47 protein-coding genes and 1 pseudogene are annotated in these 56,517 nt (G+C 72.9%); 27 read left to right on the top strand and 21 right to left on the bottom strand.

Annotation, left to right across the window (positions count from 1 at the left end; genetic code table 11):
• The 10 genes from ACFVGS_RS31120 to ACFVGS_RS31075 form a co-directional block, all read left to right on the top strand.
• Positions 1-4,211 (top strand): HAMP domain-containing protein (locus ACFVGS_RS31120; RefSeq protein ID WP_385695137.1); only part of this gene is annotated, 4,211 nt, incomplete at its 5' end.
• Between the two features lie 326 nt (positions 4,212-4,537).
• Positions 4,538-5,212 (top strand): two-component system response regulator, encoded by a 675-nt coding sequence (locus tag ACFVGS_RS31115; RefSeq protein WP_384419114.1) that lies wholly within the window; start codon positions 4,538-4,540, stop codon positions 5,210-5,212.
• Positions 5,213-5,385: 173 nt separating this feature from the next.
• Positions 5,386-8,205 (top strand): DNA translocase FtsK, encoded by a 2,820-nt coding sequence (locus ACFVGS_RS31110; RefSeq protein ID WP_385695134.1) that lies wholly within the window; start codon positions 5,386-5,388, stop codon positions 8,203-8,205.
• A gap of 244 nt (positions 8,206-8,449) precedes the next feature.
• A complete protein-coding gene (locus ACFVGS_RS31105) occupies positions 8,450-9,292 on the top strand; it encodes a helix-turn-helix domain-containing protein (RefSeq protein ID WP_384419108.1) in 843 nt (280 codons plus the stop codon).
• 82 nt (positions 9,293-9,374) lie between these two features.
• Positions 9,375-10,904, top strand: a complete 1,530-nt coding sequence (gene rimO, locus ACFVGS_RS31100) for a 30S ribosomal protein S12 methylthiotransferase RimO (RefSeq protein ID WP_385695131.1) — start codon at positions 9,375-9,377, stop codon at positions 10,902-10,904.
• The gene (gene pgsA / locus ACFVGS_RS31095) at positions 10,901-11,587 is read left to right on the top strand and encodes a CDP-diacylglycerol--glycerol-3-phosphate 3-phosphatidyltransferase (RefSeq protein WP_384419104.1); all 687 of its coding nucleotides are present in this window, start codon (positions 10,901-10,903) and stop codon (positions 11,585-11,587) included. Before rimO ends, pgsA begins: the two co-directional genes overlap by 4 nt.
• Entirely contained in the window at positions 11,584-12,126 is a 543-nt protein-coding gene (locus tag ACFVGS_RS31090) for a CinA family protein (RefSeq protein ID WP_384419101.1), read from the top strand. Before pgsA ends, ACFVGS_RS31090 begins: the two co-directional genes overlap by 4 nt.
• 109 nt (positions 12,127-12,235) lie before the next feature.
• Positions 12,236-12,619, top strand: a complete 384-nt coding sequence (locus ACFVGS_RS31085; RefSeq protein WP_019889909.1) for a helix-turn-helix domain-containing protein — start codon at positions 12,236-12,238, stop codon at positions 12,617-12,619.
• Between the two features lie 205 nt (positions 12,620-12,824).
• On the top strand, positions 12,825-13,295 hold the full coding sequence (locus tag ACFVGS_RS31080) for a Dps family protein (protein WP_384419098.1): 471 nt from the start codon (positions 12,825-12,827) through the stop codon (positions 13,293-13,295).
• Between the two features lie 107 nt (positions 13,296-13,402).
• Positions 13,403-13,696: a hypothetical protein gene (locus ACFVGS_RS31075; RefSeq protein WP_384419094.1), complete on the top strand. Its 294-nt coding sequence runs from the start codon at positions 13,403-13,405 to the stop codon at positions 13,694-13,696.
• Here the strand turns inward: ACFVGS_RS31075 and ACFVGS_RS31070 are convergent.
• The 3 genes from ACFVGS_RS31070 to ACFVGS_RS31060 form a co-directional block, all read right to left on the bottom strand.
• Positions 13,644-14,408, bottom strand: coding sequence for an SDR family NAD(P)-dependent oxidoreductase (locus ACFVGS_RS31070; protein WP_384419091.1), 765 nt, complete (start codon positions 14,406-14,408; stop codon positions 13,644-13,646). The genes ACFVGS_RS31075 and ACFVGS_RS31070 overlap by 53 nt on opposite strands.
• A 36-nt stretch (positions 14,409-14,444) precedes the next feature.
• On the bottom strand, positions 14,445-15,245 hold the full coding sequence (locus tag ACFVGS_RS31065) for an Fpg/Nei family DNA glycosylase (RefSeq protein ID WP_384419088.1): 801 nt from the start codon (positions 15,243-15,245) through the stop codon (positions 14,445-14,447).
• Between the two features lie 90 nt (positions 15,246-15,335).
• Positions 15,336-19,973 (bottom strand): ATP-dependent helicase, encoded by a 4,638-nt coding sequence (locus tag ACFVGS_RS31060; RefSeq protein WP_385695127.1) that lies wholly within the window; start codon positions 19,971-19,973, stop codon positions 15,336-15,338.
• A gap of 435 nt (positions 19,974-20,408) precedes the next feature.
• On the opposite strand from ACFVGS_RS31060, the gene ACFVGS_RS31055 reads away from it, so the two are divergent.
• The 3 genes from ACFVGS_RS31055 to ACFVGS_RS31045 all read left to right on the top strand — a co-directional run bounded on the left by ACFVGS_RS31055 (position 20,409) and on the right by ACFVGS_RS31045 (position 22,642).
• Positions 20,409-21,179: an AraC family transcriptional regulator gene (locus tag ACFVGS_RS31055; protein WP_384419133.1), complete on the top strand. Its 771-nt coding sequence runs from the start codon at positions 20,409-20,411 to the stop codon at positions 21,177-21,179.
• A gap of 417 nt (positions 21,180-21,596) precedes the next feature.
• Complete coding sequence (locus ACFVGS_RS31050; RefSeq protein WP_385695124.1) at positions 21,597-22,337, top strand: AzlC family ABC transporter permease; 741 nt, start codon at positions 21,597-21,599, stop codon at positions 22,335-22,337.
• Positions 22,334-22,642 (top strand): AzlD domain-containing protein, encoded by a 309-nt coding sequence (locus ACFVGS_RS31045; protein ID WP_385695122.1) that lies wholly within the window; start codon positions 22,334-22,336, stop codon positions 22,640-22,642. The genes ACFVGS_RS31050 and ACFVGS_RS31045 overlap by 4 nt, the downstream gene beginning before the upstream one ends.
• A 54-nt stretch (positions 22,643-22,696) precedes the next feature.
• On the opposite strand, the gene ACFVGS_RS31040 is transcribed toward ACFVGS_RS31045, so the two are convergent.
• Positions 22,697-23,632 carry a hypothetical protein gene (locus tag ACFVGS_RS31040; protein WP_385695120.1) on the bottom strand — a complete coding sequence of 312 codons (936 nt, stop codon included), beginning with the start codon at positions 23,630-23,632 and terminating at the stop codon, positions 22,697-22,699.
• Positions 23,633-23,711: 79 nt separating this feature from the next.
• Between ACFVGS_RS31040 and ACFVGS_RS31035 the strand changes: the two genes are divergently transcribed.
• Positions 23,712-23,906 carry a DUF3046 domain-containing protein gene (locus ACFVGS_RS31035; protein ID WP_128976838.1) on the top strand — a complete coding sequence of 65 codons (195 nt, stop codon included), beginning with the start codon at positions 23,712-23,714 and terminating at the stop codon, positions 23,904-23,906.
• Positions 23,907-24,330: 424 nt separating this feature from the next.
• Positions 24,331-25,482 (top strand): AI-2E family transporter, encoded by a 1,152-nt coding sequence (locus ACFVGS_RS31030; RefSeq protein WP_384419130.1) that lies wholly within the window; start codon positions 24,331-24,333, stop codon positions 25,480-25,482.
• Here the strand turns inward: ACFVGS_RS31030 and ACFVGS_RS31025 are convergent.
• From ACFVGS_RS31025 to ACFVGS_RS31010, 4 genes are all read right to left on the bottom strand, one after another.
• Entirely contained in the window at positions 25,473-26,252 is a 780-nt protein-coding gene (locus ACFVGS_RS31025; protein ID WP_385695118.1) for a cytochrome d ubiquinol oxidase subunit II, read from the bottom strand. The two genes, ACFVGS_RS31030 and ACFVGS_RS31025, sit on opposite strands and share 10 nt — an antisense overlap.
• Before the next feature lie 59 nt (positions 26,253-26,311).
• On the bottom strand, positions 26,312-27,607 hold the full coding sequence (locus ACFVGS_RS31020) for a cytochrome ubiquinol oxidase subunit I (RefSeq protein ID WP_385695115.1): 1,296 nt from the start codon (positions 27,605-27,607) through the stop codon (positions 26,312-26,314).
• 272 nt (positions 27,608-27,879) lie between these two features.
• On the bottom strand, positions 27,880-28,545 hold the full coding sequence (locus ACFVGS_RS31015) for a response regulator (RefSeq protein ID WP_384419067.1): 666 nt from the start codon (positions 28,543-28,545) through the stop codon (positions 27,880-27,882).
• On the bottom strand, positions 28,542-29,735 hold the full coding sequence (locus ACFVGS_RS31010) for a sensor histidine kinase (RefSeq protein WP_385695113.1): 1,194 nt from the start codon (positions 29,733-29,735) through the stop codon (positions 28,542-28,544). Before ACFVGS_RS31010 ends, ACFVGS_RS31015 begins: the two co-directional genes overlap by 4 nt.
• 235 nt (positions 29,736-29,970) lie before the next feature.
• Here ACFVGS_RS31010 and recA point away from each other — a divergent pair, with 235 nt between their 5' ends.
• A complete protein-coding gene (gene recA / locus ACFVGS_RS31005; protein ID WP_128976843.1) occupies positions 29,971-31,104 on the top strand; it encodes a recombinase RecA in 1,134 nt (377 codons plus the stop codon).
• The gene (gene recX / locus ACFVGS_RS31000; protein WP_384419061.1) at positions 30,992-31,675 is read left to right on the top strand and encodes a recombination regulator RecX; all 684 of its coding nucleotides are present in this window, start codon (positions 30,992-30,994) and stop codon (positions 31,673-31,675) included. Before recA ends, recX begins: the two co-directional genes overlap by 113 nt.
• A gap of 284 nt (positions 31,676-31,959) precedes the next feature.
• Here recX and ACFVGS_RS30995 read toward each other — a convergent pair.
• The 8 genes and pseudogenes from ACFVGS_RS30995 to ACFVGS_RS30960 form a co-directional block, all read right to left on the bottom strand.
• Positions 31,960-32,382 (bottom strand): annotated as a pseudogene (locus ACFVGS_RS30995) (rhodanese-like domain-containing protein); the annotation flags it as partial.
• Positions 32,373-32,909, bottom strand: a complete 537-nt coding sequence (locus tag ACFVGS_RS30990; protein ID WP_384419058.1) for a cysteine dioxygenase — start codon at positions 32,907-32,909, stop codon at positions 32,373-32,375. The pseudogene ACFVGS_RS30995 and the gene ACFVGS_RS30990, both read right to left, overlap by 10 nt.
• Positions 32,910-32,984: 75 nt before the next feature.
• Positions 32,985-33,218 (bottom strand): putative leader peptide, encoded by a 234-nt coding sequence (locus ACFVGS_RS30985; protein WP_385695109.1) that lies wholly within the window; start codon positions 33,216-33,218, stop codon positions 32,985-32,987.
• Positions 33,163-34,839, bottom strand: a complete 1,677-nt coding sequence (locus ACFVGS_RS30980; RefSeq protein ID WP_385695107.1) for an FAD-dependent monooxygenase — start codon at positions 34,837-34,839, stop codon at positions 33,163-33,165. Before ACFVGS_RS30980 ends, ACFVGS_RS30985 begins: the two co-directional genes overlap by 56 nt.
• 169 nt (positions 34,840-35,008) lie before the next feature.
• A complete protein-coding gene (locus tag ACFVGS_RS30975; RefSeq protein ID WP_385695104.1) occupies positions 35,009-35,941 on the bottom strand; it encodes an amino acid ABC transporter permease in 933 nt (310 codons plus the stop codon).
• Positions 35,938-36,585, bottom strand: coding sequence for an amino acid ABC transporter permease (locus ACFVGS_RS30970; protein WP_384419046.1), 648 nt, complete (start codon positions 36,583-36,585; stop codon positions 35,938-35,940). Before ACFVGS_RS30970 ends, ACFVGS_RS30975 begins: the two co-directional genes overlap by 4 nt.
• Before the next feature lie 135 nt (positions 36,586-36,720).
• Positions 36,721-37,638: a glutamate ABC transporter substrate-binding protein gene (locus tag ACFVGS_RS30965; protein ID WP_384419044.1), complete on the bottom strand. Its 918-nt coding sequence runs from the start codon at positions 37,636-37,638 to the stop codon at positions 36,721-36,723.
• Between the two features lie 85 nt (positions 37,639-37,723).
• Complete coding sequence (locus tag ACFVGS_RS30960) at positions 37,724-38,509, bottom strand: amino acid ABC transporter ATP-binding protein (RefSeq protein WP_384419041.1); 786 nt, start codon at positions 38,507-38,509, stop codon at positions 37,724-37,726.
• A 219-nt stretch (positions 38,510-38,728) separates the two neighbouring features.
• Between ACFVGS_RS30960 and ACFVGS_RS30955 the strand changes: the two genes are divergently transcribed.
• Together ACFVGS_RS30955 and ACFVGS_RS30950 are read left to right on the top strand one after the other, a co-directional pair.
• On the top strand, positions 38,729-39,433 hold the full coding sequence (locus tag ACFVGS_RS30955) for a response regulator transcription factor (RefSeq protein WP_384419038.1): 705 nt from the start codon (positions 38,729-38,731) through the stop codon (positions 39,431-39,433).
• A gap of 18 nt (positions 39,434-39,451) precedes the next feature.
• Positions 39,452-40,888, top strand: coding sequence for an ATP-binding protein (locus ACFVGS_RS30950; protein WP_384419035.1), 1,437 nt, complete (start codon positions 39,452-39,454; stop codon positions 40,886-40,888).
• 72 nt (positions 40,889-40,960) lie between these two features.
• Here ACFVGS_RS30950 and ACFVGS_RS30945 read toward each other — a convergent pair whose 3' ends face one another.
• The 4 genes from ACFVGS_RS30945 to ACFVGS_RS30930 all read right to left on the bottom strand — a co-directional run bounded on the left by ACFVGS_RS30945 (position 40,961) and on the right by ACFVGS_RS30930 (position 45,668).
• Positions 40,961-41,959 carry a TAXI family TRAP transporter solute-binding subunit gene (locus ACFVGS_RS30945; protein ID WP_384419032.1) on the bottom strand — a complete coding sequence of 333 codons (999 nt, stop codon included), beginning with the start codon at positions 41,957-41,959 and terminating at the stop codon, positions 40,961-40,963.
• Positions 41,960-42,060: 101 nt separating this feature from the next.
• A complete protein-coding gene (locus ACFVGS_RS30940) occupies positions 42,061-43,248 on the bottom strand; it encodes an RCC1 domain-containing protein (protein WP_384419029.1) in 1,188 nt (395 codons plus the stop codon).
• Positions 43,249-43,264: 16 nt separating this feature from the next.
• A complete protein-coding gene (locus tag ACFVGS_RS30935; protein ID WP_385695099.1) occupies positions 43,265-44,431 on the bottom strand; it encodes an RCC1 domain-containing protein in 1,167 nt (388 codons plus the stop codon).
• A gap of 16 nt (positions 44,432-44,447) precedes the next feature.
• The gene (locus ACFVGS_RS30930) at positions 44,448-45,668 is read right to left on the bottom strand and encodes an RCC1-like domain-containing protein (RefSeq protein ID WP_384419025.1); all 1,221 of its coding nucleotides are present in this window, start codon (positions 45,666-45,668) and stop codon (positions 44,448-44,450) included.
• A gap of 585 nt (positions 45,669-46,253) precedes the next feature.
• Here ACFVGS_RS30930 and ACFVGS_RS30925 point away from each other — a divergent pair.
• The 3 genes from ACFVGS_RS30925 to ACFVGS_RS30915 all read left to right on the top strand — a co-directional run bounded on the left by ACFVGS_RS30925 (position 46,254) and on the right by ACFVGS_RS30915 (position 49,428).
• On the top strand, positions 46,254-46,772 hold the full coding sequence (locus tag ACFVGS_RS30925) for a hypothetical protein (RefSeq protein WP_385695097.1): 519 nt from the start codon (positions 46,254-46,256) through the stop codon (positions 46,770-46,772).
• A 159-nt stretch (positions 46,773-46,931) separates the two neighbouring features.
• A complete protein-coding gene (locus ACFVGS_RS30920; RefSeq protein WP_385695095.1) occupies positions 46,932-47,867 on the top strand; it encodes a hypothetical protein in 936 nt (311 codons plus the stop codon).
• A gap of 79 nt (positions 47,868-47,946) precedes the next feature.
• Entirely contained in the window at positions 47,947-49,428 is a 1,482-nt protein-coding gene (locus ACFVGS_RS30915) for a hypothetical protein (RefSeq protein WP_385695092.1), read from the top strand.
• Here the strand turns inward: ACFVGS_RS30915 and ACFVGS_RS30910 are convergent.
• Positions 49,421-50,326 (bottom strand): LysR substrate-binding domain-containing protein, encoded by a 906-nt coding sequence (locus ACFVGS_RS30910; protein WP_385695089.1) that lies wholly within the window; start codon positions 50,324-50,326, stop codon positions 49,421-49,423. The two genes, ACFVGS_RS30915 and ACFVGS_RS30910, sit on opposite strands and share 8 nt — an antisense overlap.
• 401 nt (positions 50,327-50,727) lie before the next feature.
• On the opposite strand from ACFVGS_RS30910, the gene ACFVGS_RS30905 reads away from it, so the two are divergent.
• From ACFVGS_RS30905 to ACFVGS_RS30885, 5 genes are all read left to right on the top strand, one after another.
• A complete protein-coding gene (locus tag ACFVGS_RS30905; RefSeq protein WP_385695086.1) occupies positions 50,728-51,921 on the top strand; it encodes a four-carbon acid sugar kinase family protein in 1,194 nt (397 codons plus the stop codon).
• A 115-nt stretch (positions 51,922-52,036) separates the two neighbouring features.
• Positions 52,037-53,218: a 4-hydroxythreonine-4-phosphate dehydrogenase PdxA gene (pdxA, locus tag ACFVGS_RS30900; RefSeq protein ID WP_385695083.1), complete on the top strand. Its 1,182-nt coding sequence runs from the start codon at positions 52,037-52,039 to the stop codon at positions 53,216-53,218.
• A 23-nt stretch (positions 53,219-53,241) separates the two neighbouring features.
• Positions 53,242-53,916: a HisA/HisF-related TIM barrel protein gene (locus ACFVGS_RS30895; protein ID WP_384419006.1), complete on the top strand. Its 675-nt coding sequence runs from the start codon at positions 53,242-53,244 to the stop codon at positions 53,914-53,916.
• Between the two features lie 118 nt (positions 53,917-54,034).
• Positions 54,035-55,483, top strand: coding sequence for a tRNA (N6-isopentenyl adenosine(37)-C2)-methylthiotransferase MiaB (gene miaB, locus ACFVGS_RS30890; RefSeq protein ID WP_385695144.1), 1,449 nt, complete (start codon positions 54,035-54,037; stop codon positions 55,481-55,483).
• Between the two features lie 277 nt (positions 55,484-55,760).
• Positions 55,761-56,468, top strand: a complete 708-nt coding sequence (locus ACFVGS_RS30885; protein WP_385695080.1) for a class III extradiol dioxygenase subunit B-like domain-containing protein — start codon at positions 55,761-55,763, stop codon at positions 56,466-56,468.
• The last annotated feature ends 49 nt before the right edge of the window (positions 56,469-56,517 follow it).

Below are 56,517 nucleotides of genomic sequence, written 5' to 3'. Positions count from 1 at the left end.
CGACGGCGGTGGCCAACGGTGACCTGTCGCAGAAGGTCACGGTGGACGTGGCCGGCGAGATGCTGGAGCTGAAGAACACCGTCAACACGATGGTGGACCAGCTGTCCGCGTTCGGTTCCGAGGTGACCCGCGTGGCACGGGAGGTCGGCGTCGAGGGCCGGCTCGGCGGTCAGGCGCAGGTGCCGGGTGCCGCGGGCACGTGGAAGGACCTCACCGACTCGGTGAACACGGCGTTCCGCAACCTCACCGGTCAGGTGCGGGACATCGCGCAGGTGACGACGGCGGTGGCCAACGGTGACCTGTCGCAGAAGGTCACGGTGGACGTGGCCGGCGAGATGCTGGAGCTGAAGAACACCGTCAACACGATGGTGTCGCAGCTGTCCTCGTTCGCCGACCAGGTGACGCGGATGGCCAGGGACGTGGGCACGGAGGGCCGGCTCGGCGGTCAGGCCCGGGTGGACGGCGTGTCGGGGCGCTGGCGGGAGCTCACCGACTCGGTGAACTTCATGGCCGGCAACCTGACCTCGCAGGTGCGGCAGATCGCCCAGGTGACGACGGCGGTGGCGCGCGGTGACCTGTCGCAGAAGATCGACGTGGACGCGCGCGGCGAGATCCTGGAGCTGAAGAACACCATCAACACGATGGTCGACCAGCTGTCCGCGTTCGCCGACCAGGTGACGCGGGTGGCCCGTGAGGTGGGCACCGACGGACGCCTCGGCGGTCAGGCCGTGGTGCCTGGCGTGGCCGGTGTGTGGCGCGACCTGACGGACTCGGTGAACGGCATGGCCGGGAACCTGACCGCCCAGGTGCGCAACATCGCGCAGGTCGCCACGGCGGTGGCGCGCGGTGACCTGTCGCAGAAGATCGACGTGGACGCGCGCGGCGAGATCCTGGAGCTGAAGAACACCCTCAACACGATGGTGGACCAGCTGTCCAGCTTCGCCGACCAGGTGACGCGGGTGGCCCGCGAGGTGGGCACCGAGGGCATCCTGGGCGGCCAGGCCGAGGTGCAGGGTGTCTCCGGCACCTGGAAGGACCTCACCCAGTCGGTGAACATGATGGCGAACAACCTGACCTTCCAGGTCCGGAACATCGCCGAGGTCACCACCGCGGTCGCCAAGGGCGACCTGTCGAAGAAGATCACCGTCGACGCCAAGGGCGAGATCCTGGAGCTGGTGACGACCGTCAACACGATGGTGGACCAGCTGTCGAACTTCGCCGACGAGGTGACGCGGGTGGCCCGTGAGGTGGGCACCGAGGGCATCCTGGGCGGCCAGGCGCGGGTGCGCGGCGTGACCGGCATCTGGAAGGACCTGAGCGACAACGTCAACCTGATGGCCAACAACCTGACCAGCCAGGTGCGGAACATCTCCCGGGTGTCCGCGGCCGTCGCCAACGGCGACCTGACGAAGAAGGTCACGGTCGAGGCGCGCGGCGAGGTCGCCGAGCTCGCCGACACCGTGAACACCATGGTGACGACGCTGTCGTCGTTCGCCGACGAGGTGACCCGGGTGGCCCGCGAGGTGGGCACCGAGGGCGAACTGGGCGGCCAGGCGCGGGTGCCCGGCGTCTCGGGCACCTGGAAGGACCTGACCGAGTCGGTGAACTCGATGGCCTCGAACCTGACCGGTCAGGTGCGCCAGATCGCCGCCGTCACCACCGCCATCGCCAAGGGCGACCTCACCAAGAAGATCGACATCGACGCGCAGGGCGAGATCCTGGAGCTGAAGAACACCATCAACACGATGGTCGACCAGCTGTCGAACTTCGCGGAGGAGGTCACCCGGGTGGCCCGCGAGGTGGGCACCGACGGGCAGTTGGGCGGTCAGGCCCGGGTCCGTGACGTGGACGGCACCTGGCGGGACCTGACGGAGTCCGTGAACGAGATGGCCGGGAACCTGACCCGGCAGGTGCGCGCCATCGCGGCCGTCGCCACGGCGGTGACCCGCGGCGACCTCAACCTGAAGATCGACGGCGTGGACGCGGCCGGCGAGATCCAGGCGCTCCAGGACAACATCAACACCATGATCGCCAACCTGCGCGACACCACCCTCGCCAACGAGGAACAGGACTGGCTGAAGGGCAACCTGGCCCGCATCTCCGGTCTGATGCAGGGCCGCCGGGACCTGGACGACGTCGCCTCGCTCATCATGAGCGAGCTGACGCCGGTGGTGTCGGCGCAGCACGGCGCCTTCTTCGTGGCGATGCCGACCGGTTCGAACGTCAACGACGCCGAGTCGGTCGGGGAGGGCGAGGGCCCGTACGAGCTGCGGATGCGCGGCAGTTACGGCTACTCCGCCGGCTCGATGCCGACCTCCTTCCGGCCGGGCGAGACCCTGATCGGTACGGCGGCCGAGGAGAAGCGGACCATCCAGGTCAACGTGCCGCCGGGCTATCTGAAGATCTCCTCGGGTCTGGGCGAAGCCGCCCCGGCCCATGTGATCGTGCTGCCCGTGCTGTTCGAGGGCCGGGTGCTCGGCGTGATCGAGCTGGCCTCCTTCCAGCCGTTCACGCAGATCCAGCGGGACTTCCTCAACCAGATCGCCGAGCTGATCGCGACGACGGTCAACACCATCAGCGTCAACACCCGTACCGAGGTGCTGCTCCAGCAGTCGCAGGAGCTCACCGAGCAGCTGCGGGAGCGGTCGGCGGAGCTGGAGCACCGGCAGAAGGAGCTGCAGAACTCCAACGCGGAGCTGGAGGACAAGGCGGAACTCCTGGCCCGGCAGAACCGGGACATCGAGGTGAAGAACACCGAGATCGAGGAGGCCCGGCAGGTCCTGGAGGAGCGTGCCGAACAGCTCGCGGTCTCCATGCGCTACAAGTCCGAGTTCCTGGCGAACATGTCGCACGAGCTGCGGACGCCGCTCAACTCGCTGCTGATCCTGGCGAAGCTGCTCGCCGACAACGCGGACGCGAACCTGACGCCGAAGCAGGTCGAGTTCGCCGAGACCATCCACGGCGCGGGCTCGGATCTGCTCCAGCTGATCAACGACATCCTGGACCTGTCGAAGGTCGAGGCGGGCAAGATGGACGTCTCGCCGACGCGGATCGCGCTGGTGCAGCTTGTCGACTACGTGGAGGCCACCTTCCGGCCGCTGACCGCGGAGAAGGGGCTCGACTTCTCGGTGCGGGTCTCGCCGGAGCTGCCCGCCACGCTGCACACGGACGAGCAGCGGCTTCTCCAGGTGCTGCGCAACCTGCTGTCGAACGCGGTGAAGTTCACCGACACCGGCGCCGTGGAGCTGGTGATCCGCCCGGCCGGCGCGGACGTGCCGCAGTCGATCCGGGAGCAGCTCCTGGAGGCGGGGACGCTGCGCGACCCGGAGGCGGAGATGATCGCCTTCTCGGTGACGGACACCGGTATCGGCATCGCGGCCGGGAAGATGCGGGTGATCTTCGAGGCGTTCAAGCAGGCCGACGGCACGACGAGCCGGAAGTACGGCGGTACGGGCCTGGGGCTGTCGATCAGCCGGGAGATCGCGCGGCTGCTCGGCGGCGAGATCTACGCGGCGAGCGAGCCGGGCCGCGGTTCGACCTTCACCCTGTACCTGCCGCTGAGCCCGGTGGAGCCGGCGCCGTCCGGGCACGGGCCCGACCAGCTGGATCCGGAGGGCCGGCTCGGCGCGGAGCCGGAGACCGCCGAGGGTCTGGTGCACTTCGCGCCCGCACCGGCGCACACGGAGGCCAGGTCGGGGGCGGGAGCGCTGTTCCGGCACCGCCGCAAGACGGTGGACCAGGTGCCGCAGGTGCCGGGGCAGCCCGGCAAGGGCGACCAGGCGGCGGCGGAGGAGCGGCCGGAGCCCGAGCCGCGTCCGGTGTTCACGTTCGCGGGTGAGAAGGTGCTGATCGTCGACGACGACATCCGTAACGTGTTCGCGCTCACCAGCGTCCTGGAGCAGCACGGGCTCGCGGTGCTGTACGCGGAGAACGGGCGCGAGGGCATCGAGGTCCTGGAGCAGCACGAGGACGTCTCGGTGGTGCTGATGGACATCATGATGCCCGAGATGGACGGATACGCGACGACCACGGCGATCCGGCGGATGCCGCAGTTCGCGGGGCTGCCGATCATCGCGCTGACGGCCAAGGCGATGAAGGGCGACCGGGAGAAGGCGATCGAGTCCGGGGCTTCGGACTACGTGACGAAGCCGGTCGACCCGGACTACCTGCTGACGGTGATGGAGCAGTGGATGCGGGGGGAGGGGCGCTAGCAGGGCCCCAAGGGCTCCCCACGGGCTCGTCCCGTCGGGAGGCCCGTCCCGAGGGGCGACGGCCGGGCCGGCCGGCCGTCGCCACACGGGTGTGAGAGCCCGCCGGACGGGGAACCTTCTGGTCTCCCACCGCGTTCGACGGAGGGGCACGTTCTTGCGTGCTCCGTGACAATGCGGTGACAGGGTGTGGTGACGGGCGGGGTGCGGCTACGATGACCGGCACAAGGACGGACGGCGCATGGGAGTCGTCTTCTGGGGCGGCGCCCGGTGCTTCCCCCGGCACGCAGAGCCGGAGAGAGCCAGTGCCGGGGCGAGGAGGACGGGGCATGGTGCAGAAGGCCAAGATCCTCCTGGTCGATGACCGGCCGGAGAATCTGCTGGCGCTGGAGGCCATTCTCTCCGCGCTCGATCAGACACTGGTGCGGGCATCGTCCGGGGAGGAAGCGCTCAAGGCGCTGCTGACCGACGACTTCGCGGTCATTCTGCTGGACGTCCAGATGCCCGGGATGGACGGTTTCGAGACGGCCGCGCACATCAAGCGGCGCGAGCGGACCCGGGACATCCCGATCATCTTCCTCACCGCCATCAACCACGGCCCGCACCACACCTTCCGCGGGTACGCGGCGGGCGCGGTCGACTACATCTCCAAGCCGTTCGACCCGTGGGTGCTGCGCGCCAAGGTCTCCGTCTTCGTCGAGCTGTACATGAAGAACTGTCAGCTCCGCGAGCAGGCCGCGCTGCTCCGCCTCCAGCTGGAGGGCGGCGGCCCGAACGGCCAGACCAAGGAGTCGGCGGGGCTGCTCGCCGAGCTCTCGGCCCGGCTCGCGGCCGTCGAGGAGCAGGCCGAGGCGCTGTCCAAGCAGCTCGACGACGACTCCGCCGACGCCGCGGCCGTCGCCACCGCCGCACACCTGGAGCGCAAGCTCACGGGTCTGCGCCGGGCGCTCGACGCGCTCGAACCGGGTACGGGCGGCGCGCCCACCCTGCCCGCGCAGAGCTGACACACCGGCCCTGGCGGAGCCGACCCGCCGGCCCGCGCGGAGCTGACGCACCGTCATCGGAACGGCGCCCGCCGTGAGCGGGCGTCAGTTTCCCGCCGTGGCGGGAACGACACGAACGGGTGAGCGCAGGGAGCGCTGTTTCCCCGGCCGGTTGCGCAGGTAACCTCAGCACCATGGCCTCACGTACGTCCGGCAAGGGTTCCCAGGGCACGGCGGGCACCGCGAAGCCGCGAGCCGCCGGCCGTACGAGCGGTACCGCGAAGAAGGCGGTGGCCGCCAAGTCGCCCGCCAAAGCCCCTGCGAAGAAGGCGCCGGCGAAGAAGGCCGCGCCCGCCAAGCGCGCGCCCGCGCGCAAGACGGCGGCGAAGAAGGCCGCGCCGCGTCCGGCTCCCTCGCCGACCGGCGGCGTCTACCGGCTGGTGCGCGGGATCTGGCTCGGGCTCGCGCACGCCGTGGGAGCGATGTTCCGGGGGATAGGGCGGGGCGCCAAGGGCCTCGACCCGGCGCACCGCAAGGACGGCCTCGCGCTGCTGCTGCTCGGCGTCGCCCTGATCGTCGCCGCCGGCACCTGGTCCCATCTGCGCGGTCCTGTCGGCGACCTGGTGGAGATGCTGGTCACCGGCGCCTTCGGGCGGCTCGACCTGCTGGTCCCGCTGCTCGTCGGCGCGATCGGCGTGCGGCTGATCCTCTACCCGGAGAAGCCGGAGGCCAACGGGCGGATCGTCATCGGCCTGTCCGCGCTGGTCATCGGCGTGCTCGGACAGGTGCACATCGCGTGCGGCTCGCCCGGCCGCGGCGACGGCACCCAGGCCATGCAGGACGCCGGCGGCCTCATCGGCTGGGCCGCGTCCAAACCGCTGGTCTTCATGATGGGCGAGGTCCTGGCGGTGCCCATGCTGGTGCTGCTCACGGTCTTCGGTCTGCTCGTGGTCACCGCCACGCCCGTCAACGCCATTCCGCAGCGGCTGCGCGCCCTCGGCGCCCGCCTCGGTCTCGTCGAGCCGGAACACGCGCCGGAGGAGACCCCCGGACACGAGGAGTACGGCGACGACTGGCGTGACGGCGCGCCCCGGGCGGCCCGGCCGGTGCGCCGGCGCACCCCCGGCTCCGGCGAGTACGACCCCGACCACGCGGAGGCCGCGGCCCTGGAGCGGCGCGGCCGGCGCCGTACCCCGCCCGCCTCCGCCTTCGACACCACGGGCCTCGACCCGGTCGACGTGGCCGCGGCGGCGGCCGCCGCGCTGGACGGCGCCGTCCTCAACGGGATGCCGCCGTCCCCGCTGGTCGCCGACCTGACCCGGGACGTCACCGCCGAGCGGGCCGCCGCCGTGGCGGCGTCCGCCGCGGACGCCGACGTGGCCGCCGGGGACGCCGAGGAAGCGCGGTCCTCCGTGCCCCTGCCGACGGCGCGGGGCGCCGCGAAGGACCGGACGGTCGGGACGGTGCCCGACCTGACGAAGCCGGCGCCCGAGCCGACCGGGCTGCCGGCCCGGGCCGAGCAGCTCCAGCTCGCCGGCGACATCACGTACGCCCTGCCCTCCATGGACCTGCTGGAGCGCGGCGGGCCGGGCAAGACGCGCAGCGCCGCCAACGACGCCATCGTGGACTCGCTCACCAACGTCTTCGCCGAGTTCAAGGTCGACGCGGCCGTCACCGGCTTCACCCGCGGCCCGACGGTCACCCGCTACGAGGTCGAGCTCGGCCCGGCCGTCAAGGTCGAGAAGATCACCGCGCTCACCAAGAACATCGCGTACGCCGTGGCCAGCCCCGACGTGCGGATCATCTCGCCGATCCCGGGCAAGTCCGCGGTCGGCATCGAGATCCCGAACACCGACCGCGAGATGGTCAACCTCGGCGACGTGCTGCGCCTCGCGGAGGCGGCGGAGGACGACCACCCGATGCTGGTGGCGCTCGGCAAGGACGTCGAGGGCGGCTACGTGATGGCCAACCTGGCGAAGATGCCGCACATCCTCGTGGCCGGCGCCACCGGCTCCGGCAAGTCGTCCTGCATCAACTGCCTGATCACCTCGGTGATGATAAGAGCGACCCCGGAGGACGTCCGGATGGTCCTCGTCGACCCCAAGCGGGTCGAGCTCACCGCGTACGAGGGCATCCCGCACCTGATCACGCCGATCATCACCAACCCCAAGAAGGCCGCCGAGGCCCTGCAGTGGGTGGTGCGCGAGATGGACCTGCGCTACGACGACCTCGCGGCCTTCGGCTTCCGGCACATCGACGACTTCAACCAGGCGATCCGGGACGGCAAGGTCCAGCTGCCGCCCGGCAGCGAGCGCGAGCTCAAGACGTACCCGTACCTCCTGGTGATCGTCGACGAGCTCGCCGACCTGATGATGGTCGCGCCGAGGGACGTCGAGGACGCGATCGTGCGCATCACCCAGCTGGCCCGCGCGGCCGGCATCCACCTGGTGCTGGCCACCCAGCGGCCCTCGGTGGACGTCGTCACCGGTCTGATCAAGGCGAACGTGCCGTCCCGGCTCGCCTTCGCCACGTCCTCGCTCGCCGACAGCCGCGTCATCCTCGACCAGCCCGGCGCCGAGAAGCTCATCGGCAAGGGCGACGGGCTGTTCCTGCCGATGGGCGCGAACAAGCCGGTCCGCATGCAGGGCGCCTTCGTCACCGAGCACGAGGTCGCCTCCGTCGTCCAGCACTGCAAGGACCAGATGGCGCCCGTCTTCCGGGACGACGTCACCGTGGGGACCAAGCAGAAGAAGGAGATCGACGAGGAGATCGGCGACGACCTCGACCTGCTGTGCCAGGCCGCCGAGCTGGTGGTCTCGACCCAGTTCGGCTCGACCTCGATGCTCCAGCGCAAGCTGCGCGTGGGCTTCGCCAAGGCCGGCCGGCTCATGGACCTGATGGAGTCGCGGAACATCGTCGGGCCGAGCGAGGGCTCCAAGGCGCGAGACGTGCTGGTCAAGCCGGACGAACTGGACGCGGTGCTCGCCGTGATCCGCGGGGAGGACGGGGCCTGACCGGCCCCGGGTGGCGGAGCGGCCGTAACGAGACCCGGCCGAGACTCACTCGTAAGGGAAGGTGGGCAACCGTTTCCCTTGGGCGTACGTCAAGTTGGAGGGAGGGGAAGAACCTTGTCCCAGCCCCATGGCGTACATCCCAGCCTCATGGCGTACAAACGACGCCCGCCCGGTTGCCCCACCCTTTCGTACCACCCATAGACTGAACATCCAGCAGGTGGCTACACGCTCGAAAGGCGCTCTCGTGTCCATCGGCAACTCCCCCGAATCCCCCGAGGACGACCGGAACTTCCCGGCAGATGACCGGGATTCGATCGGTCGTGCCCTCCAGCAGGCCCGTGTCGCCGCCGGTCTCACCGTCGAAGAGGTCAGCGCCTCCACCCGGGTGCGCGTCCCGATCGTGCACGCGATCGAGGAGGACGACTTCTCGCGCTGCGGCGGCGACGTCTACGCCCGCGGGCACATCCGCACCCTCGCGCGTGCCGTCGGGCTCGATCCGGCACCCCTGATCGAACAGTACGACGCCGGGCACGGCGGCCGACCCGCGCCGACCCCCGCCGCACCGCTGTTCGAGGCGGAGCGGATCCGCCCCGAGCCGCGCCGTCCCAACTGGACCGCCGCCATGGTCGCGGCGATCGTCGCCGTCGTCGGCTTCGTCGGCTTCACGATGTTCAACGGGACCGACAGCACCGGCGGCGCGGGCGCGTCCGCGGAAGGCCCCGCCCCGGCGACCAAGACCACCACCGCCCCCGCCAAGCCCAAGCCGGTCAAGCCCGCCCCGCCGAAGCCCGTGCCCTCCGAGAGCGCCATCGCGGCGGTCCCGCAGGACAAGGTCACGGTCAGGCTCACCGCGACCGACGACAAGAGCTGGATCTCGGCCAAGGGCGCCGACGGCAAGCTGCTCTTCGACGGGCTCCTCCTGGAGGGCGAGTCCAAGACCTTCCAGGACGACGAGCGCATCGATCTGATCCTCGGCAACGCCGGGCCGATCGAGCTCTACGTCAACGGCAAGAAGATCGAGGACTCGTTCGAGTCCGGCCAGGTCGAGCGCCTGTCCTACACCAAGGGCGACCCGCAGGCCGGCTGAGCTCCGCCCCCGATGTGACGCCCGTCGCGCAGGTGAACCCTGCGCGACGGAGGTACGGCCGGGACGAAGTAGTCTTGAGTCCATGCCCGAACGCCGTACCGTCGCCCTTGTCACTCTCGGCTGCGCCCGTAACGAGGTGGACTCGGAGGAGCTCGCAGGCCGCTTGGCAGCGGACGGCTGGGAGCTCGTCGAGAACGCCGAGGACGCCGACGTCGCCGTCGTCAACACCTGCGGCTTCGTCGAAGCCGCCAAGAAGGACTCCGTCGACGCCCTCCTCGAGGCCAACGATCTGAAGGACCACGGCCGCACCCAGGCCGTCGTCGCCGTCGGCTGCATGGCCGAGCGCTACGGCAAGGAACTCGCCGAGGCCCTGCCCGAGGCCGACGGCGTGCTGGGCTTCGACGACTACGCCGACATCTCCGGCCGCCTCCAGACCATCCTCAGCGGCGGCAGCGTCGAGGCGCACGCCCCCCGTGACCGGCGCAAGCTGCTGCCGCTGTCGCCCGTGGAGCGCCAGCAGGCCGCCGCGTCCGTAGCCCTGCCCGGGCACGGCTCCGTGGCCGCCCCCGAGGCTCCTGGGGCCCCTGAGGCGCCTCTGGCGCCCGAGAACGTGCCGGCCGACCTGCCGGACGGTCTCGCGCCCGCCTCCGGGCCGCGCGCGCCCCTGCGCCGCCGCCTGGACACCAGCCCCGTCGCCTCCGTGAAGCTGGCCTCCGGCTGCGACCGGCGCTGCTCCTTCTGCGCCATCCCGTCCTTCCGCGGCTCCTTCGTCTCGCGCCGCCCCTCGGACGTGCTGAACGAGACCCGCTGGCTCGCCGAGCAGGGCGTGAAGGAGGTCATGCTGGTCTCCGAGAACAACACCTCCTACGGCAAGGACCTCGGCGACATCCGCCTCCTGGAGAGCCTGCTGCCCGAGCTCGCCGCCGTCGACGGCATCGAGCGCGTCCGGGTCAGCTACCTGCAGCCCGCCGAGATGCGCCCCGGCCTGATCGACGTGCTCACCTCGACCGACAAGGTCGTGCCGTACTTCGACCTGTCCTTCCAGCACAGCGCGCCGGACGTGCTGCGGGCGATGCGCCGCTTCGGCGACACCGACCGCTTCCTGGAGCTCCTGGACACCATCCGCTCCAAGGCGCCGGCCGCCGGTGCCCGCTCCAACTTCATCGTCGGCTTCCCCGGCGAGACCGAGGCGGACTTCGCCGAGCTGGAACGCTTCGTCACGCACGCCCGCCTCGACGCCATCGGCGTCTTCGGCTACTCCGACGAGGACGGCACCGAGGCGGCCGGTTACGAGCACAAGCTCGACCAGGACGTGATCGACGAGCGCCTCGCCCACCTGTCCCGGCTCGCCGAGGAGCTCACCGCCCAGCGCGCGGAAGAGCGGATCGGCGAGACCCTGGAAGTACTGGTCGAATCCTTCGACGAGGAGGAGGACGGCTGGATCGGCCGGGCCGCCCACCAGGCGCCCGAGACCGACGGCCAGGTGCTCCTCCCCGCGGACTCGGCCGAGGGCCTCGGCCTGGCCCCGGGCCGTATGGTCAGGGCCAAGGTCGTCGACACCGAGGGTGTCGACCTCGTGGCCGACTGTCTGGATGAGGAGGCGGGCAGATGACCGGAGTCCCGGCATCCGCGACGGGCGGGACCGGTAGGCCGGCGCCGCGCGGCAAGCTGGGCGCTGCGGCCGTCAACCAGGCCAGCCTGTGGAACATCGCGAACATCCTCACCATGGTCCGGCTGGTGCTCGTGCCCGGCTTCGTGGTGCTGCTGCTCCAGGACGGCGGGCACGACCCCGCGTGGCGGGCCTGGGCCTGGGCGGCGTTCGCCGTCGCCATGATCACGGACGTCTTCGACGGGCACCTGGCCAGGACGTACAACCTGGTCACGGACTTCGGGAAGATCGCCGACCCGATCGCCGACAAGGCGATCATGGCGGCCGGACTGATCAGCCTGTCCGCGCTCGGCGACCTGCCGTGGTGGGTGACGGGCGTGATCCTGGCCCGTGAGCTCGGCATCACGCTGATGCGCTTCTGGGTGATCCGGCACGGAGTGATCCCGGCCAGTCGCGGCGGCAAGATGAAGACGCTCGCCCAGGGCACGGCCGTGGGCATGTACGTCCTGATGCTCACCGGTCCACTCGCCACCCTGCGCTGGTGGGTGATGGCGGTGGCCGTCGTGCTGACGGTCGTCACCGGCCTGGACTACGTGCGACAGGCGGTCGTCCTGAGGCGCAGGGGACTCGCGGCGGAACGGGCGGCGGCGGCCGGGGCCGGCCGCACGGAGGCGGACGGACGATGAACGAGGCCGCCAGGGTGCTCCGGCTGCTCGCGCTGCGTGGTGAGACCGTGGCCGTCGCGGAGTCCCTGACGGGCGGTCTCGTGGCCGCGGAGCTCACCGCCGCGCCCGGGTCCTCGAAGGGCTTCCGCGGCTCTGTCACGGCCTACGCCACGCCGCTGAAGGAGCAGCTCCTCGGCGTGGACGGGACCCTCCTGGCGGAGCGCGGCGCGGTCGACCCGGAGGTCGCGCTGCAGATGGCGGCCGGTGTGCGGGCCAGGCTCGGCGCCGACTGGGGCATCGCGACGACCGGCGTCGCGGGGCCGGAACCGCAGGACGGGCAGCCGGTCGGGACCGTGTACGTGGCGGTCGCCGGCCCCGAGGGCGAGTCCGCCGGGGCGGCCAGGGCGGGGAAGGTGGCGTCGTTGCGGTTGAACGGCGATCGAGCGGAAATCCGTAGAGAGAGTGTACGGAGCGTGCTCGAATTGCTCAGTGAACTGCTCGGCGACGAACACTCGGAAAATGCGCGGGCACAGGATACGGAACAGAACGGGGGAGATTGATGTTTGCAGCCATGAGTGAACACGACATCGCTCCCCGCACGGCCGCGGCGCGAGGCGGTACGGTGGGGCGTGAAGGATGCGGCTACGCGGTCCGAGGAGGGAGCCACCGATGATTCTGCTCCGTCGCCTGTTGGGTGACGTGCTGCGTCGGCAGCGCCAGCGCCAGGGCCGTACTCTGCGCGAAGTCTCCTCGTCCGCCCGAGTTTCGCTCGGCTATCTCTCCGAGGTGGAGCGGGGGCAGAAGGAGGCTTCCTCCGAGCTGCTCTCCGCGATCTGCGACGCGCTGGACGTACGGATGTCCGAGCTCATGCGTGAAGTGAGCGACGAACTGTCGCTGGCCGAACTGGCCGAGTCGGCAGCGGCGAGCGAACCGGTGCCGGCGCCGGTGCGACCGATGCTCAACTCGGTGTCGGTGACGTCGGTGGCCGGTGTGCCCACCGAGCGGGTGACCATCAAGGCGCCCGCGGAGGCCGTGGACGTCGTCGCCGCCTGAGCCGAGCAGCACGAACGAAGTGGGGCGAAGCCCCGGCGTGTGCCCTTACGGGCGCATGGCCGGGGCTTTTTCCTTGCCTCGTTCTCGTCCCGGTTCTCGTCCCGCACCTCGCTCGCGCACGAACTCCGGTCCGGTTTGTTTGAGATGCCGGATTCGGGTGATGCGTGCCATGGTGGGGGAACGTACGACCGTTTGGAGATTTCGCATGTCCGTCGTGAAGAGCTCCCTGTCCGACACCGCCCTCAAGACGGTGGGCAACGCACTGCAGGGAGCGCTGGTCGACCTGGTCGACCTCGCCCTGGTGGCCAAGCAGGTCCACTGGAACGTCATCGGTCCCCGCTTCCGCTCCGTCCACCTCCAGCTCGACGAGGTCGTCACCACGGCCCGGCTGCACTCCGACACGGTGGCCGAACGTGCTTCGGCGATCGGCGTGAACCCGGACGGGCGCGCCTCGACCGTGGCGTCCACGAGCGCCATCGGCACCGTCCCGGAGGGCTGGATCAAGGACGCGGAGGCCGTGGACATCCTGGTGGCCGCGCTGGGCGCGGTCGTGACACGGATGCGCGAGCGGATCGAGGCGACCGCGGAGCCGGACCCGGTGACGCAGGACATCCTGATCGGCCTCACGGCCGACCTCGAGAAGCATGCGTGGATGTTCCAGGCGGAGAGCGCCTGATCGTGGCGTCACGCAGGGCCATACGCGTCCCGTGCGCCGGGGTTGCCTCTTGTGCGCCCTCCCGCCGGGTGATCCTGCGGGACTAGCGTCGACCGGAGGAGGCGGCCATGGTACGGCGACGGGTTCCGCTGGTGACGCTCACGCTGGTCGCGGCCGGACTGGTGGCCGGTGGGCTCTGGTGGTGGGCGGTGGTGCGCCTGCTGCTGGTGCCGGGGGAGACGGGGCCGGTCGAGGGGGCGGTGGCCGCGGGCGGCTGGGGGCTGAGCCTGCTGCCGGTGCACGTGGCCGCCTCTACGGGGAGGACCGGCGGGTCCGGTCACGCCGGCTCGTCGGTGGGTGGATCGTCGCTCACCAGGGCATCGCGACGCCGCCGTTGGGGCGCAGGATCTGACCCGTCGTGAACGACGAGGCGTCGCAGGCGAGATGGAGGACCGCGTGGGCGACCTCCGCCGGCTCGCCGACCCGGCCGAGCGGTGAGACGCGCACCATCGCGGCCTCGGCCTGCTCCTGGGCGGCCGGCTCGTGGCGGTCCGTCATGGGCGTGCGGACCCAGCCCGGCGCGACCGCGTTCACCCGGATGCCGTGCCGCCCCGCCTCGGCGGCCAACGTCTTGGTCAGCTGCACGACGGCCGCCTTGGCGACGCTGTAGCAGAGCAGGCCCGGGCTCGCGGTGTCCATCGCCCCCGAGGCCATGGTCACGACGGACCCGGGTATATCGTGCTCGATCATCGAGCGGACCGCCTCCTGGCAGGCGTACAGCACGCCCTTGAAGTTCACCGCCAGGATCCGGTCGAGGTCCTCGTCGCGGGTCTCCAGGACGGTGCTCGTGTGCATGATCCCGGCGACCGCCGCCATGACGTGCAGCGGGCCCGCGGCGCGTACGGCGGCGGCGAGGGCGGGCCGGTCGGTGACGTCGAGCGGGTGGACGTGCGCGGTGCCGCCCTGACGGGCGATCAGGGCCGCGGTCTCCTTCAGGCCGGGCTCGTCACGGTCCGCGCAGTGGACGGTCGCACCCGCCTCGGCGAGGAGCGTCGCGGACGCGCGGCCGATGCCGCTCGCCGCGCCCGTGACGAACGCGGTGCGGCCGGTGAGGTCGTACGCGGTGAGGACCATGTCCGGACCGTACGACCGTATCTGACGGTCCGTCAATTAGCGGGGCGGCTCCTGTTGCGGGCCCTTCTGGCAGCCGGGGCACCAGTACGTCACGCGGTCGGCCAGCTCCGCCCTGCGGACCGGGGCGCCGCAACGCGGACACGGGCGGCCGCCGCGGCCGTAGACGTAGAGGAGGTCGCCTCCGCGCCGGGGCGGGGTCGTCCGCCGGCCCGGACCGTCCTTGTTCGCCTCCAGGAGGCGGTGCGCGGTGGCCACCAGGCGCTCCGGGACGCCCTCGGCGAGCTCGCCGACCGGCAGCCAGGGCGTGACACCGGCCAGGAAGGCCAGCTCCGACTTGTAGACGTTGCCGATCCCGGCGAGGTTGCGCTGGTCGAGCAGGGCCTCGCCGAGGGTGCGCGCGGGATCGGCGACCAGTCGGCGCACCGCCTCCGCCGGGTCCCAGTCGGGGCCGAGCAGATCCGGGCCGAGATGACCGACGGCCTTGGACTCCTCAGCCGTACGGATCAGCTCCAGGACCGGCAGCCGGTATCCGTACGCCGTGAACTCCGCGTTCCCGAGAATCGCCCGGATCTGGTGCGCCGGGCCGCCGCGCGGGCGCTCTCCGGTGGCGTACACCTGCCACGAACCGTCCATCCGCAGGTGGGAGTGGAGGGTGAGACCGCCCTCGATCCGGGTCAGGAGGTGCTTGCCGCGCGGGGTCACGTCGAGGACCCGGCGCCCGGTGAGATCGGCCGTCGCGAAACGGGGCACGCGCAGGTCGGAGCGCGTGAGCACCCGTCCGGCGAGCGCCGAGTCCAGCCGGTGCGCCGCGTACCAGACGGTGTCTCCTTCGGGCATGGGGCCATGATGCCGCGCCCCGCGCCCCGCGGCGGCCCGGGCGAAGACAGCACGTGCCATCCCGTGCCCCGGGCCGGAGCGCCGGGGAGGTCAGGCGCGCAGGCGCAGGCCCCGGGGCGTGGCGTGGAAGCCGGCGGCCTCCAGAGGGCGGGAGAGGGGGGAGGTCAGGGCGGTCGCCCCGTTGATCCGCTCCACCGTGACCGTGCCGAGCGAGCCCGCCGTCGCCGAGGCCGCCAGGGCCTCGGCCGCCGCCCGCAGCGCCGGGGAATCGGGCTCGTCGGGCCAGGAGAGCAGGGTCTTGCCGCCGCGCTCCATGTAGAGCGTGAGTTCGCCGTCGACCAGGACGACCATCGAGCCCGCCTTGCGGCCCGGCTTGTGCCCGGCGCCGGTGGGCGGCTCCGGCCAGGACAGGGCCGCCCCGTACGCGTTCGCCGGATCGGCCGCCGCCAGGACGACCGCCTTGGGGCCCGCGCCCTCCTCCGCGCCACGGTCGCGGGCGTTCGCGGCCGCGCGCAGCCGGTCCACGGCCCCGTCCATGGCGAACTGGGCGGCGCCGAGCCCTTCCACCACATAGCCGCGGCGGGCCTGACCGCTGTCCTCGAAGGCCGACAGGATCCGGTACGTCGCGGAGAAGCCGCCCTCCACGCCCTCGGCGGCCACCGCGCCCCGGGTCACCACCCCGTGCCGGTCGAGCAGCGTGCGGGCCAGGGCATGGGCGCGGTGGGTCGGCTCGGGCTCGAGCGGGGGCAGCAGCGACCAGCGGCCGCTGACCGTGGGCGGGCCCGTGCGGGAGGCCGGGCGGGCGGCGGCGCTCAGCGTGCCGTACCGGCCGCGCGGGACCGTGCGGCGGGCGCGGTGCGCGGTGGAACCGGCCGTGCGGCCCGAGCCGAGCAGCGAGCGCAGCGGGGCCAGGGTGTCGTTGGTGAGCCGACCCGACCAGGCCAGGTCCCACAGGGCGTCCGCGAGCTGCGGATCCGTCGCGTCCGGGTGGGTGGTGGCCCGCACCTGGTCGGCGATCTGGCGGAAGAACAGCCCGTAGCCGCCGGAGAGCGTCGTCAGGACGGACTCGTGCAGGCCGGTGAGCTCCAGCGGGTGCGGCGGCGGCAGGAGCAGCGGCGCGGCGTCGGCCAGATAGAGCGAGATCCAGCCGTCCTTGCCGGGCAGCGCCCCCGCGCCCGCCCAGACGACCTCGCCGGTCGTGGTCAGCTCGTCGAGGAGCGCGGGCGAGTAGTCCCGCACCCGGGACGGCAGGATCAGCTTCTCCAGCGCCGAGGCCGGCACCGGCGCGCCCTGGAGCTGCTCGATCGCGCGGGCCAGGCCGTCGATGCTGCGCAGGCTGCTGCTCCCCAGGTGCTGCCACTGGGGCAGGAACGTGGCGAGCGCGGCCGGCGGAACCGGCTCCAGCTCGTGCCGCAGGGCCGCGAGGGAGCGGCGGCGCAGCCGGCGCAGCACGGCGGCGTCGCACCACTCCTGGCCGATGCCCGAAGGATGGAACTCACCCTGGACCACCCGGCCCGCGGCGGCGAGGCGCTGCAGGGCGCCGTCCGTGACCGCCGGGCCGAGCCCGAAGCGGGCCGCGGCCTGAGAGGACGTGAACGGGCCGTGCGTGCGGGCGAAACGGGCGAGGAGATCACCCAGCGGGTCCTTCACCGGCTCCGTGAACGCCTCCGGCACGCCCACCGGCAGCGCCGTGCCCAGCGCGTCCCGCAGCCGGCCCGCGTCCTCGATCGCGGCCCAGTGGTCCGCGCCCGCGATCCGCACCCGGATCGCCCGCCGCGCCCGGGACAGCTCCTGCGCCCAGTCGGCCTCGGCGCCGCGCTCGGCGAGCTCCGCGTCGGTCAGCGGCCCGAGCACGCGGAGCACGTCGGCGACGCCCTCCACGTCCTTGACCCGCCGGTCCTCGGTCAGCCACTGCAGCTCGCGCTCGAGCTCGGCGAGCACGTCCGCGTCCAGCAGCTCCCGCAGCTCCGCCTGCCCGAGCAGTTCGGCGAGCAGCCGGGAGTCCAGGGAGAGCGCCGCCGCCCGCCGCTCGGCGAGCGGCGAGTCGCCCTCGTACAGGAACTGGGCGACATAGCCGAAGAGCAGGGAGCGGGCGAACGGCGACGGCTCCGGCGTGGTGACCTCCACCAGGCGCACCCGCCGGGACTCGATGTCCCCCATCAGCTCCCGCAGGCCGGGGACGTCGAAGACGTCCTGCAGGCACTCGCGCACCGCCTCCAGGACGATCGGGAACGAGCCGAACTCGCTCGCCACCTGGAGCAGCTGCGCGGCCCGCTGCCGCTGCTGCCACAGCGGCGTGCGCTTGCCCGGGTTGCGCTTGGGCAGCAGCAGGGCGCGCGCCGCGCACTCGCGGAACCGGGAGGCGAACAGGGCGGAGCCGCCGACCTGGTCCGTGACGATCTGCTCGACCTCGCCCTTGTCGAAGGCGACGTCGGCGGCGCCGACGGGCGCCTGCTCGCTGTCGTACGTGGTGTCCGCGAACCGGCCCGGGTCCACCGGCTCGCCGTCCAGCAGGTCGAGGCCCATCAGATCCGCGTCCGGCAGGCGCAGCACGATGCCGTCGTCGGCGTGCATCACCTGGGCGTCCATCCCGTACCGCTCGGCGAGCCGCGCGCCGAGCGCCAGCGCCCACGGGGCGTGCACCTGCGCGCCGAACGGTGAGTGCACGACCACCCGCCAGTCACCCAGCTCGTCCCGGAAGCGCTCCACCAGGATCGTCCGGTCGTCCGGCACATGCCCGCAGGCCTCGCGCTGCTCGGCGAGATACGCGATCACGTTCTCCGCCGCCCAGGCGTCGAGCCCGGCGGACAGCAGCCGCAGCCGGGCGTCCTCGGGGGCCAGGGCGCCCACCTCACGCAGGAACGCGCCCACCGCGCGGCCCAGTTCGAGCGGCCGGCCCAGCTGGTCGCCCTTCCAGAAGGGCAGCCGCCCCGGCACGCCCGGCGCGGGCGACACCAGGACCCGGTCACGGGTGATGTCCTCGATCCGCCAGGACGTCGTGCCCAGCGTGAACACGTCGCCGACCCGAGACTCGTAGACCATCTCCTCGTCGAGCTCGCCGACCCGCCCGCCGCCCTTCCTGGGGTCGGCGCCCGCCAGGAACACCCCGAACAGGCCGCGGTCGGGGATCGTGCCGCCCGAGGTGACCGCGAGCCGCTGCGCGCCGGGCCGGCCCGTCACCGTGCCCGTGACCCGGTCCCACACCACGCGCGGGCGCAGCTCGGCGAAGGCGTCCGACGGATAGCGCCCGGCCAGCATGTCCAGGACCGCCGTGAACGCGGACTCCGGCAGCGCCGCGAACGGCGCCGCCCGGCGGACCGTCGCGAGCAGGTCGTCGAACTGCCACGAGTCCAGCGCGACCATCGCCACCAGCTGCTGGGCGAGCACGTCCAGCGGGTTCGCCGGGATCCGCAGCGACTCGATGGAACCCGAGCGCATCCGCTCGGTCACCACCGCCGACTGCACCAGGTCGCCCCGGTACTTCGGGAAGACCACACCCGTGGAGACGGCCCCGACCTGGTGCCCCGCGCGGCCCACGCGCTGGAGCCCGGAGGCGACCGAGGGCGGCGACTCCACCTGGACCACCAGGTCCACCGCGCCCATGTCGATGCCCAGCTCCAGGCTGGACGTGGCCACCACCGCCGGCAGCCGGCCCGCCTTCAGGTCCTCCTCGACCAGGGCACGCTGCTCCTTGGAGACCGAGCCGTGGTGCGCGCGGGCGAGCAGCGGCGGCGCACCCTGGGCCGCGCCCGACTGAGCCATGATCTCGGCGGGCGGCGCGCCGTCGGGCAGGGCCTCGCCGGTGGCACGCTCGTAGGCGATCTCGTTCAGCCGGTTGCACAGCCGCTCCGCCAGGCGGCGGGAGTTGGCGAAGACGATCGTCGAGCGGTGCGCCTGCACCAGGTCGGCGATCCGCTCCTCGACGTGCGGCCAGATGGACGGCCGGTCGCCGCCCTCGGAGGCCTCCGAGGCGGGCGAGCCCCCCAGCTCGCCCATGTCCTCCACGGGCACGACCACGGAGAGGTCGAACTCCTTGCCCGACCGCGGCTGGACGATCTCCACCTTCCGCTGCGGCGAGAGGTAGCGCGCCACCTCCTCCACCGGCCGCACCGTCGCCGACAGGCCGATCCGGCGGGCGGGCCGCGGCAGCAGCTCGTCGAGCCGCTCCAGGGAGAGCGCCAGGTGCGCGCCCCGCTTCGTGCCCGCGACCGCGTGCACCTCGTCGAGGATGACCGTCTCCACGCCCGCGAGCGCGTCGCGCGTGGCCGAGGTCAGCATGAGGAACAGCGACTCCGGCGTGGTGATCAGGATGTCCGGCGGCCGGGTCGCGAGCGCCCGGCGCTCGGCGGCCGGGGTGTCACCCGAGCGGATCCCCACCTTCACGTCCGGCTCGGGCAGACCCAGCCGCACCGACTCCTGGCGGATGCCGGTCAGCGGGGAGCGCAGATTGCGCTCCACGTCGACGGCGAGCGCCTTCAGCGGCGACACGTACAGCACGCGGCAGCGCTTCCTGGCGTCGGCGGGCGGCGGGGTCGCCGCGAGCCGGTCGAGGGAGGCGAGGAAGGCGGCGAGCGTCTTGCCGGAGCCGGTCGGCGCCACCACGAGCACGTCCGAGCCCTCGCCGATGGCCCGCCAGGCGCCCTCCTGCGCCGCGGTGGGCGCGGTGAAGGCCCCGGTGAACCAGCTGCGGGTCGCGGGGGAGAAGTCGTCGAGCGCGGACCTGACCATGCCCTCCATCGTGCACCCCGCCACTGACAACCGCCCGGACCTGGGGAAACCCGCTCGTGGTCGGCCGTGCCCCCGGCGCAGAATGGGGACATGACGAGCGCCGGCACGCCGAACCGGCCCGGGGCCGGGACTTCCCGGGAGGCCGGGACATCCGTGGAGGCCGGAACCGCCCCGGCCGCCGCGAGCGACGGGCTGACGGCGCGCGACGGGCCGACGGCGCGTGACGGGCTGACGGCGACCTACGGGCTGACGGCGCGGGCCCGCGGCGGCGCGGCCCGCCCGCCGGAAGGGGCCCTGCCCCGGGCCGGTGCGCCGCGCGGGCACGCCGTCGCCGAGGGCGACCACAGCGGCGCGCCCGCCGAGGCCCCGGGACGGGCCGCCGACCGCGGGGAACGGGCGCGGTACTGGCGGCCCCTCGAGCTCCCGGGCGTCGACCTGCTGCACGCCCACTACGTCCGGAAGTCCTTCTCCCGGCACACCCACGAAAGCTTCGTCCTCGCCGCCATCACGGAGGGCGTCGAGGCCTTCCACTACGGCAGCGACCTCGTCCGCGCCGGGCCGGGCCAGATCGCGCTGGTCAACCCCGACACCCCGCACACCGGGCACGCCGGGGTGCCCGAGGGCTGGACGTACCGGACGATCTATCCCGACGCCGGGCTGATCCGGGACATCGCGGACGACACCGTCGCGCTGCGCGGCGACATCGGCTTCACCCAGCCCGTCGTCGACGACCCGTACGCGGCCCGGCTCGTCGTCGAGGTGCACCGGGCCGCCGAGGAGGGCAACGCGCTCGCCGCCGACAGCCTGCTGCGGCTGGTCACCGCCCGGATGCTGCGCAGCCACGGCGGCAGGGTCCGGCCGCTGTCGCCGCTGTCGGCCGGCGCGCGCGACGCGGCACGCGCGCGTGCCGTCCTCGAAGAGCGGATGGCCGACCCGCCGACCCTGGAACGGCTCGCCGCCGAGCTCGGGACCAGCCCCTTCGCCCTCCTGCGGGCCTTCCGCGCGGCGTACGGCATGCCGCCGCACACCTGGCTGACCGACGCCCGGGTGCGTCGCGCACGGCGCCTCCTGGACGCGGGGACGCCTCCGGCGGAGGCCGCGGTCACCGTGGGCTTCACGGACCAGCCGCACCTCAACCGGCACTTCACCCGCAGCGTGGGCGTGCCCCCGGGCGCCTACCAGCGGGCCCGCGGCCTGCGCGCGTAGCGACGCGGCCGGCGTAGGAAGGCCGCCGCCGGCCCGCAGCCGCTCGCCCGCAGCCGTGCGCGCGCCGCCGCCTGCACGTCGCCGTCGGCATGCGGTCGCCGGGACGCCGCCGCAGGAAGGCCCCCGCCTGCCCGCAGCCGTGCGCGCGCCGCCGCCTGCTCGCAGCCGTCCGCGCGCCGCCGCCCACACGTCGCCGTCGGCATGCGGTCGCCGGCACGCCGCCGCAGGAAGACAGCCGCCTGCCCGCAGCCGTGCGCCCGCCGCCGCCGCCGGCATGCGGTCGCCCGCGCGCCGCCGCAGGAAGGCAGCCGCCTGCACGCACCCTCCGCACGCCGCCGCCCGCGCGCCGCCGCCCGCGCGCCGCCGTCGCAAGAACGTACAAGACCGGGCTCGCCCTCCCTCCGTAGCGTCCCTGGCGTGGCAGAACAGACAGCACCCCCGGACGTACACCGTGACGCGACCGCCTCCAGGAGCGATGCCGCCGTCGTGCGCGACGCCCTCGGCGTCGGCGTTGCCGTCGGGCTCTCCGGGTTCGCCTTCGGCGTGACCTCGGCGGGCTCCGGCCTCAGCCTTCTCCAGACCTGCGCGCTGAGCCTGCTGGTCTTCACCGGCGCCTCCCAGTTCGCGCTGGTGGGCGCCCTCGCCGCGGGCGGGAACCCGCTCACGGCCGCCGCCGGGGCGTTCTTCGTCGGCACCCGCAACGCCTTCTACGGGCTGCGCCTCTCGCAGCTGCTCGCGCTGCGCCGGCTCGCCCGGCCGTTCGCGGCGCAGTGGGTGATCGACGAGACCACGGCCGTCGCCCTCGCCCAGACGGACCGCCGGTCCGCACGCATCGGCTTCACGGTGACCGGACTGACCCTGTACGTGCTGTGGAACCTCACCACCCTGCTCGGCGCCCTCGGCGCGGAGGCCATCGGCGACACCGCCGCGTGGGGCCTGGACGCCGCCGGGCCCGCGGTCTTCCTCGCGCTGCTCGCGCCCATGCTCAGGAGCGCGACCGAGCGCGCCACCGCCGCCCTCGCCGTGCTGCTCGGCCTCGGTCTCCTGCCCGCGCTGCCGGCCGGCGTCCCGGTCCTGGCCGCCGCGCTCGCCGCGCCCGCCGTGCTCTGGTTCCGCGGCCGCCGGACGGGCGACCGCCCGAAGGAGGAGGCCCGATGAACGTCTGGTTCGCCGTCGCGCTGACCGCCGCCGGGTGCTACCTGGTGAAGCTGCTCGGCCTGCTCGTCCCCGCCGACACCCTGGAGCGGCCCGTCGTCCGGCGGCTCGCCGCGCTCGTCCCGGTCGCCCTGCTCGCCGCCCTCACCGCCCAGCAGACCTTCAGCACCCAGGGCGCCCTCACCGTCGACGCCCGAGCCGCCGGGCTCGCCGCCGCGGCCCTGGCGCTGCTGCTGCGCGCCCCCTTCCTGGTGGTCGTGGGCGCGGCGGTGCTCGTCACGGCCGGGGTCCGGGCCCTCGGCGGCTGAACCGCCCCCGGCCCGGCGGCCTGTCCGGCCCGGCCCTGATCCGCCGGACAGGCGCTAGCCGATCGGGCGGCCGTGCGCGCGCAGCGTGCGCAGGGCCTCCACGGTGACGATCGGACGCGCTTCCAGGGCCGTGCCCGGCGCCCACTGGCGCCAGGTGACGGGCCAGCCGCCGTCGTCCTCCTGGGCCGCCGCGAGGTGGTCCAGGGAGCGGCTCATCTCCTCGTCCGTGAACCAGCGGCGGGCCAGCGAGTCGGGCACGCGCGCGTAGTCGTACGGATGGTGGTGCTCGCCCGGGGCGTATCCGTCGGGCACCGGGTAGTCCTCCGGCCGGTCCGGGTCGAGCACGACGAGCCGCCGCTCGCGCACGAGCCGCCCCAGCCGGTCGCTCGCCGCCTGCGCGCGGGCGCGGTCCGGGACCCGGTCGAGGAAGGCGACGGCGGCCTGCACCTCGTACGGATGGGTCTTGTCCAGGGCGTCCACGGCCGCCCAACAGAACTCGGTGGCCCGGAACAGCCAGGCGTGCCAGACCTGGTTGCGGTGCAGCAGACCGACCACCGGGCCGGTGGTGAGCAGCTCGCTCGGCGGCGCGTCGACGACCGGGACGAAGGGGGCGGCCGGGTAGCCGCGTTGTGAGGGATGCACGGCGGGCAGCGCGCCGTCGTGGGTCGACACCTCGGTCAGGTAGCGGCAGATCCGCTCGACCCGCAGGCCGCCGCACCGGCCGATGGAGTCGAGCACGCGCAGCGCGTGCGCCGTGTGCAGCGGCTGGCTGACCGGTCCGCGCAGGTCGGGTTCGAGGGCGTGCCCGTAGCCGCCGTCCTCGTTGAGGTACGCGGTGAGCGCGGCCTCGACGGGATCCGCGCCGCCGCCCAGGAAGTGGTAGGCGAACCGGCGCTGTTCGAGCACGCGGGCGGTCAGCCAGACGAACTGCTCGGCGCGCGCGAGGGGCGAGGCGGACGGAGCGGGGATTTCTGGAGGATTTCCGGCCATGGTCCGACCGTAGGCCGGAACGCGCGTCTGACAAGGTCTACGGACCGGGCTGCACCCTTGAGGGCGGGATACTGGGGTCATGCGGTTGACGACATTCTGGGAACGGATGACCGAGCACTTCGGAACGTCCTACGTCGAGTCCTTCGCCCGGGACCACGTCATGACGGAACTCGGCGGGCGGACGGTGCACCAGGCGCTCGACGCGGGCTGGGAGGCCAAGGACGTGTGGCGGGCGGTCTGCGCGGCCGTCGGCGTGCCGGACGAGAAACGATGATGTGACGGGCCCTGGCCGGAATGTCCGCGCGGTGCGCGAGACTGGCGGGGTGGCCCCGACTGACGCGCACGACGACGACACCGACGAGACCGCCAAGACCGACGACACCGACGAGACCGCCAAGACCGACGAGAACGACGAGACCGCCAAGACCGACGAGACCGCCAAGACGAACCGGACGGCCGAGGCCGGTGCGGCCGGTGCGGCTGGTGAGACTGGTGTGGCCGGTGAGACCGGCGGCGGGAAGGACGACCGCGGGACGACGCCCTCCGGGCCCGACGCCCCGGCGGACCCGGGCGCGCGGAACGCCGCCCCACCCGCGCGGCAGACCGCCGGGACGCCCTCCACGCCGGTTCCCGCACCGGCGGGAGCCGGATCGGGAACCGGCGGCTCCGCTCCGGCCGGCCCCGCCACGGCGGCGCGGATGCCGCGCTGGCTGCCCCGCGCCCTGGTGCTCGCGCTGGCCCTCTACGCCTGCTTCCAGCTCGGCAGCTGGGCCTTCCACCAGCTCGTCGGGCTGCTCGTCAACATCCTGCTCGCCTTCTTCCTGGCCCTCGCCATCGAACCGGCGGTCGGGCGCATGGCGGCCCGCGGGATGCGCCGGGGCCTCGCCACCTTCCTCGTCTTCTTCGCCGTCCTCGTCACCGGCGTCGGCTTCGTCGTGCTCCTCGGCTCGATGCTCGCGGGCCAGATCGTCGACATGGTCGAGAACTTCCCCAAGTACCTCGACTCGCTGATCAACTGGACCAACCAGCACTTCCACACCGAGCTGTCCCGGGTCGAGGTGCAGGACAGCGTGCTGCGCTCCGGCTGGCTGCAGAAGTACGTGCAGAACAGCGCGGCCGGTGTCCTGGACGTGTCCGCCACCCTCCTCGGCGGGCTCTTCAAGCTCCTGACGATCTTCCTGTTCTCGTTCTACTTCGCCGCCGACGGCCCGCGCCTCCGCCGCGCGCTGTGCTCGGTCCTTCCGCCCGCCAAGCAGACGGAGGTGCTGCGGGCCTGGGAGATCGCCGTCGACAAGACCGGCGGCTACCTCTACTCGCGCGGTCTGATGGCACTGATCTCGGGAGTGGCGCACTTCGTGCTCTTCGAGATCCTGGGCGTGCCGTACGCGCCCGCGCTGGCCGTCTGGGTCGGTCTGGTCTCCCAGTTCATCCCGACCATCGGCACCTATCTGGCGGGCGCCCTGCCGATGCTGATCGCCTTCACGGTGGATCCCTGGTACGCGCTGTGGGTGCTGATCTTCGTCGTGGTCTACCAGCAGTTCGAGAACTACGTGCTGCAGCCCAAGCTGACCTCCAAGACCGTCGACATCCACCCGGCCGTGGCCTTCGGCTCGGTCATCGCGGGCACGGCGCTGCTCGGCGCGGTCGGCGCCCTGATCGCCATCCCCGCCGTCGCCACGCTCCAGGCCTTCCTGGGCGCCTATGTGAAGCGGTACGACGTCACCGACGACCCGCGCGTGCACGGCCACCGGCGGTACGGCGAGGCCGTCGTCGCCCGCCTGCAGAAGGCGCTGCACCACAAGAAGGACGCGGCCGAGCCGGACCGGACGCCGAAGGACGATCAGAGGTAGGAGGGGCCCGTCACCCGGTGCCGGAAGAGCCGCCAGATCCACGCCTGAACGGCGACCATGCCCGCCGTGACGGCGAGCACGGCCGGGACGAGCAGCCGTAGCGTCGCCGGGTCGGCGGTGTGGGAGCCGGGAGCCAGGGTGCTCCCGGCCGCGAGCGGGAGGCCGCCGAGCAGCACCGCGGTGAGCGCGAAGGAGTGCCAGGGGCGGCCCGCCCGCCCGACGAGCCGCCGGGCGCGCTCGTACGGCACCCCCGTCAGGCGCAGCGTGGCGAAGCCGAGCCCGTGCGCGGCGAACAGGGCGGCCACCGCGAGGGCGGTGAGGACGGCGACGGGCCCGCCGGCCGGTTCGTACGGGCGGCCGGTCAGCAGGGCCGCGAGCAGCCAGCCGGTGGCGAGCGCCAGGCTCCAGCTGCCCGCCGTCACGGCCCCGTCGCACAGCGCCCGCCAGCGCCGTCCCGGCCCGCGGCCGCGCGTCCACAGCCCGAGGTCCCGCACGATCCAGCCGGCCAGGAGCGGGACGAGTACCGGGAACTGGCCGGTGAGCAGCGTGCCTTCGAGCTCGGGGAAGCAGCCGGCGAGGACGCCCGCGGTGGCGATCAGCCACACCTCGTTGCCCAGGAAGAACGGCGCGAAGGACGCGATCACCAGCCGCCGTTCGCCCGGATCGCGGCCCAGGTACGGGAGGAGCATGCCGGTGCCGATGTCCGCGCCGGCGAGCACGAACCAGCCGGAGGCGAAGAAGGCGAGCAGGGCGAGGGCGAGGGTGTCCACGGTCGGTCGGCTCCTCGGGACGGGGCGGGGCGGGCGGGGCGGTGGCTTGGGTCGGCGGGTCAGTAGCGGGCGGCGGGCAGGGCGTCGGCGGGGTCCGGCTCGTCCGGTCCGCCCCGGCGGTCGTCGTGGCCGAGACCGCCGGATGCGACGGGGCCGCGCCGGGCGTGCCGGGCGAGCAGCCAGGCGTTGAGGACGGCGAGCAGGACGAAGAGCGTGGTGAACACGGCCAGCGAGAGCCGCATCTGGCCGGGGGAGAGGCCGGAGACCGCGTCCTCGGTCTTGAGCAGTCCGTACACCACCCACGGCTGGCGGCCCGCCTCCCGGAACACCCAGCCGCTGATCATCGCGAGGTACGGCAGCGGCACGGCGGCCATGAGGGCGAGGTGCCAGAGCCGGAAGCGGAAGACGACGGTCCTGAAGAAGGCGAGGATCACGCCGGCGAAGGTGAAGTACATCATCAGGGCGAAGCAGATGAGCATGATCAGCCCCGCGCCGCGGGTCCAGCCGATCGAGGGCACGTAGTCACCGGGGCCGAAGCGGGTGACCATGTCGGCCTGGATCCGTGCGATCTCGGCGGTCTTCCCGCCGAACACGGCCGACTTCATCGGCTGGAACGTACTCAGGGCGGAGAACTGCAGCCCGCCGAAGACCGCCGTCACCATCAGCGCGGGGAACGAGACGAACACCCCGATCCGCAGGCTGCGCCCGAAGAACTCCCACTCCGGGCTGCGCCGGAACAGGTGGTAGGCGCTCACTCCCGCCATGAAGAACCCGGCAGTCAGCAGCGCGCCGGCCACGACGTGCCCGAAGGCGAGCAGCGCGGACGGATTGGTGAGCACGGCGACCGGATCGTCGAGGACCAGCATGCCGTTCTCGGCGCGGTGGCCCACGGGGTGGTTGAGGAAGCCGTTGGAGACCAGGATCCAGTAGGCGGACAGGTACGCGGTGAGGGTGACGACCCAGATCGCGGCGAGGTGCGCCCAGCGGTTCAGCCGGTGCCAGCCGAAGATCCACAGCCCCAGGAAGGTCGACTCGACGAAGAAGGCCACGATGGTCTCGACGGCGAGCGAGGCGCCGAAGACGTTCCCCGCGTAGTGGGTGAGCCCGCTCCAGCTCATGCCGAACTGGAACTCCATCACGATGCCGGTGACGATCCCCACCGCGTAGTTGATCACGTACAGCTGGCCCCAGAAGCGGACCAGGCGGGCGTCCAGCGGCTTCCGGGAGACGGTGGCCTTCGTCTGGAGCACGGCGACGACCGTCGCGAGACCGAGGGTGAGGGCGACGAAGAGGAAGTGTCCGCCGGCGGTGAGGGCGAACTGCAGCCGCGCGAGATCGAGTACGTCGGGATTCACGCCGTCAGCGCCGGCGTACGGTCAGGGCCGTGGCGTCGGCCCGCGGTGGACAACGTGCCTACCGCCCTGGTTGCGCCGGACCCCGTCCGCGTACCCCCACGGTTGCGCCCGGCCGACCGCGTCCCCTAGGGGGCAGACGGGTCGGCGGGCAAGCCGGTCAGGGCCAGGCAGGCCGGTCAGGGAAGGCGGGCCGGTCAGGGGAAGGTGGGGCCGGTCATCGGGCCGGCCGGTCAGGGCCAGGCAGGCCGGTCATCGGGCGGGTCGGTCAGGGGTCAGGCCAGCCAGCCCGGCGTGATCATCCCCGACTCGTACGCGAGGATGACCAGCTGCGCCCGGTCCCGCACGTCCAGCTTGGTCATGATCCGGCTCACGTGGGTCTTCGCCGTCGCGGGCGAGAGCACCAGACGCGTGGCGATCTCGTCGTTGGAGAGCCCCGCGCCCACCAGGCCCATGACCTCGCGCTCCCGCTCGGTGAGGGCGTTGAGCCGGGGGCTGGGGTCGGGGCGGCGCGCCCGGCCCGCGAACTCGGCGATCAGCCGGCGGGTGACGGCCGGGGCGATCAGGGCGTCCCCGCGGGCCACCACCCGCACCCCGTGCAGCAGTTCCGTCGGCTCGGTGTCCTTCACCAGGAAGCCGCTGGCGCCGGCGCGCAGCGCCCCGTACACGTAGTCGTCGACGTCGAAGGTGGTGAGGATGACCACCCGCACCCCTTCGAGACGGTCGTCCTCCGTGATGCGGCGGGTGGCCTCCAGGCCGTCGACGACCGGCATCCGGATGTCCATCAGGACGACGTCCGGGCGCAGCTCGCGGGCGAGCGTCACCGCCTGCTCGCCGTCCGCCGCCTCGCCGACCACCTCGATGTCGTCCTCGTCGGCCAGGATCGACCGGAAACCGGCCCGGACGAGGGTCTGGTCGTCAGCGAGCACGACGCGGATCATGCGGGATCTCCCTTGTCGGCGAGGGGGGTGAACGGGAGCCGGGCGTCGACCCGGAAACCACCGGGGATGTTACGGGCCGTCAGCTCGCCGCCGAAGGCCCGGGCACGCTCGGCCATGCCCCGGATGCCGCTGCCCGACGGCCGGTCGTCCGGGGTGCCCCGGCCGTCGTCCTCGATCCGCAGCCGCAGCTCCTCCGCGCCCCAGTCGAGCGTCACGAGCACGGAGCGCGCGCCGGCGTGCCGGGTCACGTTGGTGAGCGACTCCTGCACGATCCGGTACGCGGCGAGGTCGACCGGCGGCGCCAGCGGTACGGGCCTGCCGTCGACCCGGGTACGGACGTCGAGGCCCGCGCCCCCGGCCCGCGCCACCAGCTCCGGCAGCAGCGCGAGACCGGAGGCCGGGGCGGTCGGGGCGGCCTCGTCGGCCCGGCGCAGCACCCCGAGCGTGGCGCGCAGCTCGCGCAGCGCCTCCTTGCTGGTGTCGCGGACCGCCTGCAGCGCCTCCTCGGCCGTGGTCAGGGCGACCTCGGGGGCGGGCTTCTTCCCGAGCCGGTGCAGCGCGGCGCCCGACTGGACGTTGATCAGCGAGATGCTGTGGCCGAGGATGTCGTGCAGCTCACGGGCGATCCGCAGCCGCTCCTCGGTGGCGCTCTGCCGGGCCCGGGCCTCCTGCTCCCGCTCGGCGGCGAGGGCGCGCTGCTCCACCTCGTGCAGATAGGCGACCCGGTTGCGCTGGGCGCGGCCGACCGCGACCAGGCTGATCAGCCAGCCGGCCATCATCGCGAGCGAGGTGTCGTCGATCTGCCGGTGGCCGGGCTGCTGACGGATCTCGCCGAGGGCGACGGCGAGCAGCGTCACGGCCGCCAGCGCGACGGCGGCGGCGAACCGCCCCTCGGCGGCCGTGGTGTACAGCGCGAGCGCGAAGGCGATCAGGAGCGGGCCGTCCTGGGCGAACAGCGGGTAGTAGACGGCGCAGGTGAGGAGGGTCACGACGGCCACCGCCACGGGCTGCCTGCGCCGGAACCACAGCGCCCCGCACCCCACCAGGATCAGCGCCCAGCCGAGCGCGGTGCGCCCCGCCGGTTCGGGCTCGTAGTGCGCGGCGACCAGTGTCCAGACCGCCACGACGAGCAGCACGACCAGAGCCACGGCGCCGTCGCGCACGTCCCGCGGACGGAGGGTGAGGGCCATGCGGGAAGGATAGGCACCCGTCCGCCGCCCGGGTCGTGACGTCCGGCCCGGCACCGGCGTGGTGCGCTTGACACGAAAATCGAACATCCATTCTCATGGAGGTTCAGGGCCTTGGGAACACGGGCTTGTCGCCGAGTTATCCACAGGCTGGAGGGGACGTCGGGGCCCATTGTCAGTGGCAGGGGTTAGCGTCTTTCCCATGAAGCGATCGACTCAAGCAAACCGGGTGGAACCCATGGCAGGAACCGACCGCGAGAAGGCGCTCGACGCCGCGCTCGCACAGATTGAACGGCAATTCGGCAAGGGTGCCGTCATGCGCATGGGAGAGCGCTCGAAGGAGCCGATCGAGGTCATCCCGACCGGGTCGACCGCCCTCGACGTCGCCCTCGGCGTCGGCGGCCTGCCGCGCGGCCGTGTCGTCGAGATCTACGGACCGGAGTCCTCCGGCAAGACGACCCTGACCCTGCACGCCGTGGCCAACGCCCAGAAGGCCGGCGGCCAGGTCGCCTTCGTGGACGCCGAGCACGCCCTCGACCCCGAGTACGCCCGCAAGCTGGGCGTCGACGTCGACAACCTCATCCTGTCCCAGCCGGACAACGGTGAGCAGGCCCTCGAGATCGTCGACATGCTGGTCCGCTCCGGCGCCCTCGACCTCATCGTCATCGACTCCGTCGCCGCGCTCGTCCCGCGTGCGGAGATCGAGGGCGAGATGGGCGACTCGCACGTCGGTCTCCAGGCCCGTCTGATGAGCCAGGCCCTGCGGAAGATCACCAGCGCGCTCAACCAGTCCAAGACCACCGCGATCTTCATCAACCAGCTCCGCGAGAAGATCGGCGTCATGTTCGGCTCGCCGGAGACCACGACCGGTGGCCGCGCCCTGAAGTTCTACGCCTCGGTGCGCATCGACATCCGCCGCATCGAGACCCTGAAGGACGGCACCGAGGCGGTCGGCAACCGCACCCGCTGCAAGGTCGTCAAGAACAAGGTCGCGCCCCCCTTCAAGCAGGCCGAGTTCGACATCCTCTACGGCCAGGGCATCAGCCGCGAGGGCGGCCTGATCGACATGGGCGTGGAGCACGGCTTCGTGCGCAAGGCCGGCGCCTGGTACACCTACGAGGGCGACCAGCTCGGCCAGGGCAAGGAGAACGCCCGTAACTTCCTGAAGGACAACCCCGACCTCGCCAACGAGATCGAGAAGAAGATCAAGGAGAAGCTGGGCGTCGGTGTCCGGCCCGAGGAGCCCTCGGCCGAGCCGGGTGCGGACGCGGCGAGCGGCACGGACGCGGCGGGCGCGGACGAGGCGGGCAAGTCGGTCCCGGCTCCGGCCAAGGCCGCCAAGGCGACCAAGGCCACCGCGGCCAAGAGCTGACCCGGTGACCGGTCGCACCGAATGGCCGGACGGCAGCCCCGACTCGTCGAGGGCCGAGAAGGAGCTGTCGTCCCAGGATCCGGCTGAGCGGGCGCGGGCGATCTGCCTGCGCCTGCTCACCGGAACCCCCCGCACCCGGAAGCAGCTCGCCGACGCCCTGCGCAAGCGGGAGATCCCCGACGAGATCGCCGACGAGGTGCTGTCGAGGTTCGAGGACGTCGGACTCATCGACGACGCCGCCTTCGCCGGCGCCTGGGTCGAGTCCCGCCACCACGGGCGGGGCCTCGCCCGCCGCGCCCTCGCCCGCGAGCTGCGGACCAAGGGCGTGGACCCCGGCCTGATCCAGGAGGCGGTCGACCGGCTCGACTCCGACCAGGAGGAGGCCAGGGCCCGCGAGCTCGTCGACCGCAAGCTGCGCGCGACCCGCGGCCTGGAGCGGGACCGGCGGCTGCGCAGACTCGCCGGCATGCTCGCCCGCAAGGGATACCCGGAGGGCATGGCCCTGCGGGTGGTCCGCCAGGCCCTGGAGGAGGAGGGCGAGGACACCGAGGGGCTGGAGGAGCCCTTCTGAGCCCTGCCTTCGCACCAGGTCTGCCTTCGCGCCAGGTCGCACCGGGTCTGCCTTCGTATGAGCTCGCACCAGGTCTGCCCTCGCACCAGGTCTGACCGAGACCAGGGCCCCTTCCGGCCGGGCTGACCGGCTGAAGCCGGCTAAAGGCCGTCCTGCTCCGGTCCGCCGGACAGGTCCTGGCCCGTCGTGTCCGTCGTGGCAGTCGTTTCCGTCGTGTCCGTCGTGGCAGTCGTGTCCGCCGTGTCCGTCGTGCCGATCGTGTCTGCCGTGTCCGTTCCCGTCGGCGGCAGGACCGGGAGGCCCGCCGACTTCCAGGCCTGGAAGCCGCCGATCAGGTCCGTCGCGCGGTGCAGGCCCAACCGGTGCAAGGACTCGACCGCGAGGGAAGAGGCGTAGCCCTCGTTGCAGAAGACGACGATCCGTAGGTCGTGGCTGTCGGCCTCGGGCACACGGTGGCTGCCCTGCGGGTCGAGCCGCCACTCCAGTTCGTTGCGCTCGACGACCAGGGCGCCCGGGACCAGGCCGTCCCGTTCGCGCAGGGCCGCGTAGCGGGTGTCGACCAGGAGGGCGTCGCCCGCCGCGTACGCCTCGTACGCGGTGCGGGCGTCGACACGGTCGAGACCGGCCCGTACCCGCTCCAGCAACTCGTCGATACCGAGGGGCGCGTCGCCGAGGGGCGCGTCGGTGGGTGCGTCGCTCACTGCCAGTCCTCCGGGAGTTCGACCTGCTCGAGACGGAGCACCGAGCCCGTCCGGCTGAAGCGCCGGATCAGCGGGAGCGGCGGATAGTAGGCGTGCACCGAGACCGCGTGCTCCGAGCGGGACTCGTTGAGCACCTCGTGCACATGGTGGCGGCCGAAGGCGCGGCCCCGGCCGGCCGGCAGCTCGCGGCTGCGGTCGACGCCGTCGGCCAGCTCCAGGTTCTTCCAGCCGCTCGCGGGGAGCCGTACCGCGAGGGAGTTCTCCCGCAGGGTGCCGCGCGCGGTGGCGAAGGCGCCCAGCGATTCGGCGTGGTCGTGCCAGCCGGTGCCGGTGCCCGGCGGCCAGCCGATCAGCCAGGCCTCGCTGCCGCCCGGGCCGTCGAGCCGCACCCAGGTGCGGCCTTCGGGATCGAGGGGGAGCGACAGGACCAGAGCCGCGTCGGCGGCCGTGCGCCGGACGAAGTCCAGCAGTTCGGCCTCGGTGGGAGCGGAAGAGCCGGAAACGGGCGTGGGGGCGTGCTGTGTCTGGGACACGAAGGACCGTCCTGAGGTTCGCGAAAGCGCGCACGACCAGGCGGGCGCGCGCAGCTGAGAAAAGGGGAGGCGAATTCAGCAGGACGGGCGACACATGCAGCCCGCGTAGCGGAGCAGGTCCATATGGACCCTCCGCCACAGGCGCACATCGGTGTCGGTCACGCTCCGGAGTACACCACGTGCGTCTGCGGCGGTCAATCGACGTCCGCCGGTGTCAGGACGGGGCAGGCCCTCGACGACCCGCTCCCCGGCCTCAGTTGACGTCCGCCGTACGGTCACCGCTCCTGGCCCCGCCGGACGTGTCGGCATGCGGCGTCTCCTCCTCGGCCGGGGCCCCGCCCCGTACCGCGTCCGCCGCCGCGTGCAGCTCCTCCGGCCGTACGCCGGCGAACGCGGCCGCCAGGTGTCCGTCCGGGCGGACCAGGAGGACCGCGTGGGCGGGGGCGCCCGGATAGGCCTCGGTGACGAGGAGTTCGGCCGGGGCCGGCAGGGCGTCCACGGCCTCGGCGAGCCGGGGCATCACCCCCGCGCTCACCCAGTGCCGGCGGTCCCACACCCCGGTGCCCGGAGCCACGAGCAGCACGAGCAGCCGGCCCCGGCCGAGCCGGTCACGCAGCCGTACGGTCGTCCCGTCCGGCGCCGTCACCCGGACGTCCTCGGCCGGTGCGCCGTCCGGCGTGCCCACCGGGATCCGGCCCTCGGAGGGCTCCGGCGCCAGCGGCGAGTGCGGATACGCGGGCGGCGCGCCCAACGGGCCGCGCCCGAGGTGCCCGTCGCTGAGCAGGGCTTCATGGCCGCGGCCGCCGCCCCGCAGATAGGTCCGCAGCCCGCCCCCGCCGCGCAGCACGGGGAGCGACTGGTCGGCGGCCCGCAGCCGGGAGGCGACGGCAGAGCGCCGCTCGCTCTGGTAGCTGTCGAGCAGGGCCGGTGAGGCGTCGCGGTGGTGCCAGGCGTGGGCCAGCTTCCAGGCCAGGTTGTCGACGTCCCGCAGCCCTTCGTCGAGGCCCTGGGTGCCGACCGCTCCCAGCAGGTGCGCCGCGTCGCCGGCCAGGAAGACCCGGTCCACCCGCCAGCGCCGGGCCAGCCGGTGGTGGACGGTGTGGACGCCGGTGTCGATCAGGTCGTACGGCGGGGTGGCGCCCTCGCACCAGCCGGCCAGGGTGTCGCGGATGCGGCTGACCAGCGCGTCGGGCGTGACCAGCTCGCCGCGCGGTGGCAGCAGCCAGTCGATCCGCCACACCCCGTCGGGCAGCGGCCGCGCGGTGATCTCGTCGCCCGCGCCCCGCCACGCCGGCTGACGGTGCAGCAGGGCTTCGCCGGCCCAGGGCAGTTCGGTGCGCAGGGCGGCGACCGCGTGCCGTTCCACCGCCGTACGGCCGGGGAAGCGGACGCCGAGGAGCTTGCGGACGGTGGAGCGGGCGCCGTCGCAGCCGACCAGATGGCTGCCGCGCCACCAGGTGCCGTCGGGGCCCCGGGTGTGGGCGCTGACGCCGTGTTCGTCCTGTTCGACGGTGTCCACCCGGGACTCGGTGACCAGGGTGACGAGGTCCTGCCGGGCGATGGCGTCCCGCAGCCCGCGGGCCAGGGCGTGCTGGGGGATGTGCAGCGGGGCGGCGGGGCCCGCGGGCTCGCCGTCCGCCCCGTCGTCCGCGACGCCGAGGCCGAGGTCGAGCCGCACGTGCCGGGTCTGCTGCCGGCGGCGCAGCGAGCGCCAGCCGGCCCAGCGCACCCCCTCGTCACGGAGCGTGGCGCAGCCGAGCCGTTCGACGAGGGCGGCCATGTCGGCGCGCAGCACCGCGGTGCGGGCGGGGCGCGGTTCCTCCTTGCCGGGGCCCTCGTCGAGGACGACGCTGGGCACGTCCTGGGCGGCCAGGGCGAGGGAGAGCGCGAGGCCGACGGGCCCCGCGCCGACGATGATCACCGGGTCCACGGCGCGACTCCTGAAGGCGGGCAGGGCCGTACGGGCGTACGGGAGGCACAGCAGGGTGTGGCGCGGGCCCGGAGCTTGATCACAGAACGTATGCAACCCACTGGGGGTGCGTGCGTCAAGTGACGGGGGCAGCGGCGTCGCCACTGCCCCCGGATGATGTCACATGCCGTCAGTTCTTCGTGATGCCAGGGCCGTCGGCGGGTCCGCCGACCGGACCGCCGACCGCTCCTTCGGAGGAGTCCGCGGTCGCCTGGGCGGGCACGACGGCCGTCACGGCCGGGTCGGCGACCTTGATGCCGGTCTTCGCCCGGCGGCCCCGCTTCTCGATCCAGGTGGCGAGCGCGGAGAGCGCGAGGCACAGCGCGATGTAGATGGCGCCGAAGACCACGATCACGGAGACGTAGGGGTACTGGCCGTTGACCAGGGTGTTGGAGGCGATCAGCCGGGCCGAGTACAGCAGCTCGGGGTAGAGGATCACGAAGCCGAGCGAGGTGTCCTTGAGGGTGACCACCAGCTGGCTGATGATCGTCGGCAGCATGGCCCGGACCGCCTGCGGCAGCAGGACGGAGGTCATCACCTGGGTCTTGGTCATGCCGAGCGCGTAGGCGGCCTCGCGCTGGCCGCGCGGCACCGCGTTGACGCCGGCGCGCAGCACCTCGGCCTGGACACAGCCGTTGTAGACGGACAGGCCGAGCGCGAGCGCCCACATCGAGTAGTCGGTGAGGAAGGCGACCCACACCGCGAAGATCGTGATGAGCAGCGGGATCGAGCGGAACACCTCGATGAAGGCGGTCGCGAACCAGCGGACCGGCTTGTGCTCGGAGAGCCGGGCGACGGCGAGCAGCACACCGAGCACGAGGGAGCCGACCGCCGCGAGGGCGAAGGCCTTCAGGGTGGCGAGCAGCGCGTCGGCGATGTTCTGCCGGATGCCCGCGTAGTTGAAGATGTCCCACATCTCGGGGGCGAGGTGGCCCTTGTCGGCCAGCCGCACCAGGCTGATCGCGAGCAGCGCGAGGATGGCGAGGCTGCCGACGACGGCGTAGATCCGGTTGCGGATCCGGGCCTTGGGGCCGGGGGCGTCGAAGAGAACGCTGGCGCTCATCGGGCGACCTCCAGGTTGCGCTCAAGGAGACGGAAGAGTCCGCTGATGGCGAAGGTGATGACCAGGTAGGCGGCGGCGACCCAGAGGAAGATCGGGATGATCGCGTAGCCCTGCTCGCTCATCAGCGTCTGCCAGCCGAAGAGCTCGGTGACGCTGAAGGCGCCGGCGATGGCCGAGTTCTTCGTCAGGGCGATGAAGATCGAGCTCAGCGGCGGCAGCACGGTCCTGGTGGCCTGCGGCAGCACGACGAGGCGCAGCGTCTGGGAGAACGTCAGACCGAGCGAGCGGGCGGCCTCGGCCTGGCCCAGCGGCACGGTGCTGATGCCGGAGCGGACGGCCTCGCACACGAACGAGGACGTGTAGAAGCCGAGCGCGAGCGACGCGAGCACGAAGGGGCTCATGCCGGGGAAGAGGATCTCCGGCACGACGAAGACGAAGACCAGGAAGAGCAGCGTCAGCGGGGTGTTGCGCAGCAGCGTCACCCACGCGGTGCCGAAGGCGCGCAGCGGAGGGACGGGGGAGACCCGGAAGCCGGCGACGACGATGCCGAGGAGCAGCGCGATGACCGAGCTGACGGCGGTGATCTCCACGGTTCCTATGAAGCCGTTGCGGAACTCCGCGAAATGGTCGAGCAGTACGTTCATGAGGACTCCGCGTCGGCAGTCGGCGGCGGGCGAGCGTGCGGCAGGCTTACGTGCGGCAGGCGTACGGGCAGGGGGCGCGGCGCCCCGCGGCGCACGGGGCGTGCGGGGCGCTCACGTCTGGGGGCTCGGGCGTCGTCAGTAGCGGACGATCGCCGGCGGCGCGACGTACGCGGAGCCCGAGAGGCCGAGGGTGGCCTCGTAGATCTTCTTGTAGGTGCCGTCGCCCTCGTACTTGGCGAGGATGTCGTTCACCTTGTCGCGCAGGACCTTGTCGTCCTTGTTCATGCCGATGCCGTACGGCTCCTCGGTGAACGGCTTGCCGACGACCTTGAGCTTGCCGGCGTTGGCGGCGGCGTAGCCCTTGAGGATGGAGTCGTCGGTGGTGACGGCGTCGACCTGCTTGGTGAGCAGCTGCTGGACGCAGTCGGAGTACTTGCCGAGCTCGACGGTCTCCGCGCCGTACTCCGGCTTCTTGATCTCCTGCAGCGGGGTCGAGCCCGTGATCGAGCAGACCTTCTTGCCCTTCACCGACTGCGGGCCGGTGATGGCGGTCTCGTCCTTGCGGACCAGGAGGTCGGCGCCGGCCTTGTAGTACGGGCCCGCGAAGCCGACCTGCGCCTTGCGCTTGTCGTTGATCGTGTAGGTGCCCACGTAGTAGTCGACCTGGCCGGTGGAGATGGCGGTCTCACGGAGCTTGGAGTCGACCGTCTTCCACTCGATCTGGTCCTCGGAGAAGCCCAGGTCGGCGGCGATCATCTTGGCGATCTCGATGTCGAAGCCGGAGCGCTTCTTGGTCGCCTGGTCCTCGAAGCCGAGGTAGGGCTGGTCGGCCTTCGAGCCGATGATCAGCTTGCCGCGCTCCTTGGCCTTCTTGAAGGTCGGCGAGTCGAGGGAGACGCCGCTCGCGACGGTGTAGGTGGGGAGCTTGGGGGCCGAGGCGTCACCGGGCTTCGTGGCGGGCTTGTCACCGGCCGAGCCCTCCTTGCCGCCACAGGCGGTCGCGGTCAGTGCGAGCACGGCGACGGCCACGGCCGCGGTCTTGCGGAGCTTCATCGTGAACATCCCTCAGGTCGTGGTTGGTTGATCGTCAGTGTGCAGCAAGTCGCACGCTGTCACTACGGAGTTCCGGGCGCGGCGCTCAGTGGTGCAGGATCTTCGACAGGAAGTCCTTGGCGCGGTCGCTGCGCGGGTTGCTGAAGAACTCGTCGGGGGAGGCCTGTTCGACGATCTTCCCGTCGGCCATGAAGACCACGCGGTTCGCGGCCGAGCGGGCGAAGCCCATCTCGTGCGTGACGACCACCATCGTCATGCCGTCCCTGGCCAGCTGCTGCATGACCTCGAGGACCTCGTTGATCATCTCCGGGTCGAGGGCCGAGGTCGGCTCGTCGAACAGGATGACCTTCGGGTCCATCGCGAGGGCGCGGGCGATGGCGACGCGCTGCTGCTGACCGCCGGAGAGCTGCGCCGGGTACTTGTCGGCCTGCGTGCCCACCCCGACCCGGTCGAGCAGGGCGCGGGCCTTGGCCTCCGCCGTCTTCTTCTCCGTGCGGCGGACCTTGATCTGCCCCAGCATCACGTTCTCGAGCACCGTCTTGTGCGCGAAGAGGTTGAAGGACTGGAAGACCATGCCGACGTCGGACCGCAGCCGCGCCAGCTCCCTGCCCTCCTGGGGCAGCGGCTTCCCGTCGATGGTGATGCTGCCGGAGTCGATGGTCTCCAGCCGGTTGATGGTGCGGCACAGCGTGGACTTGCCGGACCCGGAAGGCCCGATGACCACCACGACCTCGCCGCGGCGGATCGTCAGGTCGATGTCCTGCAGCACGTGCAGCGCGCCGAAGTGCTTGTTCACGTCGGACAGCACGACCAGGTCGTCCGTGGCCTGCACGGCGCCCTCCGAACCCTTGGTCACTGACACTCCGCTCATCGGCTTCTTGCTCCGTCCTGCTCGGTTGGGGAGGACACTAGAGATCGGGGCGAAGGGGCGTCACCACATCTGAGCGAAGTTTGAGCATAACGATACGGTCGCATCCGGACACTCTGCGTGAACGGGATGGCCCCGCTGTTCACGCCCTGGTACACAGATAGTCATCACGCGCACCCGTCCCCACCCCACGAGCCCGCACGAGATCACGAAGGAGGGCCCATGAGACTGCTGCTCGTCGAGGACGACGACCACGTCGCCGCCGCGCTCTCCGCGATCCTCGCCCGCCACGGCTTCACCGTCACCCACGCCCGCAACGGCGAGGAGGCGCTGCAGGCCGTGCTGCCCGCCGCGCACGGCGAGCGTCCCTCGTACGGGGTGATCCTGCTCGACCTCGGACTGCCCGACCAGGACGGCTACCAGGTCTGCGGACGCATCCGGAAGCTCACCAGCACGCCCGTGATCATGGTGACCGCGCGCGCCGACGTGCGCTCCCGGATCCACGGCCTCAACCTCGGCGCCGACGACTACGTGGTCAAGCCCTACGACACCGGCGAGCTGCTGGCCCGGATCCACGCCGTCAGCCGGCGCAGCTCCGGCGGCGAGGACCAGGGCACCCCGACCGAGGACAGCACCCTGCGACTCGGCTCCGTCACCGTCGAGCTGCCCACCCGCCGGGTCAGCGTCGACGGCGACGCCGTGCCGCTCACCCGCAAGGAGTTCGACCTGCTCGCCCTGCTCGCCCAGCGCCCCGGCGTGGTCTTCCGCCGCGAGCAGATCATCAGCGAGGTCTGGCAGACCAGCTGGGAGGGCACCGGCCGCACCCTGGAGGTCCATGTCGCCTCCCTGCGCTCGAAGTTGCGCATGCCCGCCCTGATCGAGACCGTGCGGGGCGTCGGCTACCGCCTGGTCCCGCCCGCCGCGTAACCCCCCGCCCGTCCGCTCGTGCGCACCCGACTCCTCCCGCTCCTCATCGTCCTGATGGCCGGTGTCCTGCTCGCCCTCGGCTTCCCGCTGGCCGCCAGCACCGCCGCGTCGGAGCAGCAGCGGGTGGTCGTCGACCGGCTCGACGACGCGGCCCGGTTCGCGGCCCTCGCCCAGTTCGTCAGCGAGAGCCGCTTCGGCCCCGACGAGCGCCGCTCCACCCTCAGCGGCGAACTCACCAGCTACCACGAGGTGTACGGGATCAGGGCCGGCATCTTCTACCGCGACAACCGGGCCATGGCCACCGCCCCCGAGGACTGGGTCGTGCCGTACGAGGGCGAGGGCAGGCGCGCCTTCAACGAGGCCCTCCTCGGCCGCCGCAGCCACGACCCGCCGCAGGTGTGGCCCTGGCAGGGCGACGCCTGGCTCATCATCGCCTCCCCGGTCGTCCGGGACGGAGACGTCGTCGCCGTCGTCGTCACCGAATCGCCCACCGGGCAGCTGCGCTCCCGCATCCTGCGCGACTGGCTGCTGATCTTCGCCGGCGAGGCCGCCGCCATGCTGCTCGCCGTCGGCGCCGCCTTCCGGCTCACCGGCTGGGTGCTCCGGCCCGTCCGCGTGCTCGACGCGGTCACCCACGACATCGCGACCGGCCGGATGAACTCCCGGGTCGCCGCCACCGGCGGCCCGCCCGAGCTGCGCCGCCTGGCTCGCTCGTTCAACGAGATGGCCGACCACGTCGAGGACGTCCTCGACCAGCAGCGGGCCTTCGTCGCCGACGCCTCCCACCAGCTGCGCAACCCGCTCGCCGCGCTGCTGCTGCGGATCGAGCTGCTCGCCCTCGAACTCCCCGAGGGCAGCGAGGAGATCGCGTCTGTGCGCACCGAGGGCAAGCGGCTGGCCCAGGTCCTCGACGACCTGCTCGACCTCGCGCTCGCCGAGCACACGGCCGCCGACCTGCGGCTCACCGACATCGGCGCGCTCGCCGCCGAGCGGGTCGCCTCCTGGCGCGCGGTCGCCGAGGACAAGGGCGTGGCGCTGGTCGCCGACACCGCGGCCGTCACGGCCTGGGCCGACCCGGTGGCGCTGTCCAGCGCGCTCGACGCGGTGATCGACAACGCCCTGAAGTTCACGCCGGCCGGCGAGGACGTCGGCGTCACGGTCCGGCTCGCCGCCGACGGCGAGACCGTCGAGGTCGAGGTCGCCGACCACGGGCCCGGGCTCACCGACGAGGAGCTGGAGCGGGTCGGCGACCGCTTCTGGCGCTCCAACCGGCACCAGAACGTCAAGGGCTCCGGCCTCGGGCTGTCCATCTCGCGCGTGCTGCTGGCAGCGGGCGGCGGCACCATCGCGTACGCCCGCAACGCACCCCACGGCCTGCGGGTGACGGTCGCCGTGCCCCGCGAGGACCCACGGACCGGCCGCGGGCCGGGCGGTGGGCCGGGCGTCGAGGTCTGAGGTCCGACGTCTGCGGTCCGGGGGTCGGGCCGGCCCCGGGACCGGGGCCTACGGCTCCCGAGGCCAGTGCCCTTACGGCTTCACGGAGCGGTAGTAGCGCCGGGCGCCCTCGTGCAGGGGCACGGGCTCGGTGTAGATCGCGGTCCGCAGGTCCACCAGCTGTGCCGGGTGCACCTGGCTGCCGATCCCGTCGCGGCTGGCGATCACCGTACGGGTGAAGCCCTCCACCAGGTCCGGATCGGCGTCGTCCGTCGTGACCAGGATGTTCGCCACGGCCAGGGTGTCCACCGGGTTGCCGCTCTGGGCGAGGCTGTACGCGTCGCCCGGGATGGTCGCCGAGCGGTAGTGACGGGTCGACTCGCCCACGTCGTGCAGGCTGTCCACCAGGGCGGCGTCCAGCGGCACCAGCCGGACCGGCAGCCGTTCGGACAGCGCCTGCACGGCCTGCGTGGGCAGACCTCCCGACCAGAAGAAGGCGTCGAGGCGCCGCCGCTCCATGAGGCCCGGCATCGTGTCGATGCCGGCCGAGACCGGGACGATGTCGACGTCGGGCGTGAGCCCGGCCGCCGCGAGCACCCGGTCGGCGATCAGCCGCACGCCCGAGCCGGACTGGCCCACGCCGACGCGCAGCCCGCGCAGATCGGCCACCGTCTCCACCGGCGAGCCCTTGGGGACGACCAGCTGGACGTAGTCGTCGTAGAGCCGGGCGCAGCCGCGCAGCTTCTCGAAGCCCGGCTTGCGGTCCCGCTGGTACTGGGCCACGGCGTCCGCCGTCGCCACGGTGAAATCGGCCTCCCCGGAGGCGAGCCTGGCCAGGTTCTGCTGGGAGCCCTCGCTGTTCTTCAGCGTTATCGAGACCTCCGGGAGATCGCGCGCGAGGGCTTCCTGGAGCAGCTCGCCGTACCGCTGGTAGACGCCCGTGGGCACGCCGGTGCTGAAGGTGATGTGCCCGCTCGGCGTCTTCGTACCGAAAGGAACCAGCCACCAGACGAGGAACCCGGCCAGCACCAGGAGCGCCGCCGAGACCTGGATCAGGCGGCGGCGGGCAGAACGGGACATCGCGGTGAACATGGCGCGATCCTGCCAGCTCGTGGAGGGTCCTGGCCAGGGCGACCCCGGCCAGGACCCGTGCCGCCACGACGCCGCTGCCCCTCGCCGTGGCACCGCTACGGTCAGTAGGCGAAAGCCGACTTCCCGGTCGTGGTGGCCGACACGTGCGAGACGCCGCTGCCCGGCGGCAGCGCCGTCACCGTCGCGGTCCCCGTCGTCCCGGTCGTGGTGCCGTCACCGAGCTGGGCCGCCGCGTTGGCGCCCCAGCCGATCACCGAACCGTCGTCGAGCGCGGCGAGGGTGAAGTCGACGCCTCCGGAGATCTCCTGCACGCCCTTGAGGTGGTCGAGGACGACCGGGGTGGTGCGGTGGGCGTTCGTGCCGTCGCCGAGCTGGCGCTCCGTGTTCCTGCCCCAGCCCGCCACGCTGCCGTCGTCGAGGACGGCGAAGCTCGTGGCGTTGGCCGTGAAGATCCTGGCCACGGCGTCGAGGTAGGCGACGTCCACGGGAGTGTTGCTGTCGGCCCGCCGGTCGTCGCCGAGCTGACCCTCGGCGCCCTTGCCCCAGGCCTTGACGGTGTTGTCGGCGGTCAGCGCGAGGACGTGGTCGCAGCCGACGGAGATCGCCTCGACGTTCTCCAGGTCCCCGACCTTCTGCGGGGTCTCGCGGGTGGTGTTGCTGCCGGTGCCGAGCCGCCCGTTGTCGCCCTTGCCCCAGGTCCAGACGGTGCCGTCCTGGCGCAGCGCCACACTGAAGTCGCAGCCCGCGCCGACGTCCTTCACCTTGTCCAGGCTCTGTACGGGGATCGGGGCCTTGTACGGGTTGGTGGTGTCCTGACCGGTGCCGAGCTGCTTGGCGGCGTTGCTGCCCCAGGCGAGGACCCGGCCGCCCTTGACCGCGAGGACGTGGCTGAGGCCGGCGGAGACCGCGCTCACCCCGGACAGGCCGCTGACGGTGGCCGGGAAGCTCTGGGCGGTGGTGGTCCCGTTGCCGAGCTGGCCGGTGGCGTTGCTGCCCCAGGCCTTCACCGTGCCGTCCTTGAGCAGGGCGACCGCGAAGGAGTTGTTGGTGTTGCCGGCGATGCCTCCGCCGCCGGACAGCCTGCGCACGTCGTCACGGGCGATGCCGCTGACGGCCGCCGGCGTCTGCTGGGCCAGGGAGGAGCCGTTGCCGAGCTGGCCCTGGGCGTTGTCGCCCCAGGCCCGGACCCAGGGGTCGGTGCCGGCGGCGCTCGCGGGGGTGGTGGTGAGGGGGAGGGCCGCCGCCAGGGACAGGGCGGCGAGAAGGGTGAGACGCAGGGGTGGGGTCATCTGCGTGCCTTTCGTTTCAGTAGGCGTAACTGCTCTTCCAGGGGAGGAGCGCCGGTACGCGGCCGATGCCGCTGCCCGGGGGAAGTGCCACGACCGGGGACGAGGACGCGGTGGTGGTGCCGTCGCCGAGCTGACCGGACGCGTTGTCGCCCCAGGCGAGGACGGACCGGTCGTCGAGGACGGCGAGGGAGAAGGCGTAACCGCCGGCGAGGGAGGAGACGCCGGTCAGTGCCGGGACCGGGACGGGCGTGGTGCGTTTGACGGTGCTGCCGTCGCCGAGCTGGCCCGCCCAGTTGCCGCCCCAGGCGCGGACGCTGCCGTCGTCCAGGAGGGCGAAGCTGTGGTACCAGCCGGAGAAGACGCGGGCGACGGAGTCGAGGTGCAGGACGTCGACGGGCGAGCTGCTGAGCTCGGTGGTGTCGTTGCCGAGCTGGCCGTCGAATCCGCGGCCCCACGCCTTGACCGTGCCTTCGGAGGTCAGGGCGAGGGCGTGCTGGCAGCCCGCTGCGACGGCCACGACGTCCGACAGGCCGGGAACCCGCTGCGGGGTGTTCCGGTCGGTCGTGGAACCGGTGCCGAGCTGGCCCTGGTGGTTCCTGCCCCAGCTCCAGACGGTGCCGTCCTGGCGCAGCGCCACCGTGAACTGGCAGCCGGCCGCGACGTCCTTGACCTTGCTCAGGCTCTGCACCCGGACGGGCCGGGTGCTTTGGTCCGCCGCGGTGCCGTCGCCGAGCTGCCCGTGGGCGTTGCCGCCCCAGGACAGCACCCGTCCGTCGCGGACGGCGACGGCGAAGTCGATGCCCGCCGCGACGTCGGAGACCCGTGACAGACCGGTGACCGCCGCGGGAAGGCTCCGGTCGACGGTGGTTCCGTCGCCGAGCTGGCCCTTGTTGTTGCCGCCCCAGGACTGGACGGTGCCGTCCTGGAGGAGGGCGACGGCATGGTTCCGGTCGTTGCTGCCCCCGCCGGTGGCCAGCTCGCGTACGTCGTTCCGGGACAGGCCCGAGACCGCCGACGGCGTCTGCTGGTCGAGCGTGGAGCCGTTGCCGAGCTGGCCGGCGCTGTTGAGGCCCCAGGCCCGTACCCACGGATCGCTCGGCTCGGCACCGGCGGGCGGGGCGGCGAGGCCCAGCAGGACGAGGACCGCGGCGCCGAGACCGTACGCGCTGCGGAGGTGCGTCATCACGTACGCACCCCGCTCAGTACGCGTACGTCGAGTTGCCGCCCAGCGACGCGACCACGTCCTTCACCTTCGAGCCCTCGTTGAGGATCTTCACCGACTCGAAGCGGGACACGGTCGTGCCGTTGCCGAGCTGGCCCTCGCCGTTGTGGCCCCACGCGAACACCTCGTCCGCCGTGACCGCGACGCCGTGCCGCGCGCCCGCCGCGAGGTGCTGGACGCCCTCCAGGCGGGGGATCTCGACGGGGGCGGTGCGGTTGGTGCGGGAGACGTTGGAGTCGAAGGCCTCGTCGGCCTCAAGGAGTTGGCCGTACTGGTTGTTGCCCCAGCCCCAGACGTGACTGTCGCTGGTCTTGGCGTAGTTGTGGAAGGCGCCCGCCTCGATCTCGGAGACGCCCTCCAGCCAGTCGACGTCGACCGGGACGGTGGACGACTTGGTGCTGGAGTTGCCCAGCTGGCCGTAGAGGTTGTAGCCCCAGGCCCTGACCGTGTCGTCGGCGGTCAGCGCGAGCGCGTGGTGGCAGCCGGCGTCGATCGCGACGACGTCCGTGAGGTCCGCGACCTGCCGTGGCACGGAGCTGGTGGCACGGCTGCCGTTGCCGAGCTGGCCGTGGATGCCGCGGCCCCAGGCGTACACCTTGCCGTTCTCCAGGAGCGCGAGGCTGAAGTCGCAGCCGGCCGAGATCTGCTTGACCTTCGGCATGCCCTGGACGCGGTCGGGGACCGTACGGCTGTCGCCGGTGCGGTTGTTGCCCAGCTGGCCGTAGGAGTTGTCGCCCCAGGAGTAGACCTGGCCGCTGGTGTCGAGCGCGAGGGCGTGCCGCCCGCCGGCCGCGACGTCCTTGACGTTCGTCAGGCGCGGCACGGTGGCCGGGACGGTCTGGTTGTCGTTGCCGCCGTTCCCGAGCTGACCCGAGGCGTTGTGGCCCCAGGACTTCACGGTCTTGTCGGTACGGGCGAGGACGAACGAGTCGGCCGACGAGGTGCCGCCCGCCGACATCTGGTCGACGTCGCCGCGGAACAGGCTGGTGACCGAGGTGGGGGACAGGCTGTCGGCGAGGGTGCCGTTGCCGAGCTGGCCGGTGCGGCCGGCGCCCCAGCTCAGTACGGTCGGGTTGCCCTCGTTGGCGAGGGCCGGGGGCGCGAGCGCCGGCAGTGCGGCGAGGGCGGCGATCCCGGTGACGGCGGCGAGGCTCCGGCGGAGCCTGCGGCGCAGGGGAACGCGTCGTGATCGGGACATGGGTCTGCTCTCCTTCGTGGGGGACGTACGGGAGGGCGGACCACGGGCATGGGGTGCCCGGGACCTGGCCCGACGGCCTGGAACGGACCGTCGGACACATGAGCAGACTGACCGACAATGATCATGGGCGCGAGCCGGATCGCCCGAAACACCCGTATGCACGACGGCCGTTCGGGAAACAGACCGCAGTGCCGGTTTCACCGGATCGAGTCGAGTGCGCCGGTCCCGGCGACCCGCGGCGCAAGGCCGCCGATCGGAAGCGCCCGGCAGGGTGAGGAGCCCCGGCCGGGGCGGGTGCGCGGCTCTCACGCAGGGGCCCCGGAACCATCCGGACGGGTGGCGTACGGGCACGTGCGGGCCGTCCGCCGCGCGACCGTCCGGCGGGCCGTTCGGCCGACCACGGATGCGCTCCGCCGATGTGGTGAGCCGGTTTCCGGGCCCGCGCCGCGCCGTGTGTCGCGCCGGGACGCCGACACCGGTCCGGCTAGCGTCGGCGTGCGCTTGGCGATCTTGGTTGGCGAGTCCCCGCCGTGATCCCCGCGCCTTCACACGACCCGGAATCACCCCCGTCCCCAGGGAGTTGTCATGCCTTCCGCCCTGCCCGCAGCCGCCTCCGTACGACGCGTGCTCGGCGCCGCCGCACTCGCCGCCGCGCTGTCCCTGACCGGAACGCCGGCCGTCTGGGCCGCGCCCCCGTCCGTACCCGTCGAGGAGTGCAAGCCCGACGACCAGGCGTGCAAGGACAACGAGGCCAACGCCAACGAGGCCAAGGAGATCGACGAACAGCAGAAGAAGACCAAGGAGGCCGCGACACAGGCCGACAAGGACATCAAGAAGGTCGGCAAGGACCTGGAGGCGTGCAAGCCCGACGCGGAGGACTCGGGCACCTGCATGGGCAAGCTCGCCAAGGGCAACGGCGAGAAGGAGGGCCTGACCGGCATGACGTCCACCATCGACGGCTTCCGGCCCGACCCGAGCGACAACGCCCAGTCCGCCGTCACCAGCACCTGCGCCGGCTTCCCGGCCTCGCTCCCCGAGGGATCGACCGACCCGGGCCAGTCCCCGTTCCCGGTGTCCCAGCTGTGCTCGCTGCTCGGCTCCTGAGCTTTCCCGCTCGCGGCTTCCGCCCCCTGGCTCCACTCGTAGTCCCAGTCCCAGTTCCAGATCCAGTTCCAGATCGAGTCCCAGCCCCACGCCCACTCTCCCTCCCACTCCGACTCTCCCTCCCACTCCCACGCCCCCGTCCCGAAGGGATGTCCCCCCATGCCCTCGCGCCGTCCCGCGCTCGTGTTCCTGCCCGTCCTGGCCCTCGGCCTCGCCGTACCCCTCGCCCCGCCCGCCGTCGGCGCGGAAGAGGGTCCCGGAGAGCCGCCCACCCCGCGTGCCGTCACCGCCGACGGCCGTCCGGCGAAGATCGCCGACATCCTGAAGTACTGCGAGACCAAGGCCGACGCCTGCCGGTTCGCCATCGACCCCAAGAAGGGGCGGGAGTTCGCGACCGCCGTACGGTCCCTCGGCAACGCGGTCGTCAACTGCACGGACAGCGACATGAGCGTCGACCGCACGGTCACCCTGCGCACGTCCAGCACCGACAACATCGGCGGCGAGATCTCCGGCAAGATCACCGCCGAGGGCACCATCACCGCCTCCGGCGAGGTCACCACCAACCTCACCAACGACATCACCAGCGAACACAAGACGCCGAACCTCAAGGACGGGCCGACCTCCACGAACGGCACCAAGACCAGCGTCGCGGCCGGTGGCAAGGTGGCCGGCTCGATGGCCGCCAAACTCGCCTTCGAGGCCGCGTTCAAGGCCACGTACTCCAAGTCGTGGACGGTCGACAACACCGAGGCCACGACCTACAAGACCACCGTCAAGGCCTACGACATGCTGGTGTTCGGGGCGAGCGCCGCCATGCGGCGGGTCGTCGGCAGCCTCATCGCCAACACCGGCGCCCAGATCCTGGGGATCGCCGTGGACAGCCCGTCCATGGTCAACTCCAGCACCTTCGTCGCCCAGACCTACGCCGCACCGCCCAATCTGTGCGGCCGCACGCGCCCCACGGGCAACACGGCCGGCGGCAACAACCCGCAGCCCGGGCCGCCGCCGGCCCCCCGCTCCCTGCCCGCCCGCGACGCCCTCGTCCCCGGCGCCGCGCCCAAGCGGGTCGAGGTGCTGCGGCCTGCCGGTTCCTGAAGCACCCTCCCTGCGACGTCGCGCCCCTGCGGCGTCCCGCCCCTGGCACGCACCGCCCCCCACCGAGGAGTCCGTCCCCATGTCTCCCTCCCTGACCTGCTCCCTGCGCACCCTGGCCGCCGTCGGCGCGACCGGTCTCCTGCTCCCCGCCCTCACGGCCGGGCCGGCGGCCGGTGCCGCGGCGCCTGCCGGAGAGCCCGCCACGGCCGCTGCCGCCCGAACCTCCCCCGCCCAAGCCCCTGCCGTCCAAGCTCCCGCTGCCCAAGCCCCCGCCTCCCAGGCCGTGGACGTCCTCAACGGTGACTTCGCCGACCCCGTGATGAAGGGCGACGGCCCCACCACCGTCGGCCTCGACTTCTGGGACGGCCGGAACCAGCGCTACTCCCCGTCCGCCTCCGGCCGCGCCGACACCGCCCACGGCGTCGCCCTCGAGAAAGAGGGCAACTCCCTCCGGCAGCGCCTGCGCGGAGTCCGCAAGGGTGCCGAGGTGACGGTGAGTTACGAGGACAGCCCGGCCGTCTCGAAGGAGTGCAACGCCGCCGACGTCGTCGACGGCCAGCCCTACACCGTCGAGGGCACCGGCGGCGCCGCCCGGCTCGTGACCACCGCCGGCGACCCCGACCGCGTCAAGGGCAAGCCCGGGCCCGGTCGTTGGACCAAGCGCAGCTACACCTTCACGGCCGGCGAGAACGAGCCGCTGCTCACCTTCGCCTCCAAGGTCACCGACTCCAAGACCCATGTGACCTGCACCCCGATGATCGCCCGCGTCCGGGCGACAGAGGTGCCGGTCCCGCTCGACAGGACCGTCGACAAGACCGGCCTCGGGCGGGCGGAGGCGTACAAGGGCAACGAGCGCGAGAAGACCCTGCACAACGCGGCCGCCGCCTGCAACGGCGAGAGCGCCTGCGTCTTCCGCCCCGACATGCGGATGTCGTTCCGCTACTACGACCGGGCCCGGGTGGTGGGCGAGGCCTTCGTCAACTGCACCCGCAACACCCTCGAACACACCCGGGTCGTCGCCTTCTCGGAACGGAGCCACGACAGCATCTCCCAGACCTACGCCGCCGACGGCCTGCCCCTCAACGACGTGGCCAAACTGCCCACGTCCGGGGACCGCGCGGAGGACGAGAAGCGGATCAAGGAGCGGCCGACGGCCGGCCAGTTCTCCCTCGCGTACGAGAAGAGCTGGCAGCGCGCCTGGCAGTGGTTCAGCGGCGACCGGCGCACCGTCGTCGAGCGGATCCAGCCGGGCGAGGTCAGCTGGGTGGAGCTGCAGCCGAGCCGCGAGCGGGTCGAGGGCTGGTTCCTGAGCAAGAAGGACGACTACCGGCTGCACGCCGTGATCGACGGGCCCTCGCGCGGTGCGCCGGACCGGCTGCTCCAGCGCACCGGCCCCATGTCCGAGGCGGAGAAGCAGCGGTGCGCCGCTGCCCGGCCCACGACGACCACCCCGGTCGACGCGGGGTCGGCCGCCTACTCGTCCGACAAGGGGCTCCTGAAGAGCGTTCCTCCGGCCGACACCCGCACGGTCCGGGGCATCCGCACCGTCCCGCTCAGCTGATCCCCGACCGGTACCCGGAGGGCGGGGTCAGGGACGCCGTCTGTTCGCGCAGCCAGCCGAGCAGCGCGGCGACCCGCGGGTCCCGCTCCGGCGGGCGCGGGCTGAGCAGCCCGTAGCCCGTACCGTCCGCGACGAACCCGTACGGGGCCGCCAACTGGCCCCGTACGAGGTCGTCGTGGACCAGCGCGTACGGCCCGACGGCCACGCCCACGCCGGCCACGGCGGCCTGGAGCGCGAGGTAGAAGTGCTCGAAGCCCTGCTCCGAAGTCCCGTGGGGCGCTTGGCCGGTCAGGCGGCGCCAGTCGTCCCACGCGGACGACCGGGTGGCGGTGTGCAGCAGCGTGACGGGCCCGCCGTCGAGCAGCCGCTCCGCGAGCTCCGGACGGCACACCGGGCCGATCCACTCCTCGAAGAGCGGCACCCGGCTCACTTCCTCCGGCACCGGGAAGTCGTCCCGCCGCACGGCCGCGTCGACGGTGTCGCGGTCGAAGGCGGGCGGCCCGCCGCCCGCGGACAGGTGCACGGTCAGCTCCGGGTGCCGGGCCGTGAGGTCGGGCAGGCGGGGGATGAGCCAGCGCATCAGCAGCGTCGGCTCGCAGGAGAGGGCGAGCGGACCGTCCGGTTCCCGGCCGGAGATCTCGCGGGCGGCCTCCTCGATCACGTCGAGGGCCTCTCGGACGGCGGCGGCGAGCCGGCGGGCCTGCGGGGTCGGCCGCAGGGCGCGCGGCCCGCGCTCGAACAACGCGACGCCGAGGGCCTTCTCCAGGTTCTGCACCTGCCGGCTGACGGCCCCGTGGGTGACATGGAGCTCCCGCGCGGCCCGGGTCATGCTCGCGTGGCGGACGGTCGCCTCGAAGGGGAGCAGGGTGTTCAGCGGGGGCAGGTCCGGCCGGCTCATGTGTGCAATCTACTCACGGGTGGAGTGAGAAAGAATCGTTTGTCCTGCGACTTCATGTTGCGCCAGTGTTGATCGCGTCACCGGTGCGGAGGCGCGGAGGCGCGAAGGCGCGAAGGCGTGAAGGAGCGGAGGCGTGAAGGAGCGGAGGCGCGGAGGCAGCGGAGGCGCTGAGGTGTGAAGGCGCGGGCGCGAAGGTGCGTGACGCCGTGGCGCGGTGAGCCACGATCACACTGCACCGACGCCCCGGCCGACCTGCCTCACCGACCGAATTGCCTCACCGACCGAATTGCCGCACCGACCGGCCTGCCTCACCGGCCCACTGCCGCACTCACTGCCGCAGCCGCCGGCCCGCCGACCCGCCGCGCCAACCACCCGTCCGCGACCCCGAGGGACCAGCCGCCATGCCGCCCGCCACCGTCGCCGTCCTCGCCGACGACCTCACCAGCGCCGCCGACGGCGCCGCCCCGTTCCGCAGGACCGGCCACCGCGCCGTGGTCCTGTGCGAGCCCCTCGCCGGTCCGACCGCCGGTCCGACCGCGGGTCCGCTCGCCGGTCCGACCGCGGGTCCGCTCGCCGCGCCGCCGGGGGAGGGTGTCACCGCCGTCGACCTCGGCACCCGTCTCGTCGACGCGGCCGAGGCGGCCGCCCGTACGCGCCGAGCGGCCGGCGCATACGCGGGCGCCGACCTGCTGATCAAGACCGTCGACTCGACCCTGCGCGGCCACGTGGCCGCCGAACTGCGCGCCGCGCTCGCCGGATCGGGCCGCCGCGCCGCGATCGTCGCACCCGCCTTTCCGGCCGAGGGCCGGACGACGGTCGACGGAGTCCAGTACGTCCGCGGTGTACGGGTCGACGAGAGCGAGTTCGCCCGCGACCCCGCGCACCCGGTGCGCACGTCCGACCTCGCGCGGATCCTCCCGGAGGCCGTCCTTGTCGGCGCCGAGGAACTGCCGGGAGCGGTCGCGAAGGGCGGGGTCCTCGTCTGCTCGGCGGTCAGCGACGCCGAACTCGACGCGATCGTGGCCGCCGTGCCCACCCCGGAGCAGGTCCTCTGGGTCGGCTCCCCGGGCCTCGCCGACGCCCTGGCCCGCCGCCACCCTCGTGGCCAGGCCGCCGCACCGCCCGAACTCCCGCCGGTACGGAGTCCGCTGACCGTCGTAGGCAGCGCCAACCCCGCGAGCCGCCGCCAACTCGCCGCCCTGCGCGCCCGGTTCACCGACCCTGTCGCCGTCCTCCACACTCCCGAGGAGCGCGGCACCGATCCCGCGGCGCTGCTCGCCCGACTCGTCGAGGAGGTCCGACGGGCGGTCGCCGAGGGCCGCGCCGACGGCCTCGTCCTCACCGGAGGCGAGACCGCCGCGGCCGTCCTCGGCGCCCTCGGTGCCGACGGCATCGAGCTCTACGACGAACCCGAACCCGGCATCGCCCGCGGCACCCTCCACGCCCCCGCCGCGCCGGCTGCGAGCGCGGGTGGGTCCGCGACGCCGGCCCCGCTCCCCGCCCCGGTTCCCGTCCTCGTCAAGGCGGGCGGCTTCGGCGACGACGACGCCCTCGTCCGCCTCCACGCCCTTCTCACAGCGGGAGGCTCCCGATGACAGGCCGAGCGGCCGGCCCGCTGGATCCACGCCCTTCTCACCACGGCAGGCTCCCGATGACAGGCCGAGCGACGGGCCCTCTGGTCCAGGTCCCTCTCACCACGGGAGGCTCCCGATGACCGGCCGAGCGACCCGCCCTCTGGCCGGGCCCTCAAGCGACCGCCGCCCGAACGGCCGGGTCACCGGCCCTCTGACCGAGCCGCCGACCGACCGCCCCATCGCCGTCACCATGGGCGATCCCCACGGCATCGGCCCCGAGATCACGGTCAAGGCCTGCGCCGACCCCCGCCTCCAGGCCCTCGCCCACCCGGCACCCTCCCCCTCTCCACCCCTCTCTCCCTTTCCAGCCCTTTCTCCCTCCCCGCCCGCCTCCCCCTCCGCCGCCTTCGCGCCCCTCCTCGTCATCGGCGACCCCGGCGTCCTCCGTCGTGCCTGCCGCACCACCGGCGTGCGCCTGCGCGTGCGTCCCGTGCAGGCCGCGGCCGGCGCCGGACGGACACCCGGAGTCCTGGACGTGCTTCCGGTCGGCCCCGCCCTGCCCGACGACCTCGCCCTGGGCACCGTCGCGGCGACCGCGGGGGCCGCTTCCTTCGCGTACGTACGCAAGGGCATCGAGCTCGCCCTCGCGGGAGAGGTACGGGCGCTGACCACCGCACCCGTCAACAAGGAGGCACTGCGCCTCGCGGGGATCCCGCACCCCGGCCACACCGAGATCCTGGCCGAGCTCTCCGGCACCGAGCGCTACGCGATGATGATGGCCAACGACGAGCTGCGGGTCGTCCTCGTCACCGTCCACCAGTCGCTCCGCGACGCGCTCGACGCGCTGACCGTGGCCCGCGAGCTGGACGTCATCCGCCTCACCCACCGCGCCCTGCGCCGGAGCGGCGGCACCGCCCCGCCCCGGATCGCCGTCGCCGGACTCAACCCGCACGCCGGCGAGAACGGCCTCTTCGGCCGCGAGGACCTGGACGTCATCGCGCCCGCCGTGCGCGCCGCACGGGCCGAGGGCATCGACGCGAGCGGGCCCTGGCCCGCCGACACCGTCTTCATGCGGGCCCGGGCAGGCGAGTTCGACGCCGTCATCGCCCAGTACCACGACCAGGGGCTCATCCCGGTGAAGTACCTGGGCCTCGAGCACGGGGTGAACATCACCCTCGGCCTGCCCTTCGTCCGTACCAGCGTCGACCACGGCACCGCGTTCGACCTCGCGGGCACCGGCACCGCCGACCACACCAGCCTGCTGACCGCCCTGCGCCACGCCGCCGAGCTGACCGCCCGCGTCACGCCGCCTAGCTGACCACCCACGCCCAGGGGACTCCCATGGACTTCGTCTTCATGCTCACCCGGGACGACCGGACCGTCACGGACTGCCTGCACGTCCTCGACTCCGTCCGCGAGCTCGGCATCACGCACATCGGCTTCAAGGACGTCGGCGTCGACCTCGCCACCCTGCGCCGGCTCCACGAGCAGATCAGGGAGCTCGGGGCCACCAGCCACCTGGAGGTCGTCGCCACCGGCCGTGACCAGGCCCTCGACTCCGTACGGGCGGCCGTCGACCTCGGCGTCGACTGGCTGATGGGCGGCACCTGGATCGAGGAGACGCTCGCCCTGATCTCGGGCACGCCCGTCCGCTACCTGCCGTTCGTCGGCGAGCCCCGGGGCCATCCGACCCGGCTGGCCGGCACCCCGGCCCGTATTGCCGCGGACTGCCGCCGCGCCGAGGCGGCGGGCTGCGCGGGCGTGGACCTGCTCGCCCACCGTGCCACCGAGGCCGACCCGCTCGACCTGCTCCGGGCCGCCCGCGCGGCGACCACGGGCCGGCTCGTCGTCGCGGGCTCGCTCACCACCCCCGCGCAGATCCGGGCCCTCGCCGAGGCCGGCGCCGACGCCTTCACGGTCGGCTCGGCGGCCTTCGCGGGGGCCGTCCGCCCGGCCGCCGGCGGCCTCGCCGCCCAGCTCACGGCCGTACTGGAGGCGAGCGGCAGTCGGCCGTAGCGGGGCAGCCCTCGGGCCCCCTTACCCTTGTCAGGTGACCAGCAGCAAAGACGGGACCGGAGCCGTGGCCGAGCAGGGCGTGACGCGAACCTACGAAGTACGCACCTACGGGTGCCAGATGAACGTCCACGACTCCGAGCGGCTCTCCGGTCTCCTGGAGGACGCCGGCTACGTCCGTGCCCCCGAGGGCTCCAACGGCGACGCCGACGTCGTGGTCTTCAACACCTGCGCGGTCCGCGAGAACGCCGACAACAAGCTGTACGGCAACCTCGGCCACCTCGCGCCGAAGAAGGCCGCCCGGCCCGGCATGCAGATCGCCGTCGGCGGCTGCCTGGCGCAGAAGGACCGCGACACCATCGTCAAGAAGGCGCCCTGGGTCGACGTGGTCTTCGGTACCCACAACATCGGCAAGCTGCCGGTCCTGCTGGAGCGCGCCCGCGTCCAGGAGGAGGCGCAGGTCGAGATCGCGGAGTCCCTGGAGGCCTTCCCCTCGACGCTGCCGACCCGGCGCGAGTCCGCGTACGCCGCCTGGGTCTCGATCTCCGTCGGCTGCAACAACACCTGCACCTTCTGCATCGTCCCGGCGCTGCGCGGCAAGGAGGAGGACCGCCGTCCCGGCGACATCCTCGCCGAGATCGAGGCGCTGGTCGGCGAGGGCGTCTCCGAGATCACGCTGCTCGGCCAGAACGTCAACGCGTACGGCTCCGACCTCGGCGACCGCGAGGCCTTCAGCAAGCTGCTGCGCGCCTGCGGTGAGATCGAGGGCCTGGAGCGGGTCCGCTTCACCTCGCCGCACCCGCGCGACTTCACGGACGACGTGATCGCCGCCATGGCCGAGACGCCGAACGTGATGCCGCAGCTGCACATGCCGCTGCAGTCCGGCTCGGACACGGTCCTGAAGGCGATGCGCCGCTCGTACCGGCAGGAGCGCTTCCTCGGGATCATCGAGAAGGTGCGCGCCGCGATCCCGCACGCCGCCATCTCCACCGACATCATCGTGGGCTTCCCCGGCGAGACCGAGGAGGACTTCGAGCAGACCATGCACGTGGTGCGCGAGGCCCGCTTCGCGAACGCCTTCACCTTCCAGTACTCCAAGCGCCCCGGCACCCCCGCGGCCACCATGGAGGGCCAGGTCCCGAAGGAGGTCGTGCAGGCGCGCTACGAGCGTCTGGTCGCCCTCCAGGAGGAGATCTCGTGGGAGGAGAACAAGAAGCAGGTCGGCCGCACCCTGGAGGTCATGGTCGCGGAGGGCGAGGGCCGCAAGGACGGCGAGACCCACCGGCTGTCCGGCCGCGCCCCCGACAACCGTCTCGTCCACTTCACCAAGCCGGACGAGGACGTGCGCCCGGGTGACGTCGTGACCGTCGAGATCACCTACGCCGCCCCGCACCACCTCCTCGCCGAGGGCCCGACCACCGCCGTCCGCCGCACCCGCGCGGGCGACGCCTGGGAGAAGCGCACCGCCGCCGCGGCGGCGAAGCCGGCGGGCGTCCTGCTGGGCCTCCCGAAGATCGGCGTGCCGGAACCGCTGCCGGCCGCGGACGCACCGGCCTGCGGCAGCCACTGAGACGGACGGGGACGCACCGGCCTGCGGCAGCCACTGAGACGGACGCGGACGCGGCCGGGAGCCGAGCTGAGCCGAGCTGAGTCGAGCTGGGCTGGGTCGGCCGAACCGAGCCGAGCTGAGCCGAGCTGGGCCGAACGGAGCCGAGCCGAGCTGAGTCGAGCCGAGCTGAGGCGGGCTGAGCCGAGGCGAGCGGAGCTGAGGTGAGCGGAGCTGAGCAGACGACGGCCCGGTCGAGCCCGTCCGGACTGTCGGGGCGGGGTCCGGCTAGGCTCGGATCATGCTTGTCGCCGCCGCCGTCTGTCCCTGCCCTCCGCTCCTCGTTCCCGCCGTCGCGGCCGGGGCCGCGGCCGAGCTCGACGAGGCGCGTACGGCGTGTTCCGACGCACTCGGGGTGCTCGCCGCGTCGCGGCCAGACCGGCTGGTCGTCGTGGGGCCCGCGGCCGAGGACGGCCGGGGCGCGCACCCGGCGGGTTCGGCCGGTTCCTTCGCGGGGTTCGGTGTCGACCTGACCGTACGGCTCGGCAGCGGGCGCGGCGGTGACCGGCCGCTGCCCGCCTCGCTGGCCGTCGCTGCCTGGCTCCTGGAGCACACCGACTGGGCGGACGCGCCGGTCGAGGGACTGGGCGTCGGCGAGGCGCTCGACGCCGCGCGCTGCGCCGCGACCGGCCGCGAGATCGCCAGGGCGGCGGACCGGGTCGCCCTGCTGGTGATGGGCGACGGCAGCGCCTGCCGCACGGTCAAGGCACCGGGCTATCTGGACGAGCGCGCCGAGGCCTTCGACGCGGCCGCCGCCCGGGCCCTGGATACGGCGGACCCGGCCGCGCTGCTCGGCCTGGACGCGGAGCTCGCGTACGAACTGAAGGCCGCCGGACGGGCCCCCTGGCAGGTGCTCGCGGGCGCCGCCGAGGGCGCGGACCTCGCGGGGCGACTGCTCTACGAGGACGCTCCCTACGGAGTCGGCTACTTCGTCGCCGCCTGGAGCTAGCGGCAGACAACGCAACGGCGGACGGCCGCGGAGCGCGATGCTCCGCGGC

It is taken from the genome of Streptomyces sp. NPDC127114, assembly GCF_042677525.1.
Taxonomy (GTDB): Bacteria; Actinomycetota; Actinomycetes; order Streptomycetales; family Streptomycetaceae; genus Streptomyces.
This window is presented reverse-complemented; position numbering and strand designations above follow the sequence as displayed.

Excerpts from the sequence above, each read along its gene's own strand:
- ACFVGS_RS30965 (WP_384419044.1), bottom strand. The coding sequence starts at position 37,638 with ATGAAGCTCCGCAAGACCGCGGCCGTGGCCGTCGCCGTGCTCGCACTG.
- ACFVGS_RS30930 (WP_384419025.1), bottom strand. The coding sequence starts at position 45,668 with ATGTCCCGATCACGACGCGTTCCCCTGCGCCGCAGGCTCCGCCGGAGC.
- rimO (WP_385695131.1), top strand. The coding sequence starts at position 9,375 with ATGCCCGAACGCCGTACCGTCGCCCTTGTCACTCTCGGCTGCGCCCGT.
- ACFVGS_RS31030 (WP_384419130.1), top strand. The coding sequence starts at position 24,331 with ATGCCGCGCTGGCTGCCCCGCGCCCTGGTGCTCGCGCTGGCCCTCTAC.
- ACFVGS_RS31010 (WP_385695113.1), bottom strand. The coding sequence starts at position 29,735 with ATGGCCCTCACCCTCCGTCCGCGGGACGTGCGCGACGGCGCCGTGGCT.
- recA (WP_128976843.1), top strand. The coding sequence starts at position 29,971 with ATGGCAGGAACCGACCGCGAGAAGGCGCTCGACGCCGCGCTCGCACAG.
- ACFVGS_RS31115 (WP_384419114.1), top strand. The coding sequence starts at position 4,538 with ATGGTGCAGAAGGCCAAGATCCTCCTGGTCGATGACCGGCCGGAGAAT.
- ACFVGS_RS30920 (WP_385695095.1), top strand. The coding sequence starts at position 46,932 with ATGCCCTCGCGCCGTCCCGCGCTCGTGTTCCTGCCCGTCCTGGCCCTC.
- miaB (WP_385695144.1), top strand. The coding sequence starts at position 54,035 with ATGAACGTCCACGACTCCGAGCGGCTCTCCGGTCTCCTGGAGGACGCC.
- ACFVGS_RS30940 (WP_384419029.1), bottom strand. The coding sequence starts at position 43,248 with ATGACCCCACCCCTGCGTCTCACCCTTCTCGCCGCCCTGTCCCTGGCG.
- ACFVGS_RS31085 (WP_019889909.1), top strand. The coding sequence starts at position 12,236 with ATGATTCTGCTCCGTCGCCTGTTGGGTGACGTGCTGCGTCGGCAGCGC.
- ACFVGS_RS30905 (WP_385695086.1), top strand. The coding sequence starts at position 50,728 with ATGCCGCCCGCCACCGTCGCCGTCCTCGCCGACGACCTCACCAGCGCC.
- ACFVGS_RS30945 (WP_384419032.1), bottom strand. The coding sequence starts at position 41,959 with ATGTTCACCGCGATGTCCCGTTCTGCCCGCCGCCGCCTGATCCAGGTC.
- ACFVGS_RS31060 (WP_385695127.1), bottom strand. The coding sequence starts at position 19,973 with ATGGTCAGGTCCGCGCTCGACGACTTCTCCCCCGCGACCCGCAGCTGG.
- ACFVGS_RS31015 (WP_384419067.1), bottom strand. The coding sequence starts at position 28,545 with ATGATCCGCGTCGTGCTCGCTGACGACCAGACCCTCGTCCGGGCCGGT.
- ACFVGS_RS30975 (WP_385695104.1), bottom strand. The coding sequence starts at position 35,941 with ATGAGCGCCAGCGTTCTCTTCGACGCCCCCGGCCCCAAGGCCCGGATC.
- ACFVGS_RS30910 (WP_385695089.1), bottom strand. The coding sequence starts at position 50,326 with ATGAGCCGGCCGGACCTGCCCCCGCTGAACACCCTGCTCCCCTTCGAG.
- ACFVGS_RS30925 (WP_385695097.1), top strand. The coding sequence starts at position 46,254 with ATGCCTTCCGCCCTGCCCGCAGCCGCCTCCGTACGACGCGTGCTCGGC.
- ACFVGS_RS30885 (WP_385695080.1), top strand. The coding sequence starts at position 55,761 with ATGCTTGTCGCCGCCGCCGTCTGTCCCTGCCCTCCGCTCCTCGTTCCC.
- ACFVGS_RS30935 (WP_385695099.1), bottom strand. The coding sequence starts at position 44,431 with ATGACGCACCTCCGCAGCGCGTACGGTCTCGGCGCCGCGGTCCTCGTC.
- ACFVGS_RS31110 (WP_385695134.1), top strand. The coding sequence starts at position 5,386 with ATGGCCTCACGTACGTCCGGCAAGGGTTCCCAGGGCACGGCGGGCACC.
- ACFVGS_RS30960 (WP_384419041.1), bottom strand. The coding sequence starts at position 38,509 with ATGAGCGGAGTGTCAGTGACCAAGGGTTCGGAGGGCGCCGTGCAGGCC.
- ACFVGS_RS31035 (WP_128976838.1), top strand. The coding sequence starts at position 23,712 with ATGCGGTTGACGACATTCTGGGAACGGATGACCGAGCACTTCGGAACG.
- ACFVGS_RS31080 (WP_384419098.1), top strand. The coding sequence starts at position 12,825 with ATGTCCGTCGTGAAGAGCTCCCTGTCCGACACCGCCCTCAAGACGGTG.
- ACFVGS_RS31065 (WP_384419088.1), bottom strand. The coding sequence starts at position 15,245 with ATGCCCGAAGGAGACACCGTCTGGTACGCGGCGCACCGGCTGGACTCG.
- pgsA (WP_384419104.1), top strand. The coding sequence starts at position 10,901 with ATGACCGGAGTCCCGGCATCCGCGACGGGCGGGACCGGTAGGCCGGCG.
- ACFVGS_RS30895 (WP_384419006.1), top strand. The coding sequence starts at position 53,242 with ATGGACTTCGTCTTCATGCTCACCCGGGACGACCGGACCGTCACGGAC.
- ACFVGS_RS31090 (WP_384419101.1), top strand. The coding sequence starts at position 11,584 with ATGAACGAGGCCGCCAGGGTGCTCCGGCTGCTCGCGCTGCGTGGTGAG.
- ACFVGS_RS30970 (WP_384419046.1), bottom strand. The coding sequence starts at position 36,585 with ATGAACGTACTGCTCGACCATTTCGCGGAGTTCCGCAACGGCTTCATA.
- ACFVGS_RS30915 (WP_385695092.1), top strand. The coding sequence starts at position 47,947 with ATGTCTCCCTCCCTGACCTGCTCCCTGCGCACCCTGGCCGCCGTCGGC.
- pdxA (WP_385695083.1), top strand. The coding sequence starts at position 52,037 with ATGACCGGCCGAGCGACCCGCCCTCTGGCCGGGCCCTCAAGCGACCGC.
- ACFVGS_RS30985 (WP_385695109.1), bottom strand. The coding sequence starts at position 33,218 with ATGCCGACACGTCCGGCGGGGCCAGGAGCGGTGACCGTACGGCGGACG.
- ACFVGS_RS31075 (WP_384419094.1), top strand. The coding sequence starts at position 13,403 with ATGGTACGGCGACGGGTTCCGCTGGTGACGCTCACGCTGGTCGCGGCC.
- ACFVGS_RS31040 (WP_385695120.1), bottom strand. The coding sequence starts at position 23,632 with ATGGCCGGAAATCCTCCAGAAATCCCCGCTCCGTCCGCCTCGCCCCTC.
- ACFVGS_RS31070 (WP_384419091.1), bottom strand. The coding sequence starts at position 14,408 with ATGGTCCTCACCGCGTACGACCTCACCGGCCGCACCGCGTTCGTCACG.
- ACFVGS_RS31045 (WP_385695122.1), top strand. The coding sequence starts at position 22,334 with ATGAACGTCTGGTTCGCCGTCGCGCTGACCGCCGCCGGGTGCTACCTG.
- ACFVGS_RS30955 (WP_384419038.1), top strand. The coding sequence starts at position 38,729 with ATGAGACTGCTGCTCGTCGAGGACGACGACCACGTCGCCGCCGCGCTC.